We start from the raw sequence: 49692 nt of genomic DNA, 5'->3' as shown, positions 1-49692 counted from the left end.
TAAAAGGGCTTATTTATCTAAAGATTTAGTTATAAAATAATATTTGTACTATAACAACAATTACATAGAGACAGCAAAGGGTGGGAAAAGATGAAAGGTATTTTTCAGTTTAAAACACTTAAAGCTCGAATATTAAGTGCATTTCTTCTGTTATTAGTATTAGTGGTTTGTTTTACAGCCTATTCTTATATTTCTAATAATAAGATGGAAAAACAAGCAGAAGGTTTAATAAAAGAAGATTTACAAGTCTTAACGGCAAGTAAAAATTTAGCAATGTCTATGAGCGTTCGTCTCTCAGCAGCTTTAAGTTATGTTGTATCTGGTGATGAAAAATACATAGAAATGTTCAATGAATATCGTAAAATCGCAGAGGAAAATAACAGTATTGTAGAGAAATACGAAAATACACCTGAGCGTGATGCGCTAGTAGAAATGGCACGTACATGGAGCAATCGCGTTAACACCGAAGTATTCGATGTTTATAAAAAAGGTGATAGAGAATTAGCATTAAAAAATTTAACAGCTATGAATAATCTTGTAACCGAAGTTCGTATTGGTTATGAAGACTTAGCCAATAAACGCTCGGATTCCATTACTACAGTAGGTGATGACGTAGTATCCACGAGTTTAAGCAATAAAACAGTTGGACTGATTGTTAGCATCGTATTGACAATCGCAGGTGTGCTAATCGCTATTGTCACTGCTAGAGATATTTCTAAGCCTATTACAATTGTCACAAAGCGCATGAGTGAATTAGCGGATGGCAATTTGCAACATGAACTACTTCCAGTAACTCATCGTGATGAGATTGGTCAATTAATGCTTTCCGCCAATGAAATGAATGAAAAATTAAAGCAAACGATTAGCTCAATCTATACCGTTTCCGAAACAGTAGCAGCGAGCAGCGAGGAGCTGGCCCAATCTTCGAATGAAGTGCAAACAGGTACAGAACAAATTACCGTGACTATGCAGGAGCTAGCCTCTGGCACAGAAACGCAAGCATCTACAGCAGGTGATTTAGCCGGAACAATGTCTTCTTTCCAACGTAGTATTCACGAAACAACACAGGAAGGCATTAAATTAAAAGAACATTCAAGTCATGTACAAGAACTAACAACAACTGGTAAAGACTTAATGATACAGTCAACACAACAAATGGCAGCTATTAATGAGATTGTGTTAAATTCAGTGAAAAAAGTTGAAGGCTTGAATGTGCAGTCGGCTGAAATTTCCAAACTTGTTTCTGTCATTGATGACATTTCAAATCAAACAAATTTACTTGCCTTAAACGCTGCCATCGAAGCGGCTCGCGCAGGAGAGCATGGTAAAGGTTTTGCAGTTGTAGCTGATGAAGTTCGTAAACTGGCAGAACAAGTACAATTCTCTGTCACTGATATTTCAACAATCGTCAACCGTATTCAAGGAGAAACTGGCAACGTAACAGCTGCTCTGCAATCCGGCTATGAGGAAGTAAAAAGAGGAAACGCCCAACTAAATCAAACAAACGAAACATTTGACCAAATTTCGGAAGCCGTTGAAGAAATGATCCTTAATATAAATACCATTTCAGGCAATCTTAATAAAGTTGCTCAAAATTCCGAGTCTATCAATGTCTCTATTGATGAAATGGCTTCTATTTCTCAAGAGTCTGCAGCTGGTGTAGAACAAACAACAGCAACAGTAGAGGAAACTGCCGCTACTATGGAGGAAATTTCAAGAAGTGCAAATCAACTCGCTAGTATGGCTGAAGAGCTAAATATCCAATTACAGCAATTTAAAATTTAAAGTACCAGTTCTTAATTTGAGGAACGTGAACGTGTTAGGTCTTTAACAGAGATTTCTTTGTACCCCGAGCAGTTTGGTACACTTCGGTTCACTACTTAACGTTTAAAATATCAAGCTATAAAAAAGCTATCTCGACATTGCGTTCGAGATAGCTTTCATTGCTACATATTAATTTATTGCCACTGTCTAATGGGTACCCTTTCAAGCTCATAACGTTTGATAATAACACTGATCTTCTGAAACCATTCCTCACATAACTGTAACGCTTCTTGATACTCATCCTCTTCTCTTGATATAGGCTCACCAATATCGAGAAAATCATATTCTAGAATAGGATCAGATAAGTTATCAGCTACAATTTTCAACGTCAATTGAGACACAGCGTTATCCCCAAGGTCCTCATCATCGAACTCCTCTTCTATATCTAGATCTTCACCAAGTAATGAACCACCTATTAAACTGTTGCTAGTCCTAGCAATATACATGTCGTCCTCTACTATAGCAACTTCATATATTTTATTGAATGAGATTTCTTTTTTAATCAAATCTTCTTCTAAATTTTCTCTACTTACGAGAAAAAGTGTATTTGTTAGTTCATTTAGTAATAAAGCATTTAAACAATCATTTGAGATGATGCAATGTGTATGAGGGATAGCCATAAGCTCCTCCTCACTCGCATCTATCATTTCATTTAATCTATCGTTATAGATATACCATTCTTTAACATATCGCATAATTCCTGCTATTAATACACCTAAACCAATTAAAAAATAGATGTTGCTAAAGATAGCCGCTTCGACTAACTTTGCTAGTAATAAATAGGTCATTCCTAGAAATACAAGAAAAAAGGTTTTCATCCATATCCCACCCTCAAAAAGATAATCGATAGGTTTATTTCATCCATGTTAATAGAAAGTTTATTCAAACCTTTATCTTTTCATTCTTAATTTCTGGGGGACCATTCTTTTTCCATTAAATGTTATTTTCGCAAAAAAAAACATGAGGGCATTACAAATCAATGCCCTCATATTTCCGTTTTTATTTAACAATAATTATCAATTTAAATGTTCCTTTAATTCCTCTTTACTGCCTACATTGTCTAAAGTCTTATCTTTTTCAATTTTATGCATCTCGAGAACATGTTGTGAAGGTGGAATAATCAAACTAACAATAACAATTGTAATACCTGTGATCACAACGCCTGAGAAAACAGGTGCCTGCCACAGCTCATTTAATAAACCTAAAAATCCCTCTGATTGGATAGGAAGACTAGGCACATGTGTTAAAGATGTAAGAATGTAATAAACTAACCCGACAGATATACTCGCCCAAACTGCAGGTGTACTTACTCGCTTCCAAAACGGCCCTAAAACGATTGGCCAGAAAATTGTTACGAATATAATATCCCATGCCAAGTAGGCTAAATCAATGACTTTCTGGAAGCTGACCGCTAAAACTAAACCAAGCAAAGCACTTAAAATAATAATAAGTCTTGAAAATTTTAATAGTTTTTTAGGATCTGGGTTACGATTAATAAAGTCTAAATAAATGTTTTTTGTGACAATTCCTGAAGTTGCAACATAACACGCGGCTACCGTAGACATTCCCATCGCTGCCATTGCTGTTAAAAAGATAGCTGCTAATAACGGTGGGAAATATCCTTGAGCAAAGGCAAGCATCAATGTCTCTGGATTTGTACTACCAGGATAAATCGTTTTGAACGCTTCTCCTAGCATACCCGGAATCCAGCTAATCGCGATAATAATAGTCCCAGCTATAATCATACTGCGCTGAGCTACTTTTGGACTTTTAGCCGCGGCTACCCGTTGTCCTAAGTCCACTGCCGGAATATCACCAAGTGCTAACACAAGATATAATGTCCAAAACTCTGCTCCAGCCTTATTGAAGAGTTCACTAATATTCCACCACTCCGGGTTAAATGTTACATCAGGGTAATAGAATAAGATAAAAATTGTGATCCCTACTATACCCGCTACTGCCAGTGCCCCCTGAACAATTTCCGTATAGGCTACAGCCCAAAGGCCTCCAATTACAGAATATAAGGCAGTTAATGATACAAAAAGTAATGCTGCTGGTACGAAATCAATTTGTAATAGCTGCTGAATAATATATGTGCCACCAACTGTTAACGCAGCAGCATTAAAGACACCAAAGGCAATCGCCATTACGACGCCTGTATAAGCCCCGAGCTTTTTACTGCCATATCTTAATCCATAGTAATCTGCTAATGTCCAGCCCTTTAATCTACGTAATGGCTTCGTCCAAATGAGTGCTCCAAGAATCATACAAGTCCCTAAACCGCCCATTGTCGCTGACCCTTCAAAGCCGCCACTTGTATAACCAGAGCCTACTGCTGCAAAGAAAAATGGGGCTGCTAATAAGGCAGCCACTAGACTTCCTGTAACAACAGATAAAGGCATGCTCCACCCAGCAACAATTAAATCCTCCGCAGTATTAACTCGTTTGTATCCTTTATATCCAATGTAATAAATAAAAATTAAGTATAAGCTAAAGATCATTATATTTAACATAGTATTGCTCCTCAGTTTTTCACATTAACCGTTCATAACGACTCCGCCATTTGGTGTTAATATTTGACCCGTATAGAAATTCGCATTTTCTGAAGCTAAAAATAATACGGTCTTTGCGATTTCTTCTGGTTGAGCCAATCGTTTTAACGGATATTTAGCAGACTCTTCCTCTACATAATTCTCTCCAAATTCCTTCAGAATGTCTGTAAATGTACCACTAGGAGCTACTGCATTGACTAGTATCGAAGGTGCTAACTCACGTGCCAAAGCCTTCGTAAATGCATTAATACCACCCTTTGCAGCAGAATAATGCGTAAATTCCTCACAACCTAAACTACCAATATCTGAAGAAATATTAATCATTTTTCCGTTGTTTCGTTCTTTCATTCTTTTTGCTGCTTCTCGACAATTGTAGAAACAACCATATAGATGAACTTTGATCATTTTATCCCACTGCTCATCTGTTAAATCCGTAATGCTTGAAGCCTGCGCGAACCCAGCATTATTGACAAGAACATCAATTTCGCCTAACTGTTTGTCCAGATATTGATACATAGCTTGAACTTGTTGAGAATTCGATACATCTGCTTTATATTTTATAGCCTGTACACCAAACTTTTCTGCTTGCGCACGAACCTCCTCTGCTTCATTTTCATCACCAATATAATTGATACATATATTGGCCCCATGCTCGGCAAAGCCCAAAGCAATGGCTTTACCGATTCCTTTACTTGAACCCGTAATTAGTACATTTTTTCCTTTAAAATTAATGTCCATTATTGATCATTCTCCAATTTGAATTTTGCTACAAGTACCTGCAATTCTTCTGCTGTTTTTCCTAATGAAGAAGATGCTTCTTTCACCTCTTGCATGGTCGTCAATTGCTCTTGCGTTGCACTTGACACATTCGCCGAGAATTCAGAAGACTGCTCCGCAGATTGCTTAATATTATTGACAGATGCTGCTACTTCCTCCGAAGAAGCTGAAATTTGTTGAGATGCAGCTGAAATTTCGCGTATCTGACTAGCAACTTCTTCTGATGAAGTGAGAATTTCTTTAAAGATTTCCCCTACTTCGTTTGTAAACTCCATACCAGCCTTTACATCTTCTTTCCCTTTTTCCATAACAGTGATAGAGGCATTTGAATCAGCTTGTATTGTACTAATTAAATTGTATATTTCCGTTGCAGACTGTGATGATTGTTCCGCTAATCGTCTAACCTCATCAGCGACAACCGCGAAGCCTTTGCCATGCTCTCCTGCTCTAGCAGCTTCGATTGCCGCATTCAAAGCTAGTAAATTTGTTTGATCGGCTATGGCTGTAATAAGATTTACGATATCACTAATTTTTTTCGTATTGATATGTAATCCATTTATTGTTGTACCGATTTGTTCAACAGAATCATTAATCAACTCCATTTGTGCAATGACCTGCTGAACAACTTGATTTCCACGTTCTGAAGCTTGAGAAGCAGAAATAGATGATTCGGCTGCCGTATTAGCAGAGTCAGCAATTTGCTGGATGCCTGTCGCTGTTTCCTCCATAGCAGCAGCCGTTTCCTCAGTCATAACCATTGAAGCCTCAGCGTTTTGCGTGATTTGTCCCATGTCTTGGGCAATAATTGTTGAGCTGTTATATGTTTCTGCTGCATTAATAGTTAGCTGATTAGCAGCTGAAGAAACGTTGTCAGATGTATTTCTAATATTTAAAATAATATGTTGTAAATTGGAAACCATCGTTTGAATAGATTTAGATAAATTTCCTATTTCGTCCTTCGTTATTTCTAAATCTACATTTATCAATTGTCCATTCGCTACTTGATTTGCAGCGTTCACTACTTTCTTAAGTGGTTTTAATAGACGATCAATAATTATGTAGAGTAAAACTAATAGAAGTAAAATTCCAATAACAGCTAGAACGATTTGTTTTATGACACTTGTTTTAATGATCGTATTTATGTAGTCCGCAGAATAATCAATACCTAATAAAGCAATGAGCTTGCCATTGTCATCATTAATAGGGGTAAACACAGTTCGCCATGAACCATAAGGATCTTCGAAAATATCAGTTACAGCAGTGCTATTATTTTTAATTGCCAATTTAGCCGTTTTTACATGTTCATCTGCTAAATCAGTAAAGATTTCACCCGCTTCATAGACCTCGTTCAAATTAGATGTATAGCCGATCGGGTTAACGCCATCTGCGTCCTTCACATCCCAAATATAGCTCCAACTCATAATACCTTGTTCTTCTTGAATCTTATCGAGTTGCTTTTGAATTTTTTTAAATTTAGCATTCGTCTCTCCCTTTTCAGTCAATAAATCTTTAACATCATTCCTATCAAGATTCATAGCTGTCAATAAACCAACACTTTTCAACTCTTGCTCTAAATCAACAGACATTCGATTGTTTAATTCTCTAATACTTTGTGTAGTAATAATAGCAATTAGAAGCAAAACAATAATAGAAACCGTTAGTAAAAGTTTGCTTTTTAATGAAACATTTTTAAACAACTTCATGATTATTACTTCCTCCTTGATCGTATTTTGGGCAAAAAAAATAACCTATTTCAAAAGAAATAGGCATCAAAGAATATGACTAGCTATAGATGTACTTAACTAGTACTCCTTTGCAGCTCAGCCATCATAGTATTCATTACCTTAGACCTGTAGCTTTGCGTCTCTACCTTTCAGCAGATTTGCCCATCTTTTTCCTCCTCAAATTAACACAATGGGTAAAAGTAGTCAATGTAACTAGATAAAAAAACACATAATATTTACTATTTTACCAATTCAATAAAATGAATAATATTACACAATTTTCTCGGCACATCCACAATTCTCTTCAGGGAAATAAAAAACAGCTACAACGCAAAATTGTAGCTGCTACTATAATTTTTAAATAATCAATTACCCCTAAATGATTATTATTTTAGTGTCATGTATAAAACCGACGGTATAAATGCTAACGCAAACATGCAGGAATACCACATCGATGTACGGCGTAATGAAAAACGAACTTGTTTCTTTTCTGCATAAAAAATGTCTAACATTACTGAAGCAACAACAAGCGGAATCGTAACACATGCGAAAGCAACTAATAAAATGTTTAATCCAAACATAAAAGCACCCCTCTGTTCGTGAACATTTATTTTTCCTCTTTGTGACAACTTTATGTATTTTTAGTGTACACAATTCCGTCACAAATTGTCAACTATATTCAACTAAGAAAAACGCGCTTTTTACAGAATATTTTTATCACAACGAGTATTTTTACGTAATTTTTTCACAAAAAAACAACTGCAAAATGGCAGTTGCTTTGTTAATCATTAATCCATTAGTTTTTTTAAAAAATTCATACTTGACAATCCACAGTGAATGTTATTTTAATTTCTATACTTATCTGTCAGCCCTCTTAAAAAATTTCTCACAAAGCGATCGCCACATTCTTTATAGTTACGATGACTTGGATTTCTTAAAATGGCACCTAACTCGCCTTTCGAAACGCTAACGCCTCCATCATATAAAATATCGAGCATCTCCTCACTCGTTAAGGCTAACGCAATCTTTACTTTCTTTAATAACATATTATTAGGGCTTTCTTTTCCTGAAACAGGTAGTGGTCCTTCTGATTGACCTGGCTTAGGCTTTTGCGGACCTCGTTTAAATGTAATAAAGCCATTTAAAAAAGCCTCTAACATTTTATTATTACATTTAATGTATTCTTCTGGTGCTTCTTCCTCATCATAAACTTTAATGAGCATGTTCAATACTTCTTCTTTCGTATAGTCCATGCCACCTAGCTGAAAAATTTTAACCATATCTGTATTTTTGATATCTAATGCATATCTTAAACGAATTAAAATATCATTGTTCGTCATTTTAACAACCTCCATTTTTAACGGTAAAAGCGCTTCTAATAATCCTATCCTAATTGAAGCATTACTTTATTATAGCAGAGACATTCACAATTTTAGTTAGCTTTCCAAAAGTTACTTTACTATAGTATTTAGAATGTGCATTTTATTTTTTAACATGTATGATTAGCTAACTCTCGACCATTCTAATCACAAGGAGGTGAGATAAATGGCTAATCGTAGTTCAAATAAGCTTCTAGTTCCCGGTGTACATGAAGCCGTTAATCAATTGAAATATGAAATCGCACAAGAATTTAATGTACAATTAGGGCCAGAAGCCTCTTCTCGTGCAAACGGTTCAGTCGGGGGAGAAATAACAAAACGCCTCGTAGAAATGGCTGAAAAACGTTCAAAAGGTTTATTATAATAATAAAATTAAAAAAGAACGAATCGCTTTTTAAATTGGCATTCGTTCTTTCATATTTTAACTTCTTTCAGCGGGTGTCTTTAAACATCTGTACCCGTCGCACGCTTCCAGTCAAAAACATCCGCTGAAAGAAGTTAAAGCCTCCGGCGGATGTCACGGAATCGGAAAGAAGTTCGAGGATGTCATCGCATCCATGCGATAACGGCTAACTGACCTGCATCGTGCTGTTGCTGACGCAGCGTTAGCACTACGCTTTTGCGCAAAAAACATCTGCAGGCCTAAGCACAAAGCCGATTCCAGACACAATTATGCCAAGGCATCATTGATTTATTTAATTCCAACCGGTTGTAAAGCCTCGCTTGCCCCTTTTTTTAGAGTAAGCATCACGATAAAGGAAATACAATATAGGGCAGCTAAATAGATCATAACGACCGTCATATCATAACTTTGAAGAATATAGCCGACAAAGATTGGTGAAAATCCTCCAATTGCTCTACCAAAGTTAAAAATCGTATTTGTTGCTGTACTACGAATTTGCACCGGATAGAAGCTACTAATTAAAGCTCCATACCCTGCGAACATCCCGTTTGAGAAAAAGCCGACAATTGCACCACCTAATAAAATTGCGAAACTACCTGTGGCATAAGCATATAAAAACACTGCACATGCAGAGGTAAGTAAAAAGATTCCGAATGCACGCTTTGCGCCAAATCGGTCCATAACTCGCCCAAATGTTAGCATCCCAATAATCATGCCAACTGCTGTGCTAATTGTCCAAAGTGCCGAGCTTGAAACGGATAGACCTTGAGATTTTTGCAACATAGATGGCAACCAAATCATTAAGCCATTGTAACCAGCAATTTGAACAGTTGCCATAACGATTAATGATATTGTCGTCATCGAAGTTCGAGGCGTTTCAAATAGCTGCGCCAACTTCCCTTTTTCATGTTGCTTGTTGATTTTTTTATTTTTCTGAGCAGCCACCCACTCTGGTGATTCCTCAAGATTTTTTCGCACAATGTATGCGAAAATAACAGGTAACACTCCAACAAAGAATAAAGCTCTCCATCCTAAAGTCGGAAGAATAACGGCACTTAGTAACGCTGCTAAAATAACTCCATATTGAGCACCTACACTAACATAGGAAGAGGCTCTCCCTTGCTTATTCTTCGGCCAAGCCTCGGCAACAAGCGCCATACCAATACCGTATTCGCCCCCTGCACCAAGACCAGCGATAAATCTATACATATAAATTTGTTCAATATTTGTTGCTAACCCCGTTAAAGCTGTACCAAGCGCAAACAACAAGACGGTATAAGTAAATACTTTTACTCGCCCATACTTATCAGCTAAAACCCCGAAAATAATGCCACCTAACAGCATACCAATATTCGTTACGGAAGAAATGAGCCCACCTGTTGCGAAATCAATGTTAAATTCCGAAATAATCATTGTCATCGCAAAGGAGATAAACATAATGTCCATCCCTTCCAACGTTAAACCAGCTACTGAAGCTACCACTGTTTTCTTACGATAATCCATCTTTACAATCCTCCAGTTTCTTGTTGATAAAAAGCTCTTTTTGAGGGAATGGATTATACAATTCTTGTCCATTCTCTTTTGAAGCCTCACGGGACTCCATTAAAAGAGGTTAAATGCAAAATAAAAGCCCTCCTGTCACAGAGGACAAAAGGGCATGCCAAATCAAAGATATTATTAGCCTTAAAATATCAAGTAGCCCTTTTCAGCCTCTCTGGACCGTATTAAAGGAATTTTATTTCGTTCTTTTATGTTGTTCTACATTTTATAAGATTATTATTAAAAAAGCAATGCCTTATAGTAGAAAAAATCACCTTCTAGTTAGATAGGAGGCCATTTTATATTAAAAAAGTCTTCAGACTGTACAACAGTATACCCATAGCGCTCCAAGCTTTCTTGAATAAGCGCACTTAATTCAGTATCGTCTTCAATTGTACATCGTTAATTCTCCTTTTGGGCAATGGGTAACAGGCTATTTTAGAAAGATTTAAGCACCAAAAATATTATTACATATAATACCATTTTATGATATATAATGTATAGATATCGCATAGTAACCTTCTAAACTGCGAAATCCCATACTACGAGGAGGATTATTTTGGGCCAATCATCAACAGAAATTTTCATACGTAATTTCGAACATGGAGACATGCCTTTACTTAGAGAATTGTACCAATCCGTAACAGCAAAAGAAAATGCGACATTTTGGTGGGTCGGAGACGAAGATAATTGGCGTAACGTTTATTGCGCATTTGAAAATGGGAAAATGGTCGCTAAGGGGCAAGTTAGTATCATTAACGTTGTACCCCCCGGTCGTTCAATAGAGAATAACCACTCAATATACGTTAATCTTAAAACTATTTCTGACAGAGAACATGACATTGCTCTGCTCGATAAAGTCTATCAATATCTTTTTACAAGAGCACAACAATTAAAGGAAACTTTGCCTAAAGAATATGGAACAATCCTATGCGTTGGTAACGACTCCGAAGAAACTGCAAACAATCAGTTTTTTATCCAAAAAGGCTACCTCCCTTTAAATAGCCTATATCGTATGAATCGTGATTTGAATAAACCTATTCCTGCATTAACATTACAAGAAGAATTTCAATTCTCACACTGGAACATGGAGACATCTAGCGAGGAAAGAGATTATCTCGATATAGAAGCCGAAATTTGGCCAGACACTCCACTTGGTCTAAATAGGTTATCTGAATACAAGAACAACAAGCTATGGACATCCATGGTCATATGTCAAACAGACGTTATAATTGGCGGACTGATGGCATGGCAAGAAGAAGACTACGGTGTAATAGAGGACGTTTTTGTCCGTAAACCGTGGAGGAAACGTGGTATTGCCCAGTTTTTGCTTACGCAAGCCATGACATACCTTAAGTCTCATCAGCTACAAAAAGCTACTCTCATGGTACTAACTACAAATAAGTCAGCTTTATCTCTATACGAGTCGGTCGGTTTTTATACGGATACAGAAGAGATAAGGTACTTTACAAAACTGAATTAGGCAACGAAAAAGAGGGGTTCATTGCCCCTCTTTTTCGTCATTTAACATTGTTTGATTCAAAGTTATCAAGTAATGCGCGCACTTCATCTGTTGATTTCGTGTTCATCAATTGATTTCTTAATTCACCAGCTCCACGGAATCCTTTAACATAAATTTTGAAAAAGCGATGCAGCCCAGAGATTGAACGTGGTAGTACTTCTGCATATTGATCTTGAAGATCAAGCTGCAGTCTTAAAAGATCAAGATACTCTTTACTACTATGCTCTTTCGGCTCTTTTTCAAAAGCAAATGGATTTTTAAAAATACCTCGCCCAATCATAACGCCATCAATACCATATTGTTCAGCAAGCTGTAGCCCAGTTTGACGGTCAGGAATGTCTCCATTGATTGTTAGCAACGTATTTGGTGCAATACGGTCACGCAATTTTTTGATTTCCGGAATTAGCTCCCAATGCGCATCTACTTGGCTCATTTCCTTTCTTGTACGTAAATGAATAGAAAGGTTCGCAATATCCTGCTTTAAAATATGCGTTAGCCACTCCCCCCACTCATCTACCTCTTTAAAGCCAAGTCGTGTTTTCACGCTGACAGGTAGTCCTCCTGCTTTTGCCGCTTGAATAAGCTCTGCCGCAACGTCTGGACGCAGAATAAGGCCACTACCTTTCCCTCTCGATGCCACATTCGGTACAGGACAACCCATATTAATATCGATACCTTTAAAACCTAGCTCCGCCATACCAATACTCATTTGACGAAAATATTCGGGATTATCCCCCCAAATATGTGCCACCATTGGCTGTTCATCTTCTGTAAAAATTAAACGACCACGCACACTTTTCATACCCTCTGGATGACAATAGCTATCCGAGTTTGTAAACTCTGTGAAAAATACGTCCGGTCGACCGGCTTCACTTACTACATGACGAAAAACAACATCCGTCACATCTTCCATTGGTGCAAGTACAAAAAATGGTCGCGGTAAGTCACGCCAAAAATTATCTATCATGTCAAACTCAAATCCTCTCAACTTCAAGCTCTCGATCAAAATATATGAAGCCAAATGTTCTACTTCTTTTACACTTATATCATGCTCAATAACTGATTATCAAACACAAATACATTTGGCATTTATAATTTGTGAAAGTCGGTAATGTTTATTTTCATTCACATATATCAAAAGTAACCTCTTCTATTCAAGCATAAAATTCAACCAAAACCCTTCCATGTTTACACAAAAAGGATGGAATATTCACTCCATCCTTTCAGAGTTCTATCATTTACTAATCAATCACCCGAGCAACATCCCTACCACAAGTCTTGCATTTCCCCTTCAATACAGGGGCATATTCTCCCTCTTGTATCGTGTACTTCACAATTGTCGTTACACCACAATTGCCACAAAATACGTTTTTCACGAGCATTTCTCTAATATCTTTCGGGATAGAGAGCCATTTTTTTGCTGCGTCCATTATGATCACTCCTTTAGAGTTAGTTCCGTAACAACCTCCACATGCGTCGAATGCGGGAACATATCTACAGGTTGAATCTCCTGCGTTTGATAGCCCCCATCCTCTAAAATTCGAAGGTCACGTGCTAATGTAGCTGGGTTACAGGACACATACACAACACGCTTAGGACGTTGCTCTAAAATCGTCTGAAGAAGAGCCTCATCGCAGCCTTTGCGTGGTGGGTCAACTACTAAAACATCCGCTTCTTTACCTTCCTTATACCAGCGTGGAATAACTTCCTCTGCTGGCCCAGCCTCGAAATACGTGTTCGTAAAGCCATTAAGTGCTGCATTGCGTTTTGCATCTTCAATCGCTTGTGGGACAATTTCAACCCCCATAACAGCCTTTGCTTTTTGTGCAAGGAATAAAGAAATTGTGCCGATACCACAGTATGCATCAATTACTCGTTCATCACCCTGCAAGTTAGCGTAGTCTAATGCTTGTTTGTATAGAACTTCCGTTTGCTCAGGGTTTACTTGGTAAAATGAACGGGCTGAAATTTCAAAGCGAACATCGCCAATTGTATCAATAATAACGTCCTTGCCCCACAGATTTACGGTTTCATCACCGAAAATAACGTTCGTTTTGTCGCTATTAACGTTTTGCATAATGGATGTAACATTCGGGACAAGCTTTTGGATTGTCGCAACAGCGGCTTCTTTTTGCGGGAATTTTTTCTTTTTAGTTACGACAACAACCATCACTTCACCAGTTGCTCGTGCTTTACGAATAACTACGTGGCGTAGCATTCCCTCATGTGTTTGCTCGTTGTATGGTCGAATACCGATTGCCGCTAATTCCTTTTTCAAACCTGCAAGAATAGCGTCCGCTTCTCCAGTCTGAATTAAGCATCGCTCCATATCCACAATACTATGAGACTTCGTTTTGTAGAAACCAGCAATTGCTTGTCCTGCTTCATTTGAGGAGAAAGGTATTTGCGCTTTATTACGGTAATGCCAAGGCTCTTCCATGCCCTTCACTGGTAGAACAGGCGCGTTAATTTTACCAATGCGCTGCATGACATTACGCACCATGTTTTCTTTCCATTTTAACTGTCCTTCATAAGACAGGTGCTGTAATTGGCAGCCGCCACATTGTTTGAAATATTCACAAGGCGCATCTACTCGATCTGATGATGGCTCGAGAATTTCTACGACCTTCGCAAAGCCATAGTTTTTTAACGTTTTTACAACATGTATTTCCGCCGTTTCACTAGGAAGTGCACCTTGGATAAATAATGGATAGCCATCGACCTTTGCGACGCCATTGCCATCATGTGTTAAATCTTCTATATAAACTGTTAGTCGGTCATTCTTTTTCACGGGTGCTGACATTCGTACATCCTCCATTTCAATCTCTTTATTGTAGCATGTTGAGGCGGATGAAAAAAGAACAAGGCTTCATATTAACGGCTCAAATGTGGTCGACTCCTCTTCTAACTGATCAGAAATCACTTCAAACTGATCACCTTTACACGAGTAGAAAAAAGAGCCGCTATTCGCGACTCTTCCCCTCTTTCCTTACTGTATGGTAATCTCTAGGTGCCCACCAGAATGCAGCAACTACACCTAGGATGACGACTATAAATGGTGCATAAAAAATCAAAAAGCTTGTCATAGTTGTATACCTCCTATGCGTGATTATCTTCTTTTCCTGTCACATAATTTTTGTTGAAAAGGAATAATTTCAACAGCAAGAACAGTGATGGAATAAGCAGACATAGTCCCAAAATAAACGCAATGACGAGTGCAATCGCCATTTGTGTGCTTGTAAAGCTATCGTAAATTGTTAAATACGGATACAGTAAATATGGATATTGGGCAATTCCATATGCAAAGAATGCCACTGCGAATTGGGCAATCAATAAACTAACCGCAAGACCGTAATTTTTTCGCATCCATAGTAACACTACAGTAATAATAAATAGCACGGCAGATATGGCAAACATCCACCATAAATTAACTAGGTTATTGTAACTTTCAGGGTTAATGAATTTCATTTCGTACATAATGCCGAGCGCACTCACCATTAATGGTATCGCCCAAGCAAGTGCGTATTTACGCATTAAATTTGTAGCTTCTCGATCCTTAGCTTTATGTGCATACCAAGTTAAAAACACAGCTGAAATATACAGTACCGCTGCAATGCTTAGCACGACAATACTCCAAGCAAACGGGCTCGTATACAACGTCCAATAATTCAAGAACGGTTGCCCGTCAGCAATATCAACATAGCCGCCAGCAGCAATCGCAAATACAACAGAGAGTGAGGCTGGAATAAGTAAGCCTGCTATACCATACGTCAACGTGTAACCAATATGCCCACGTGCGCCATATGATTCAAATGCATAATAGGAGCCTCGTATTGCAAGAAGCACTAGCGAAATACTAACTGGAACAAGTAAAATCGTTCCATAATAGAAAGCTGTTTGTGGGAAAAATCCAACAATCCCAACAAAGAAGAATACTAAAAAGACATTGGTTACTTCCCAAACTGGTGATAAATAACGTTTAATAATATTTGTTAAAATGTGATTTTTTCCGATTAGTAGGCTGTAGGCATTAAAAAAGCCTGCACCAAAATCGATTGAAGCTACAATGACATAACCAAATAGGAAAATCCATAAAACTGAAATACCTAAAATCTCTAATGTCATAGGATGTCACCGCCTTTTTCAGCATGGCGATCTTCTAACTCTCGCTCAATTGGATTCTTTTTGAACATACGAATTAACACGACCATACTTCCTACTCCTAATACGGCATACACACCTGTAAACAACAGCATCATTAAATCTACATGGTCACTCGTCGTGGCCCCTTCTGGTGTTCGCATTAATCCATATAAGATCCAAGGCTGTCGTCCAACTTCAGCAAGCCACCATCCTGCTTCAATCGCAATAATAGAAAGTGGTCCACCTGCAACAACAATCCATCTAAACCAACGTGAATGAATAAACTGCCAATCACGTGCTTTCCCGCATACATAAACGAGTGAAACGAGTGCCATAAACATGCCGATAAACACCATGAGATTAAAGAGGTAATGGATATATAATGGTGGTCGATCTTCTTCTGCAAATTGATCTAAGCCAATTACCTCTGCATTTGGATTATTATGTGCTAAAACACTCAAAGCATAAGGTACTTTAATAGCATATTTTACTTCTTCCCCTTCTAATACACCAAATAGTATAAGGGAAGCTTTGTCTGCCGTTTCAAAATGCCACTCAGCCGCAGCTAGTTTTTCTGGCTGATATTCTGCTAAATATTTTCCTGAAAAGTCTCCAATAATTGCTGAAGCAATGGAGAAAATCAGACCAATCTTCATAAGTAGTAATAAAGATTTTTTATGATATATATGCTTAGAACCTCTAAGCATACGATATCCTGCAATTGCTGCTAACACAAATGCGGATGTCATATAGGCTGTAACGAGAACATGCGCTACCTTTGTCGGCATTGCTGGATTAAACATTGCTAAAAATGGTTGAATATTCACTAGCTGGCCGTCTACAATATCAAATCCTTGTGGCGCATTCATAAACGCATTGACAATTGTTATAAACACAGCTGACATCGATGCACCGACAGCAACTGGGATTAACAGTAGCATATGCTTCTTCTGACTATCGAAGCGATCCCAAGTATATAGGTAGATGCCTAAAAAGATGGCTTCAAAGAAAAATGCGAACGTTTCCATGAAAAGTGGTAAGGCAATTGTCTGACCGGCAAGCTGCATGAAATTCGGCCATAGTAAGGATAACTGTAAGCCAATTGCTGTCCCTGTGACGACTCCAACTGCAACCGTAATAACAAAACCTCGTGCCCAACGTCTTGCCATTAAAATATAGTGCTCATCATTCTTTTTATACCCAGTCCATTGTGCGATCATAATCATTAACGGGACACCAACACCAATCGTTGCATAAATAATATGGAAGGATAATGTTAGTTCCGTTAATGCTCTACTCCAAAAGACTGCTGATTCATTCACCATGTCATTGCCCCCCTAACCTCCAAATATTCTTCCAAGTATGGAAAGTAGCATAATAATTGCAACACCAAAGCTTAGCCAAATGAGCTTTCTTTCCTGTGATTTATACAAAGGCAACACTTCCTTTCCCTTATCTCTACCCCATTTTCCACTATTGCAACGAAAAAAACCTTTATAATGGACCGGAATTTCGGCCTATTATAAAGGTTTCAAATTTTGTTCAAGTAATATACGCACATTTGCCAAACATTTTTCTTAATTCATTCACAATACCAATTAAAGGATGAAAATGTTCATATATATGGTGATTAACCCATTAATATGGACCATCACCAAAACGTGTGGTTGATTTCCGTTCCGGCTGGCCGCTTTCCTGGGGGCGTCCGATGAGCCGCTTCGCTACGCTGCAGGGTCTCATCTGTGACGCTAATCCCCAAGGAGTCGCCCAGCCTCCACTCCAATCAACTTATTTACATAGTAGACTTTTTAACAAAAATCCTCCACAACTTTTGGTGATGAACCATTAATCACCAAAAAATTCGATTAAACAGGCTCTCACCTTAAATTAAACAGAGCTCCACCTAAATTAAGCAGAGCTCTTTTTTATGTTCATTATATACGGTCTTCCTCACGAATATCTGCTAGTGGAACAAAAATTTCAATATGACGTTTCAAGTTTTCAAATGTTGCAGGTGCATCCCCACCATACTCACCATCTAAGTTTAAATGTATTTCATCTTCAGTAGATACTTTTACAACACTTGCCTTTTTATAAATTACACGATCATCATTCAAATGCTCGCCTCTTAATGCCATTGCAGCAAGCTGAATAAACTCAGGTAAGCTTACTTTTTTCAATACTAATAAAGTAAAGTAGCCATCATTAATACTTGCATCAGGTGCTAGCTTTTCAAAGCCACCCACTGAATTTGTTAAGCCGCATAAAAACATCATGGCATCCCCATCAAACACTTCGCCATCATATTCGATACGCATATGAGAAGCTTTAATTGATGGGATCATTTCTACTGCTTTTAAGTAATAAGCTAGCTGTCCTAGCATTGTTTTCATTTTACTTGGCACTTCATAAGTTAACTCCGTAATACGTCCGCCAGCGGCAATATTAATGAAATAGCGTTCCCCATTTAATAAACCAACATCAACCGGCAATGTTTCGCCTTTAATAATGATGTCAACTGCAGCTTCAATATTTCGCGGAATGTGCACGGCACGGGCAAAGTCATTCGTAGTGCCCATCGGAATTAAACCTACTTTCGGGCGGTTCTCAAATGAACTCACACCTGAAACAACTTCATTTAATGTGCCATCTCCACCAACTGCAATGATGATATCAAAGCCACGTTCAACTGCATTTTTTGCTGCAATGGTTGCATCGCCTTCACAAGTTGTTGCGTGACAAGATGTCTCATAGCCCGCTACCTCTAATTTTGCCAATACTTCTGGTAAATGCTTTTTAAACACTTCACGCCCAGATGTAGGATTATAAATGATTCTTGCTCGTTTCATAACATACCTTCTTTGCTTCATAAGATTCTATTTCTTTCAACGAACTATTCGTTTAAATGTTGCATTAAGCTTTCAATAGTCAACAAAAGTAAGGCATGTCCTTATTTTCTGATATGCAGCCTTACGATTTATAATTATTGTAATGCAGCTGTTACTTGCTTTTTGAAATCCTCATAGACAAATGTCCAATATGCTTTATTTGTAATATTCTCGTCACGAATTTCAGCATATAGTGCTTTTTGTGCATCTTCAAATGTAGGATCTTCTTTATCAGGTAAAGTAGCTCGCTTACTCACTACTAGTTCCTGTAATTCTGGTGCACGCGGTCCCCATTTTCCAACAACCTGCCCTGCATCATCTAATAAAATATAAATCGGAATTGCACGGCCACCGTTTGTTAAATAGCGATCAATTAAATCTGTATCAGCATCACGTAATACTGCGCGCATATCTAACCCTGCTGCCTCTGTAACTCGACGAATAACTGGATTGTTTAACATGGCGTCCCCACACCAATCCTCAGTAATTGTTAAAATTTTTGGTTGCTTGTCCTTTAGTAGTTCGATAAAACCATCGTTTAATGGCACTTCGAAGCCATCATAAATACGGAAGCTTTCCTCTTTTAACGTCGTCATATTATCCATATATTGTTGAATCGAAATCGCATCATCGAAATATTGTTGTTCAGTTTTCATTGATTACCTCCTAAAGCTATATCATGTTCTATACTATATTTTGCTATGAATACTCTTTGAAGACAACTATTAAGTGTTAATTTGGTATTTTTTAGTGTCGATTTACAGCAAATATCGTTTTACTTGGCAAGGCATTTATCTTTGTATAGATACCCTAAAGAGTCTTTTGTATGTATATTTTTTAAAATAAAAAGCCAAGAAAACGAATTTGCTCTCTTGGCCTTCTATAATAATTGCAATTAACGTTTTGCAATTTCTTGTTGTAATAATTTATTGACCATTGGTGGGTTCGCTTGACCTTTAGTAGCTTTCATAATTTGACCAACTAAGAAGCCGATAGCGCGATCCTTACCGTTTTTGAAGTCTTCAATTGATTGTGCATTGTTGTCTAAAACTTCTGTAACGATAGCAAGTAATGCACCTTCATCAGAAATTTGAACTAAACCTTTTGCTTTAACGATTTCTGCTGCGGAACCACCATTTTCTACTAATTCAGCAAATACTTTTTTACCGATTTTAGAAGAAATAGTTCCGTCAGTGATTAATTTCACCATTTCCGCAAGGTTTTCTGGCGTTAATGCAGTATCTTTAAGGTCTTTTTGTTCTGCATTTAAGTATGCAGAAACATCACCCATAAGCCAGTTTGCTGAAAGCTTTGCATCTGCACCTTTAGCTACCATAGCCTCGAAGAAGTCTGAGATTTCTTTTGAAATAACAAGAACTCCTGCATCATATGGTGTTAAGCCTAATTCATCAGCATAGCGTTTTTTACGAGCATCTGGAAGCTCAGGAATTTCTGATTTTACTCGCTCTAACCATTCATCAGAGATCGATAGACGAACTAAGTCTGGCTCTGGGAAGTAGCGGTAATCGTCAGTTCCTTCTTTTACACGCATAAGAATTGTTTTGCCTGTTTTTTCATCGAAGCGACGTGTTTCTTGCTCAATTACCCCACCTGAAAGAAGAACATCAGCTTGGCGTAATTCCTCGTGCTCTATACCACGGCGAACATAGTTGAAAGAGTTAAGGTTTTTAAGCTCTGTCTTTGTACCAAATTCTTCTTGACCATATGGACGAATAGAAATGTTGGCGTCACAACGTAGTGAACCTTCTTCCATTTTACAGTCAGAGACATCTGTATATTGGATAATTGATTTTAATTTTTCTAAGTAAGCATACGCTTCGTTTGCTGTACGAATATCTGGCTCAGAAACGATTTCTACAAGTGGTGTACCTTGACGGTTAAAGTCAACTAAAGAGTGATCACCAGAGTGAGAAAGCTTTCCTGCATCTTCTTCCATATGAAGACGCGTAATACCGATACGTTTTGTATAACCGTCTACCTCGATATCAATCCAGCCGTTTTTACCGATTGGCTTATCGAATTGAGAAATTTGATAAGCTTTCGGATTATCTGGATAGAAGTAGTTTTTACGGTCAAATTTTGTTTCTTGTTCGATTTCCATGTTAAGTGCAAGTGCTGCACGCATTGCGAAATCAACAACATTTTTATTTAGTACTGGTAGAACACCAGGATAACCTAAATCGATTACTGTAGTATTTGTATTTGGTTCAGCACCGAAATGAGCTGGTGCCGATGAGAAGATTTTTGAGTTCGTTTTTAACTCAACGTGTACTTCTAAACCAATGACTGTTTCAAAGTTCATGTTATTTTCCCTCCCAAATTTGAGGAACTTGTTTATGGAACTCGGTTGCTTGTTCAAAAGCATGAGCTACACGGTAAATTGTTGCTTCGTCGAAGTATTTACCGATAATTTGTAAGCCTAATGGCAGCTCATTTTCAAAGCCACATGGAATTGAAATGGCTGGCACACCAGCTAAGTTCATAGGAATTGTTAAAATATCATTTGCATACATCGTCATTGGATCATTAACGTTTTCACCAATTTTAAATGCTGGTGTTGGAGAAGTTGGTCCAATGATTACATCAAAGTCTTCAAATACTTTGTCATAGTCTGCTTTGATAAGTGTACGTGCTTGTTGCGCTTTTTTGTAGTAAGCATCATACGTACCTGCGCTTAATGAGTAAGTACCAAGCATGATACGACGTTTTACTTCATCACCGAAGCCTTGTGCACGTGTTTCTTTATAAAGGTCCATCAAATTATTAACATTTTCTGCACGGAAACCATAACGGATACCGTCAAAACGAGAAAGGTTAGAAGACGCTTCTGAAGAAGAAAGAATATAGTATGCTGCAAGTGCGTATTTCGAATGAGGAAGTGATACTTCTTCTACTGTAGCACCTAAGCCTTTTAATACTTCTAATGCTTCAAGCACTGATTGGCGTGCTGCTTCGCCAACACCTTCATCAAGGAATTCTTTTGGCACAGCGATACGTAAGCCTTTTACGTCGCCTGTAAGTGCTGCTGCGTAGTTTGGAACTTCTACGTTTGCAGAAGTTGAATCGTTTGAATCTAATCCTGCAATGGCTTCAAGTAAAAGCGCGTTGTCTTCAACATTACGAGTAATTGGCCCGATTTGATCTAGAGAAGATGCAAATGCAACTAAACCAAAGCGAGATACACGACCATATGTAGGTTTCATCCCTACAACACCGCAATATGCTGCTGGTTGACGGATTGAACCACCTGTATCAGAACCAAGTGAGAATGGTACTTCGCCTGCTGCTACTGCTGCTGCAGACGCACCTGAAGATCCACCTGGTACGTGGTTTAAGTTCCATGGATTTTTTGTCGTTTTATAGTACGAGTTTTCATTTGAAGAACCCATTGCAAACTCGTCCATGTTTAATTTACCGATAGTGACCATACCTGCTTCACGTAGCTTTTTAACTACTGTTGCATCGTAAATTGGCATAAAGCCTTCTAGAATTTTAGAAGCACAAGTTGTTTCTAATCCTTCTGTCACGATGTTGTCTTTAACACCGATAGGAAGACCGAAAAGTGGTCCACGCTCTTCAAATGGCACTTTGTCCATTTCAACTGCTTGTGCAGTTGCTTTTTCTTCGTTTAAAGCAAGGAAAGCTTGTACATCGCCGTCAAGCTTTGCCACACGTTCGTATGCTTCTTTTGTTAAATCAGCGATTGTTAGCTTACCCGCTTTAATGTCAGCTTGTAGCTCTTTTGCTGAACGTTCAAATAACGTCATGAGGAATCCTCCTATGTTTTAGTATTACATGATAGCTGGTACTTTTACTTGACCATCTTCTTGTTCTTTTACGTTTAACATCATTACTTCACGGTCTAAGCCTTTTGTTGCCACATCTTCACGCATTACATTTACTAGTGGTAAAACATGAGTTGTTGGTTCAACATTCGTTGTATCTAACTCGTTTAGTTGCTCTGCGAAGTCTGTAATTTTACCAAGCTGTTCAGCAAATTTCTCTGCTTCCTCTTCCGTAATTGCAAGACGTGCTAAATTTGCAACGTGTTTAACTTCTTCTTTTGTTAATTTTGCCATTTTTCCACACCTCCGAATACTCATTCAATTCATTGTTTTTGTCGATGACAATAGGGTTGAATAAAGTTAACCATGCAAATTATCATAACATTTTTCATATTAAAAATCACAACTTTCACCAAAAATAAAGAAACTTTCACTACTATGACGAAGTGTTGTCTTTAGGGACTGTCTTTAAAGTCCTTCATATAGACTTTGCTTTTCGGGAGTAGGGCATGGATTGTGTGCCATGCTCTCGGCTCTCGGTTCAAGAGGCTTTCCGTCGTTCCGAAGACTTTATCCGTCGTTCCGAGGAATCCTTCCGTCGCTTTCGCTTCTCTATCCGTCACTTCTGATGGGCTATTCTTCGCCCTTTCTTCTTTCCGTCGTTTCGAAGACTTTATCCGTCGTTCCGGGGAATCCTTCCGTCGCTTTCGCTTCTCTATCCGTCACTTCCGATGGGCTATCCGTCGCCTTTGTTTCTTTCCGTTGTTTCGAAGACTTTATCCGTCGCTCAGGGGAATCCTTCCGTCGCTTTCGCTCTTTTATCCGTCACTTCCGATGGGCTATCTGTCGCCCTTGTTTCTTTCCGTCGTTCCGAAGACTTTATCCGTCGCTCAGGGGAATCCTTCCGTCGCTTTCGCTTCTCTATCCGTCACTTCCGATGGGCTATCCGTCGCCCTTATTTCTTTCCGGCGTTTCGAAGACTTTATCCGTCGTTCCGAGGAATCCTTCCGTCGCTTTCGCTTCTCTATCCGTCGCCTTTTCTTCTATTCGTCGATCCTAGGAAACTATCCTTAACTTTTGCTCTTCTATCCGTCACTCTAAAGAGTCTATCTATCCTTCTGATTAATTCTTCCAACGTAAATTATCAAAGCCTCATTTTTCTTTCCACAAAAAATAGTCAGCTCGAGGCTGACTATATGTTAATAGATATGGACGTATGGTTCCTTTTCGCTGGTATTTTTAACGATCAATGCCTCTGGACCGTTTATTGAGGTAATATTTACTTCAACATTGATGTTATCAAATTGATTGATCAGAACACCTGTTAAATATTGAGTAAATCCTATAATTTCAGACTTGCCGTAAAATTGGATTGGCACTTCAATCGTTAGCTTTTGAATTTTTTTATTTTGATAGAAGCCTTTTCCTATTACACTAGTATAATTTGAAAAGTATTTATCTACATCTTGTTTAAAATTCTTAAAGTTATTGCTAACATCCCTGTATACATCCTGTGATTCACTAGTTGGGAATAGTACATATTCTTCGTCAATACCTTTCCAATCAGCTACGTCGTTTTGTCCTGCTTTTGCTACGCCATAGCTAAAATACGTTCCTGGAATAATATCATTGCGAGCTTTTTGTTTAAACAAGCCTACTACAATCGGTATATCTTTCAATTCATCACGGGTTCTTAAGCGAGACACAATTTCAGCGGCCATTTTCTTTCCTTGCTCAACGAGTTTTGCCTCCGGAATTGGTTCCTCATAGTACTCTCCATATTTTTCTTTTTGATAGTAATAAATAGAGTTTAAGGAAAGTCCTATCGAAATACCGCCTAACTTTACTTTATTATCACTAGTTTTTGTTAAATAATTTTGCTCAACAATATGTGATAAATAGATTGGGGCCTTCGTTGCACGTTCTTCTGCTGGCATTGAGTCCGTCGTTGGAGGATTTAAACCATCCTTCGTTTGTGAACTACGTGCAAGCCAATCTGTCACTGTGCTTTCAGCTAAATACTGCCCCTCTTGGAAGAAGTAGTTTTCTGTGTCAAACTCATTTTGGGAAAGACGCATTAAACCTGTTTCTACTTCCTTCATATCATATTTCGTAAAAATATTTGAAACTACTAATCCTCTGCTAGCACTTTGTTTATAAGGTGTTAGCGTCCTATAGTATGAATCATCAATCTGTATGCTTGGAATAATCGTTGTTTCCGCTTTTTCCTGTTGCGTCTCCTGTGTAAGCTCTGTTTCCTTCTTAGAAGGCACACAGCCGACTAGCATTGCAGCAGCGACAATTGCTGGAATGAGTCGAAATGACTTCATTATGTTTGTACTCCTTTACTGTAAATCAAATTGTGCTCGACGAATTGTTCATACCTTACCTGTGGAACGAAGAGACATTTATAAAATGCCTCTTCGTTCCACCAAGTGGCTAGGACAATTCATCATACTTATCTTCACTATTCTTTATTGGACGAGGTTAAGTTGTTCGATCAGGCTGTCTTCATTCCAAACTTCAATACCTAATTGCTCGGCTTTTGCTAGTTTAGAACCCGCCTCTGCTCCTGCAATGACAAGGTCAGTTTTTTTGCTGACACTACCTGTAACGATACCACCTAACTCTTCTATTTTCGCCTTTGCTTCGTTACGTGTCAATTGCTCAAGTTTACCAGTTAATACGATTGTTTTACCCGCAAAAGGATTATCCCCTACAGCTACTTCTACTTTTTTACCTTTATACGTCATATTGACGCCTACTTCAGCAAGGCGCCCAATGACTGCACGAGCATCCTCATTTGAAAAATACTCGACTAGCGATGAAGCCATTTTATCGCCGATTTCATGAATCGCCACTAGTTGTTCCTCTGTTGCTGCCATCACCGCTTCCATCGTTTCAAACTCCTCTGAAACAATTTTTGCTGCTTTTTCACCAACATGTCGGATCCCTAATCCAATTAGTAAACGCTCCATTGAATTTTCTTTAGAAGCCTGAATAGCACTGACTAAATTCGTCGCTGATTTTTCTCCCATACGCTCAAGCTCGACAAGCTGTTCTACAGTTAAGTGATACAAATCAGAGATATCATGAATTAAATCGGCACGTAATAATTGCTCAACGACTTTATCACCAAGACCGTCAATATTCATAGCATTACGCGATACGAAATATTTAATGCTCTCCGCAATTTGTGCAAAGCATGCTGGATTTACACAACGTAATGCCACTTCTCCTTCAATACGAATAAGCTCGCTATCACAAACTGGACAATGTTCAGGCATTACAAATGGCACTGAGTCCTCAGGGCGCTGCTCCAATATTACACCTACAACTTGAGGAATAATATCTCCGGCTTTTCGGATAATGACAGTATCTCCTAGTCGAATATCTTTCTCTCGAATTAAATCCTCATTGTGTAAAGACGCACGTTGAACTGTTGTACCTGCCACTTGAACAGGCGTTAAAATAGCAGTTGGTGTAACAACACCTGTACGCCCAACCGTTAAATCAATATCAAGTAATGTTGTCACTACTTCCTCAGCAGGGAATTTATAGGCAATTGCCCAACGTGGACTCTTTGCTGTATAACCAAGCTCATCCTGTTGCGCATAGCGATCCACCTTAATAACAATACCGTCAATTTCATAGGCTAAATTCGGACGGTTGTCAGTCCATTTTTCGATAAAGGCTAGTACTTCTTCAATCGTTGAGCAGCGTTGACGCTCTTTGTTTGATGGGAAGCCTAGTCCCTCTAAATAATCGAGCATCTCTGCATGCCCGTCAATACCATATGCCTCGCCATCTCCCCCAATTGCATAAATAAAAGTTGATAGCTGACGACTCGCTGCTATTTTAGGATCTAACTGGCGTAAAGAACCAGCAGCCGCATTTCTCGGATTAGCAAATAGTTCTTCTCCATTTTCAGTACGAAGGGTATTCAATTTTTCAAATGATTTTTTAGGCATATACGCCTCGCCACGTACTTCAATTGTAAGTGGCTCCTTCAATCGAAGAGGTATTGCTCGAATCGTTTTTAAATTTGCTGTAATATCTTCCCCTACAACACCGTCTCCTCGCGTTGCTCCTTGTACAAAAACGCCATTTTCGTATTTTAATGAAATGGCAAGACCATCAATTTTCAACTCACAAACATAGGAAAAGTTATCACCGATTGCTTGACGTACTTTACGGTCAAATTCACGTAAGTCTTCTTCGTTAAAAGCGTTTGATAGACTTAGCATCGGATAATCGTGAGTCACCTTCTTAAAGCCTTCTACCACTGCTCCGCCAACACGCTGCGTAGGTGAATCTGGGTAAATAAGTGACGGATTCGCTTCCTCTAATGCAATAAGCTCATGCAATAATTGGTCATAAACACTATCTGCTACGACAGGTTTATCCAACACGTAATAGGCATGACCGTATTCGTGTAATAATTTATTTAACTCCATAACGCGCTGTTCAATTTCGTTCATTTAAGTTCCTCCGCTTACCCTTTTTCAATAGGGGCAAATTGTGCTAGTAATCGCTTAATACCAATAGGTTGTGGAAAGGCAATATCTAGCTCTGTACTATCACCCTCACCTTTTACGCTAACAACCATACCTGTTCCCCATTTTTTATGGATCGCTTTGTCTCCAGCTTTCCAGCCAAATTGGTCACCACCTGTTGTTTGTAAACGAGCAGTTGCAGGCTGTGTTTTCTGAACCGCTCCAAGTGTACGTTTTTGATAGCCACCTGTAGAACGATTACTTGAGGCAAACGGAACCTCAGGCTTCGAACCACCTTTGGATATTGATTCTGTAATATCTTCTGAAATTTCACCTAGGAAACGAGAAACATTATTAAAGCTAGAACGACCAAAAATCGTACGGCTTTGTGCACTCGTTAAATATAAACGTTCCTCGGCCCGCGTCACGCCGACATACATCAATCGTCTTTCTTCTTCCATTTCATCCATATCATCAAGTGAACGAGAATGTGGGAAAATATTTTCCTCCATTCCAATGATAAAGACGATAGGGAATTCTAAGCCCTTTGCAGCATGCATCGTCATCAAAATAATGTTGCCCTTTGATGTGTCATCTTTATCAAGTGCATCAATATCTGCAATTAGCGCTAAATCTGTTAAAAAGGCAATTAAGCTTTTATCTTCACTGCGCTCTTCAAAAGCCTTTGTTACTGATAAAAACTCTTCAATATTTTCTAAGCGGCTTTCCGCTTCAATCGTCTTTTCATTTTGTAGCATTGCTCGATAACCAGATTTGTCAATGACCTGCTCTACAATTTCTGTCACCGATAAATATTCTTGCATCTCTGTAAAGCCTTTAATCATTGCATAAAATTGCTCAGCTGAATTAGCAGCCTTCCCTGAAAGACCCATGAATACAAGATCATTCATAGCATCAAAAATAGAGCGCTCCTGTTCAATCGCATAGCGTGCCATTTTTTCAAAGGAAGTTGCACCGATACTACGCTTTGGCTCATTAATAATACGTGCGAGTGATAAATCATCATCATTATTGGCAATAAGACGCAGGTAGGCAAGTAAATCCTTAATCTCTTTACGATCATAGAACTTGGTACCACCAACTATTTGATAAGCCATATTGGACTTAACAAGCACTTCCTCCATCACACGGGACTGAGCATTTGTACGATATAATATCGCAAAGTCATCAAATGAACGATTATCCTTTTCAATAAGCTGTTGGATTGTTTGTACAACGAATTGCGCTTCCTCTTGCTCGTTATAAGCTTTGTACAACACGATTTTTTCACCTTCTGCATTTTCTGTACGCAGTTCTTTTGGATAACGTGTTGTATTATTTTGAATGACGTCGTTTGCCGCTTGGAGGATGCGTTTTGTTGAACGATAATTTTGCTCAAGCATAATGGCCTTAGCATTTGGATAATCCTTTTCGAATGAAAGAATATTGCTAATATCTGCACCACGCCAACGATAAATCGATTGGTCTGAATCCCCTACAACACAAATATTTTTAAATTTCTTAGCAAGCAACTGAACGAGTAAATATTGGGATTTATTCGTATCCTGATATTCATCCACATGAATATATTGGAATTTATTTTGATAATATTCAAGCACTTCTGGTACACGATTGAATAATGTAATAGTTGTCATAATTAAATCATCAAAATCGAGTGACTGATTGCGGCGTAGTCTTTTTTCATAACCTTTATAAACACGGGCAATCGTTTTTTCGTAAGGATTATTTTCATTGATTTGACCTGCATAATCGTCTGCAGTTTTACATTCGTTTTTTGCTGAACTAATCGCATTTAAAATCGCACGAGGTTCAAAACGCTTCGTATCAATATTTTCATCCTTCATAACATTTTTAATAACTGATAGCTGATCAGTAGAATCTAAAATTGAAAAATTACGTGATATCCCAAGCTGATCAATATTGCGTCGCAAAATACGCACACACATTGAGTGGAATGTCGATACCCACATACTATCGCCAGTTCCGTTACCTAGTATGCCATCTATACGCTCACGCATTTCACGTGCAGCTTTATTTGTAAATGTGATAGCTAAAATCTTTGATGGGTATACTTCTTTTTCGATTACTAAGTATGCTATACGATGTGTCAATACACGTGTCTTCCCCGATCCAGCACCCGCCATAATTAGAAGCGGTCCCTCGGTTGTTTTAACCGCATTTTCCTGCTCAGGATTCATACCTGCTAATAAGTTTTTCGTTAATTGCTCCATTTCGCACCGCCTTACAAACGTTTATTTATCAATTATGCCTCGGCATAATTGCGTCCGGAATCGGCTTTGTGCTTAGGCCTGCACGATGCAGGTCAGTTAGCCGTTATCGCATGGATGCGATGATTTTAGGCTAACATCCTCTAAGAACTCCTTTCCGATCCCGTGACATCCGCCGGAGGCTTTAACTTCTTTTAGCAGGTGTTTAGACACCTGCTGAAAAAGCTAAATTATATCGTATTTTTTACAGCCTTAACAGTCGCAAGTGCAGCTTTTAAATCTTCGTATATAATATTACCAACTACTACTGTATCTGCATATTTTGCCATTTCTGCTGCTTGTTGAGCAGATGTAATGCCGCCACCGTAAAACAGTCGCGTATTTTTCAGTTCATTTTTCACAGCACTTACAACCTCAATATTGCCATAAGTACCGCTATACTCTACATAAAATACAGGTAGTCTAAAGAAATTTTCAGCCATACGTGCGTAAGCAACAACATCATCAATGGATAAATCCGTTTTCGCATTCGTTACTTCAGCTACTTTACAATTCGGGTTTAAAATACAATAACCTTCAGCGACTAATTCATCCCATACCATAATATCTCCATATTCTTTAATTGCTTCATGGTGTAAATTTTTAATCCACTTTGGATCATCACTATTCAACACGGTTGGAATGAAATAATAGTCATAGCCTGGAGTTACTGAATCAATCGCAGAAATTTCAAGCGCTATTGGCACTTCAAAACGTCTTACACGAACAAGTAAATCTAATACACCATCTAAAGTTACACCGTCTGTTCCGCCAACTACAATAACATCTGTACCTGATTCACAAATTTTTTCTAGTGCCTCATCTGAAATATCTTTAGCTGGGTCAAGCTTGAACACATGTCTCCATTCTAAATAATCCATCTATTTTACCACCTATCATTTTCTATCTATTCGTTTACAAGTATAGCTTATGACTGTCTACAAAAAAATGAAAAAGACTGGGTATCTACCCAGCCCTTTTACCTACTATTCTTTTGGTGCTTGAAACGGCTTTTCATCTGGATACAAACGACCTAACATTTCATCATATGTATCATTCCCGTAATCAAAGCAACGACGTACACGTGAAATAGTTGCTGTACTTGCACCTGTTTCCTTCTTAATAGATTCGTAGGTTTTCTTTAAACGTAGTAAATGCGCGACCTCAAAGCGTTGTGCCAGCGATTGAATTTCACTAATCGTACATAAATCATCAAAAAATTTATAACATTCTTCGATGTCTTTCAGCTCTAACACTGCTTTAAATAATTGATCTGTTTGATGCCCTCGAATTTTTTCGATTTGCATGCAATCTTCCTCCCTTTAAGGCTGCGTTTTCACCATTGCTTGTAACCCTGGTGAAGTTGGTACGAAATTTACCCAAGACTTCCCTGGTACTAGCTTCACAAGCTCCCCAGACTCTTCTACAGCCATTGGTATTCCATCAATATTAGCCCATTTGACTTCTCTCATATTGCCATTTTGAAATACATACGCATTTCCACCAGAAGTTAAATCAATTTCTTGGCGCCCCTCATTATCAATCGTTCGATGTTTCATTTCAAAAAATAGCACATTTGAAAATGATAATGTGTCGCCTGTTAACATATCCTTTGTGTCAACGCCAGCCGATTGTCGTCCATAACGATTACTTTGCTTATCATACAAATACGAATTATGGAAATACTCACTATTTCCGTAGTAAATGTCAACTCGACTTGTTTCATTGCCTATTTTACCACGTTCATCGGGTTCATAAAAAGCCTCATGTACTTTTTCATGGTAACTCATTGAAGCGCCCACTTTTTTCGCACCATTTAATATACTTTCAGACGTAATATACGAGTTGTGTGGGGCAACACGGTCTTTTGAACGTTTAAAAAGTGTGCCATCATAATCCATACCATTTATATTGTCGACTACATTATTAGTAAGCATCGATTTGGCCTCCGGGCTATAACCATGTGCTACGTAAAATGCACCATAGCCTTTCGCAAGATCTACAAAATAAGATCGAGCACTACGAACAGGCCCTACATTTTCTGGCAGTTCACTTTGATAAACTGCTAATAAACGTGTAACATTGCCTTCTGCTAGCATTTCATAAACGATATCTGCTGCTTCTATCCCTGATTGTGGACGTGCTTTCGGGTGATTATTAACTGTAACAATTATTGGACGCTGCGTAATTTCTTCCTTCACAGCTTCACCTGTTAGCGGTGCAACAAAAGCGTCTTCTTTAACTGGCTCTTCAATAGCAGTTCCATCGTCAACTTTGCTCGTATCATCATTCTTTCCTTCCGACGAATCTTTTGAACATCCTCCTATCAGTAAGGTACTAAAAGCCATTGCGATAAATAATTTCTTCGATTTGAACACAAGCATTACTCTCCTTTTATCAATTACATCTACCATAGGGAAACTTCAATTAACGCATCACTGCTGGTAATAATAACTTATTCTTCATAACATCAAAAATCCCTTTTGGCGTAATACGGATATATGGTAAATGTGTCGATTGTAAGAATAGTAAAGAGTAAATTGCGTCCCCTAAGTGGTAACCACGTTCCGCTAATGCTTGTTTTAAGCACTTCTCTTTTTCTGCTAGCTCCTTTACATCTCCATCATATAAAAGACCGCCAATTGTTAAAGGAACAGCAGCAATTACCTCGCCTTTTTCAACGAGGACAATACCACCACGCATTGCCTTCATTTCCTCAAAGGCTTTAATCATATCGTCTTTATTTTTTCCAATCAGTAAAATATCGCCTGTATTCGAATAAGAAGAGGCAAACCCTTGAACACTAGTAGCAAAACCTTTAATCATCGTGTTAACATGCCAATTACCGTCTCTATTCAAAAGCATTAAATAACATTCATCATGATCTGCAAGCTGCCCTTCTCTAGTAATGAATGAGTTATATGGTTTCGTAATAACATCATTGACTAACTCAATTCCAAACGGCATCGAGAATTGAAAATCATGAGACGTTAATGAAAAATCTAAGTTAAATGCAGGTAACGCTGAATAATCAATTGTCGCAAGTTTCTGCACTTGTATACCATCACGTTTTAACCAAACACCCTTCGATAATACACTTTCAGGAACTGGGTGCCATTCATCTTGTAAAATATTTAGGGAAGCAAATCGACCCGTTGCGATAAAGCCATGTAAGTTGGACATATTATAATAACGTGCAACATTATAAGAAGCCATTTGATAAGCATCTAGCGGTGCTACACCTGCATCTAAAGCTACTTGAATACATTTATCCATCACACCATCCTCATGGAAAGAAGGTGGTGAGCCATCTGTTGTCATCATTAAATGATCAAAAATAGGTAGCTCTTTTTCAACTATTCCCTTTAATAAATTAGGTAGGTCTGGGCGTATTGAAGAATGACGTAGCGTTACAGCATATCCTTGCATAATACGTCGCTCTACCTCTTCCACTGTCATAGCTTCATGATCACCATCTGCACCAAGTAGCTTCATTCGTGCTAAAGTTCGTTCCGATGCTCCAGGGAAATGCCCTTCTATTTTTTTCCCGTAGCCCTTAGCCATTTGCATACGATAGAGCATTTGGTCATCCCCATGTAACAATCTTGGCCAGCCCGTTAATTCTCCTCCAAGTAACACATCATCACGTTCTAGCCATTCTAAAATGGACGTATTAGAAAAAATCTCTTCCTCCTGTTCCATTTCAGTTTGCGAATCAAAACGAGTCCACCAATAAAATGAAAACGGTAGCTTTTTCAAATCATCTAATATTGAAAACGCTTTCTTATTTTCTAAAGATAAAACGAAGCTTAAATTATCTGAAATAAAAGTTGTAGTACCTAGCTGTCCACAAAAATCAGCAAAGGATTGCGGATGGTATAACTGGAACGGATGAACATGCGGCTCAATATATCCCGGTACAATTGTTTTATTCGTACAATCAACCACTTCTGTCCCTTCTAATAACGGAGGCATTCTATCACCAGCATAGACAATACGATCTCCTAAAATCCAAATGTTCCCTACTATCCATTTTTTGAGCATGCTATGTAAATAACGTGCATTTGTTAATACAATATCCGGTGCTTTTTTTCCATCAATTACTGCTAATTGCTGACGTAATTCTGTAATTTTCCATACTGGATCCATTCTATTCGCCCCTTCCTAAATTACGTAAAATTTCATTGTGTAAATCCTACGCGAAATCACATACTACTACTGCATAAACGCAATTTTTCATAAAATTAATGCTTTATGCAATCATCTTGTTTCAATCGTAACACAGCACTTTCATAAAACAAAGTGCACCCCGCTTTATTTTTCCCACAATGACTAAAGGAGGAAATATTATGATGCAAGAATCAAATTTAAGCGAAAAAAATGCCTTTTGTCGCTTTGCCATGGGGGCAGGTTTAACGGCATTCGGTATCGCTAAAATCTCAAGAAATCCTGAATGTACGAAAGGTCGATTGATGATTGCATTTGGTGCCTTGAAAATGGCTGAAGGTATCTTTAAGTATTGCCCAACCAAAGCTTTACTGGGTTCTAGCCTGGAGAGTGCTATGGGCAACAGCAACAACAATAGCACCAGCAACTCTTCTATGCAAAGTATGTTCAGCGGCCAAAATTCTATGTCATCTGAACAAATCGATAAACTCATGAAGGATTTCTCCTCTGCTATTTCTGGAAATACGTCAGGATCAAACGCAACAGCATCAAAGCAATCTGACTCCAGCACTTCAAATCAACATTCCTCAGAAAGTAAAAATTCTACAACTAAAGCACAAAATCCTTCTTAGTCAAAGGAGCCGTCTCAACTGTATTGTTGAGACGGCTCTCACCCTTTTCATTCATACGTTTGAAAACAATAAGAAGTTTCACTGCATGATTAAAATATTTAATTTAGTGACCATCACCATAGCGAGGGGTTGATTTCCGTTCCGGCTGGGCGCTTTCCTGGGGGCGTTCGATGAGCCGCTTCGCTTCGCTGCAGGGTCTCATCTGAAACGCTGATCCCCAAGGAGTCGCCCAGCCTCCACTCCAATCAACTTATATACATAGCAAATGTTTTAACAAATGTCGTCTCTAACTTTTGTCACACAACTACTACTTAAAAGTGCGCCAGCCGATATCTTTGCGGTAGAAGAAATTGTCCCATTTTTCAGTTGCAATGCCTGCGTATACTATTTCTTGTGCTTCTTGTAAAGTAGATGCCTTTGCTCCAACTAATAAAACTCGGCCACCATTACCAACAAAGTTCTCATCTACAAGCTTTGTACCTGCATGGAATACCGCGTGTGAAGCTGATAGGGCTTCTAGATTTGGTAATGCATTTCCTTTTTCAACATCCCCTGGATAGCCTTCAGCGGCGATTACTACACCTAGCATTGCTTCTTCAGACCATTGCAAATCAAATGGCTTTTCATCCATCAATGCAGTCATAAATGCGCCAAAATCGGATGCCATACGTGGTAAAACTACTTGCGTTTCAGGATCTCCAAAGCGTGCATTAAACTCAATCACTTTAGGACCATCTTTCGTTAATATCAAACCTGCATATAAAATACCGGTAAACGATACACCATCTGCCTCCATACCTTTCACGGTCGGTTCAACAATCGTTTTATATGCATCATCTACTACTTCTTGAGAGATTTGAGGTACTGGCGAATAAGCTCCCATCCCCCCTGTATTTGGTCCTTCATCGCCATCATAAGCACGTTTATGGTCTTGAGCAATCACCATTGGATAAATCTGGCCTTTATGGACAAAGGACATAAAGGAAAATTCTTCACCGTCTAAGAATTCTTCAATGACAACTCGAGAAGAGGATTCACCAAAACGTTGGTTCCCAATCATATCCTCTACAGCTTCAATTGCTTCATCTTCGGTCATTGCTACAATAACACCTTTACCAGCCGCCAAGCCGTCTGCTTTGATAACGATTGGTGCACCTTGCTCTTTAATATATGTAATAGCCTTGGCAGCTTCAGTAAACGTTTCATGGGCAGCAGTTGGGATATTGTATTTATTCATAATTTCTTTCGCATATGATTTACTGCTTTCGATTTGTGCTGCTGCCTTTGTTGGACCAAATACTCGTAAACCAATAGCAGTAAAGAAATCCACTATGCCTTCTGCAAGTGGTTGCTCAGGTCCTACAAAAGTTAAATCTACTGCATTTTCCTTTGCAAATTGTGCAAGACCTGCAAAATCCATAGTATCAATAGCAACGATTTCTGCATCGCTTTTCATGCCATCATTACCAGGTGCTACAAATACTTTACTAACAGATGGTGACATACTAAATTGTTTGGCGATAGCGTGCTCTCGACCGCCGCTTCCAATGACCATTACTTTCATTTTAGAGAATCCTCCTCTTTGTGCGTAAAACCGAGATGTTGCCCATCTCGGTCAAGTTTTTGAATATATTAGTGCTTGAAATGACGTACGCCAGTGAATACCATCGCAATGCCGTATTCATTTGCCTTATCGATTGAATCCTGATCTTTGATAGAGCCACCAGGTTGAATAATGGCCGTAATACCGGCCGCTGCAGCTGCTTCAACAGTATCGCTCATTGGGAAGAATGCATCTGAAGCGAGTGCTGCGCCTTTTGCTTTTTCGCCTGCTTGCTCAAATGCGATTTTAGCTGCGCCAACACGGTTCATTTGACCAGCACCAACGCCAAGTGTCATTTGAGAATCTGTAACGACGATTGCATTAGATTTAACGTGCTTCACCACTGCCCAGCCAAGCTGTAATGCTTCCCATTCTTGTGCTGTCGGTTCACGGTCTGTGACAACTTTAATATCTGCATTAGAAAAGCCGTGGCGATCTGGTTCTTGTACAAGAAGACCCCCTTCAACAGATACAACATTGAATTTGTCTTGTTTTGCTTGCTCAAAAGAAATTGTTAATAAGCGAATATTTTTCTTCTTCGTTAAAATATCAAGTGCTTCTTGAGAGAAAGCAGGCGCAATGATAATTTCTAAAAAGATATGGCTTAATTTTTCAGCAGTTGCTGCGTCTACTTCCATATTTAAAGCAATAATACCACCGAAAATAGATGTTGGATCTGCTTCATACGCTTTATCAAACGCTTCCTCTAATGTTGCGCCCGTTCCAACACCACAAGGGTTCATGTGCTTTACAGCTACTGCTGCAGGCATTTCAAACTCTTTGACAATTTGCAACGCAGCATTCCCGTCTTGAATATTGTTGTATGATAATTCTTTACCATGTAATTGCGTAGCATAAGCTAATGAAAAATCTGAGCCTAGTCGTTTTTGATAGAACGCTGCTTTTTGATGAGGATTTTCACCATAGCGTAAGTTTTGTTTTAATTCATATGTCATTGTTAAGCTCTCTGGGAACTCTTCTTCTGTTAAGTAGTTTGATATATATGAATCATAAGCGGCTGTGTGACGGAAAACTTTTGCAGCTAACTTACGACGTGTTTCAATTGTCGTTGCACCATTAGCTTTAAGCTCCTCTAATACGTTCGCATAGTCATTGCTATCCACAATTACTGTTACATATTGATGGTTTTTTGCTGCAGAACGTAACATTGTTGGACCACCGATATCAATATTTTCGATAGCGTCATCCCATGTTACATTAGGCTTTGAAATTGTTTCAACAAACGGGTAAAGATTGACACAAACAATCTCAATTGGCTCAATTCCATGCTCATTCATTTGTGCTTGATGAGAAGCATCGTCAAACTTTCCTAATAGTCCACCGTGAATCATTGGATTTAAAGTTTTTACACGACCATCTAAAATTTCCGGGAATTTAGTTACTTCATCTACTGCTGTTACGGCAACATTATTGTCTTGTAACATTTTTTTCGTACCACCAGTTGATAAAATTTCATAACCTAATGCTACTAGTTCCTTTGCAAATTCTAAAATACCATCTTTATTGGAAACACTGATTAATGCACGTTTTGTCACAACGAAATCCTCCTAATTTTTAGGATCATCACCATAATTGTGTAGTTGATTTCCGTTCAGTCTGGGCGCTTTGTTGCGCCGCTCCGCTTTCGCGCAGATAAAACATTTGCCGCTGACGCTTCGCTTTCGCGCAGAGCAGAGCTTCCTGGGGGCGTCCGTTGAGCCGCTTTGCTCGCTCCAGGGCCTCGGGCCAACAGATGTCTTTTGCGCGAAAGCGTGAGTGCAACGTAGCGGCAGCAGCACGATGTTCGTCACGAAGGCGTTCTCACAGGATGTGATGCTTTTAGCCTTCGTTCTATCGCTGATCCCCAAGGAGTCGCCCAGCCTCCACTCCAATCAACTTATTTACATAGTAGACGTTTTAACAAAAGTCATCCACATCTTTTGGTGATGAACCAATTTTATCGTGTTAGCCACGAATATGTCTTGCTATTGTCGGACAGAGTTAGGTTTTGATTAGACAATACCTAACTCTCTCATCAATCTATTACTTTAATAGTTGCTCTAAAGCTTTTGTATAGAGTACATGCTCTTCCCGATGAATTGCCGCTTCTGTTGCCTCACGGTCACCTTCAACAACTTGAACTGCCGATTGGGCAATAATAGGTCCCGTGTCCATACCTTCATCAACAAAATGGACGGTTACACCTGTTATTTTGACTCCGTGTTCCATCGCTTGACCAATAGCATCTTTACCAGGGAAAGCCGGTAATAGTGAAGGGTGAATATTCACGATGCGCTGTGGGTATGCAGTTAGTAATACTTCACTAATTAAGCGCATATAACCTGCAAGCACAATCCATTCTACATGACAGTTATGGAGTGCCTCGATAATTGCCGTCTCATAATCTGCTTTTGAAGAAAACTCTTTCGGACTTAAAGCTAGCACCGGAATACTATAGTTCTCAGCACGTGTCACTACAAATGCGCTAGGCTTGTCTGTGACAACAAGTTCGATCTTTGCATGTAGTTCACCACGTTCAATTGCCTCTTGAATAGCTTGAAAGTTACTGCCGCTACCTGAAGCAAAAACGGCAATTTTAGTTGGTGCAGTCATTACACTAAACTCCCATCATGTGAGCCATTGAATACAACACCCTCGCCTTTCACAACGCGACCGATTTTGTATGCTTTTTCACCATTTGCTTCTACTGTAGCAAGTACTTTATCTACTTCATCTGCAGGTACAGCTAATACGAAGCCAATCCCCATGTTAAAGACATTATATAAATCCTTGTCCTCTAACTGGCCTTTTTCTTTTAAAAACTCAAAAATACGTAAGACAGGCCAAGAACCTAAGTTAATTTCAGTTGCTAAACCTTCTGGCATCATACGTGGTAGGTTTTCATAAAAACCACCGCCAGTTACATGGGCACAGCCATGAACGTCTGCTACTTTTAAAGCTCCAAGTACAGGTCTTGCATATAATTTTGTTGGCACTAACAAGGCTTCCCCTATAGGACCAAGATCCTCGTAGCCTTCCACAATCGAATCAACAGCGTAATGATTATCTGCAAAAACAATTTTTCGCACTAATGAGTAACCGTTTGAATGCACCCCACTTGAAGCAATACCAACAAGCACGTCACCCTCTACGATTTTCTCACCTGTTACGATAGCTGATTTTTCACAAGCTCCTACCGCAAAACCAGCTAAGTCATACTCATCTTCTTCGTAAAGACCTGGCATCTCTGCAGTTTCTCCACCGATTAATGCCGCACCAGATTGCACACAGCCATCTGCAACGCCCTTTACGATTTGCTCAATTTTCGCTGGCTCTGCCTTGCCAAGGGCTACATAATCTAAAAAGTACAATGGTTCAGCCCCTTGCGCTACGATATCATTGACACACATCGCTACACAGTCCACACCAATCGTGTCGTGCTTGTCCACCATAAACGCTAGCTTTAGTTTTGTCCCAACGCCATCTGTACCTGAAATAAGAACAGGTTCCTTAAGATTTAGTTCTGACAAGTCAAACATACCGCCAAAACCACCAAACGTACCCATCACACCTAGACGGTTTGTTCGTTCAACGTGAGACTTCATTCGTTTTACGGCTTCGTAGCCTGCTTCTATATTTACACCTGCTTGTTCATATGCTTTTGACACGCAGAGTTCCTCCTTATCATCCAAATCGCCTTGGCACAATCTGAATCTAGATTTTGTCATTTATAGCTAGACGTGTTTAGATGTTTTTCTTAACGTAATAGTTCTTTTTCATGTGGTAAGATTGTATCTGGGAAAATTTCTGTTGGATATTTACCTGTAAAGCACGCTAGGCATAATCCACGGTTTTCATCTTCATATGGTCTTGCAATCGTCTCCACCATACCTTCAACAGAAAGGAATGTTAGGGAATCAGCTCCTATAGCATCACGGATTTCATCTACATTGTGGCTAGACGCAATCAATTCTTCATGTGTGGAAGTATCGATACCGTAATAGCAAGGATCCGTCATCGGTGGTGAAGAAATGACAACATGTACTTCTGCCGCCCCTGCATCTTTTAACATTTTTACAATACGTCTTGAAGTTGTACCGCGAACGATTGAATCGTCCACCATCACTACACGTTTATCTTTTACGACTTGAACAACAGGAGAAAGCTTCATTTTCACACCGCGTTCACGTAATTCCTGTGTTGGTTGGATAAATGTACGACCTACATATCGATTTTTAATAAGACCTAGCTCATATGGAATGCCACTTTCCTCTGCAAAGCCGATTGCCGCTGAAATACTTGAATCAGGGACACCTGTTACAACATCAGCTTCAATATGTGCACATTCTCGGGCAAGCTGTTTGCCCATACGTTTACGAGCCATGTGGACGTTTATACCATCAATATCAGAATCGGGACGTGCTAAATAAACGTACTCCATCGCGCACATTGCACGTTTATCCATCTCTACAAAACGATCAGATTTTACACCCTCATCGTTAATAATTAATAACTCACCAGGTTCAACAGATCGAACAAATTCTGCACCTATTAAATCAAATGCACAAGTTTCAGAAGCTACAACCCAGCCATCTCCTAGCTTCCCAAGAGATAATGGACGTAAACCATGTGGATCACGTGCAACAAGCATTTCATCTTTAGTCATAATTAAGAACGAATACGCGCCCTTTAATAAAGATAGAGCATTTTTCACCTTCCCACGGAATGGTGAATGTGAGCTTTTCTTAATAAGATGCGCTAGCACTTCAGTATCGGAGCTAGAATGAAAAATACTACCTTGACGCTCTAAATACTGTTTTAAGTGCGTGGCATTGACTAAATTACCGTTATGAGCAATTGAAAGGCTACCAGTTGAGGAGTGAAATAATAACGGCTGTACATTTTCAATACCGCCCCCTCCAGCAGTCGTATAACGGACATGGGCTATTGCTGCTTTTCCGTCCACTGCCTTTAATTTCTCTTCGTTGAAAACATCATTCACTAGTCCTTCGCCTTTCACCGCGCGAAGATGCTGACCGTCAGAAACGACGATCCCAGCGCCTTCTTGGCCACGGTGTTGAAGAGCATGAAGCCCGTAATAACTAAGGTGAGCTGGATTTGAGTTACCCCAAATACCAAACACCCCACATTCTTCGTTTAAGCCTCTGAGTTCAGCAAGCATGGGATTGCTCCTTTCCAATTAGAACGGAATTCCTCCACTGTACCTTCTACAAGCACACCGTTGTCACCGTCGATTTTAACAAGCGCATCGTTTGTTACGACACCGATTTTCATTGCGTCTTTTACAATTTCTACAAATGCAGCTACATTTTCTTCTTTCACTGTTACAACAAAACGAGATTGTGTTTCACTGAATAATGCTGTTGTAGCAGAGCCTGTTAATGTTACATCAAGACCTAAGCCATTTGCGCCAAATGTTGTTTCAGCAAGCGCTACTGCAAGACCGCCTTCTGCTACATCATGTGCAGATTGTACGATACCCGCTTTAATCGCTTTAAGCAATGCTTCTTGACGTGCGGCTTCAATCTGTAGGTCAATAGCTGGTGCTTTCCCTGAAATAACCCCATTATTTAATAATTTTTGAAGCTCCGAACCACCGAACTCAGTTTTTGTATCGCCGATCACAAATACTACATCACCAGCAGCCTTTACTTCTTGAGTTGTCACATGTGCTAAATCTTCAATTAGTCCAACCATACCGATTGTTGGTGTTGGATAAACCGCTTCGCCAGAACGCTCGTTATAAAGAGAGACGTTACCACCGATTACTGGTGAATTCAATGCTGTACAAGCGGCTGAAATACCATCAGCTGATTTTTCAATTTGCCAGAAGATTTCTGGTTTCTCAGGATTACCGAAGTTTAAGCAGTCAGTAATTGCTAATGGTGTACCACCCGTTGCCACGATATTACGAGCTGCCTCTGCTACAGCAATGGCACCGCCTACTTCTGGATCTAGGAAAATATAACGAGAGTTACAGTCAGTAGTCATCGCTAATCCTTTGTTCGTACCACGAACGCGGATAACGGCCGCATCAGAACCTGGTGCAACGACTGTTGATGTACGTACTTGATAGTCATATTGATCGTAAACCCACTCTTTTGAAGCAACTGTTGGTGCTTTTAAAAGTGCATTTAATGTTTCTTTGTAATCTGTTACTACTGGCTCTGTGTTTTCCATCGCTTGGAACTCAGCATAGTAAGCAGGCTCTGCAGATGGTTTATGATAAACTGGTGCATCTTCTGCAAGTGCATCAGCAGGTACTTCAGCTACAACTTCGCCATTATGTAATAGGCGTAGCATTTTATCATCCGTCACGCGACCAATTGCCACAGCATCTAAGTCATATTTCTCGAAAATCGCTTTAATTTCATCTTCGCGACCTTTTTTCACAACAAGTAGCATACGCTCCTGAGATTCAGATAGCATCATTTCATATGCTGTCATGCCCGTCTCACGTTGAGGTACTAAGTCTAAGTTCATTTCTACACCAGAGCCAGCCTTCGAAGCCATTTCTGCTGATGAAGAAGTAAGACCAGCAGCACCCATATCTTGAATACCTACTAGCGCGTCAGATTTTACAACTTCTAAACATGCTTCAAGTAAAAGTTTCTCCATAAATGGATCTCCTACTTGAACTGCTGGACGTTGGTTCTCAGATTCTTCTGTTAACTCTTCAGATGCAAATGTTGCACCATGGATACCGTCACGGCCTGTTTTAGCACCCACATACATGACTGTATTGCCTACACCAGCCGCGATTCCACGTTGAATATCTTTGTGGTCGATTAAGCCTACACACATTGCATTCACTAGTGGGTTGCCTTCATAGCAAGGATCGAATTGAATTTCGCCTCCGACTGTAGGAATCCCGATACAGTTACCGTAACCTGCGATACCAGCAACTACTTCTTCAAATAAATATTTACCACGTGCTGATTTTAATTCGCCAAAGCGTAGTGAGTTTAGCATCGCAATTGGACGTGCACCCATTGAGAAAACGTCACGGATAATACCACCAACTCCTGTAGCAGCACCTTGATAAGGCTCAATTGCTGATGGGTGGTTATGTGATTCCATTTTAAATACAACTGCTTGTTCGTCACCAATATCAACGATACCAGCACCTTCACCTGGACCTTGTAAAACTTGTGGACCCTTTGTAGGGAATTTACGTAACACTGGTTTTGAATTTTTGTATGAGCAGTGCTCAGACCACATTACGGAGAAAAGACCTGTCTCTGTCCAGTTTGGTAAACGTCCTAAAATACCTTCTACCATTGCAAATTCTTCGTCTGACATCCCCATACCAGCGTATAACTTTTGCTCTTTAATTTGCTGTGCTGTTGGCTCAAACTTAGTTGTTGACATGATTTTCCCTCCACTGCTTCACAATTGATTTAAATACTGCTAGACCGTCTGCTCCGCCCACCAGTGCATCAACAGCTCGCTCTGGGTGAGGCATCATCCCTAGTACATTGCCACGCTCGTTTGTAATCCCTGCGATATCTTCTAAAGAACCGTTTGGATTTTCGCCTGAATATGTGAACACGATTTGATTATTATCTTTTAATTGTTGTAAAGTTTCCTCGTCACAGTAGTAGTTACCTTCACCGTGAGCGATTGGAATATTGATTATTTGACCTAGCTCATATTGGTTTGTGAATAATGTATTATTGTTTTCAACTTTAAGCTGGATTGTACGGCACATGAATTTCAAATTTTTGTTACGAAGTAATGCGCCAGGTAATAAGCCTGCTTCAGTTAAGATTTGGAAGCCATTACATACGCCCAATACCGGCTTACCAGCATCTGCTGCCTTCTTAACCTCTGCCATAATATTAGATTGGTTGGCCATCGCACCACAGCGAAGATAATCCCCGTATGAGAAGCCTCCTGGTACTAAAATGCCATCAAAGCCACTTAAATCTGTTGCTGTATGCCATACATATTCTACTTCTTCACCTAGCTCGTCTTTAATCGCATGATACATATCGATATCACAGTTTGACCCAGGGAAAACGAGTACTGCGAATTTCATGATTAGTTAGCCTCCTCGACTTCGTAGCGATAGTCTTCGATTACAACGTTAGTTAAAACCTTTTCACACATTTCTTTTACTAGAGTATCAATATCACGTTCTGTATCTTTAATTGCTAGTTCAAGATATTTACCGATTCGTAAATCTTCTACTTCAGCGTAACCCATTTTCACTAAAGAACCTTGTACAGCTGAACCTTGTGGATCAAGAATGCTCTCACGTAATGTCACGTAAATTTTAACTTTTTTCATTGTTATTTGCCTCCGAGTCTAGAAAGTATAATAGTATAAACTTCAGTTAAATTACCAAGGTCTCTACGAAAGACATCTTTGTCTAACTTTTGCTTTGTAGTTGCATCCCAAAGTCTACATGTATCTGGTGATATTTCATCTGCCAGTAGCACATGTCCGTCATTGTCACGTCCAAACTCTAATTTAAAGTCAATTAGTGTAACGTTGACATCTGCAAAAATAGGCTGTAAAACTTTGTTCACTACAAGTGCACCATCATAAATGGCTGTCACTTCCTCAGGTGTTGCAAGATCAAGTACGTCAATATGCTCCGTTGAAATGAGCGGATCGCCTAGCTCATCGTCTTTATAATAAAATTCAACGATTGGGCGTTTTAATGGTGTACCTTCCTCAATGCCAAGACGTTTCGCTAAGCTACCTGCTGCTATATTGCGAACTACGACTTCAATTGGAATAATATCTACCTTTTTTACAAGCTGCTGCGTATCAGATAATTGTTTTACGAAATGTGACGCAATTCCGTTTGCTTGTAATTTTTCGAAAATTAAAGATGTAATGCGATTATTTAATACGCCTTTGCCTTCAATTTCTTCTTTTTTCTCACCATTAAACGCTGTTGCACTATCCTTGTATTCAACGAGTAACACATTAGGCTCCTCTGTTGAGTACAATTTTTTTGCTTTACCTTCATACAAAAGTTGACCTTTAGTCATTTCGTTACTCCCCCTGATATTATGAAATACACGCGTATTGTTCAGAATTGAATCGTACGTATACGATTCAATTCTGTAACATCCGCTAGTGACTCTACTCAATCCATTTCGCCTTGGCGTAATTGTAGCTGTCGCTTTGCTTTCGCATAGATAAACAAAGCGTGAAGATTGTTAGTTAAGACCAAGACGTTCAAAAATCATATCTACATGCTGTAAATGGTAGTTGTAGTCGAAGCAATCATCTAGCTCTTCCTTCGTTAAATACGATGTAATTTTTTCACTTGCATCGACTAACGTACGGAACTGAACTTGCTCGTCCCATGCCTGCATCGCTAAAGGTTGTACTGTATCATATGCTTCCTCACGCACTAACCCTTTATCGATCAGTGCTAATAAGATACGTTGAGAGTAAATTAGACCAAAAGTGCGACCCATATTACGTTTCATGTTTTCAGGGAATACTGTTAAGTTTTTCACAATGTTACCGAAGCGATTTAACATATAATTAAGTGTAATCGTTGCATCCGGTAAAATAACACGCTCTGCAGATGAATGTGAAATATCACGCTCATGCCATAATGCTACGTTTTCATAAGCCGTTACCATATAGCCACGCATTAAACGTGACATACCAACCATGTTTTCAGACCCGATTGGATTACGTTTATGAGGCATTGCTGATGAGCCTTTTTGTCCTTTTGCAAATCCTTCCTCAACTTCACGTGTTTCAGATTTTTGCAAGCCGCGAATCTCTGTTGCAAATTTCTCTATTGATGTTGCGATTAATGCCAACGCACCTAAATATTGAGCATGACGATCACGTTGTAATGTTTGAGTTGAAATAGGTGATGCTGTAAGTCCTAATTTATCGCATACATATTGCTCTACTTTAGGATCAATATTGGCATATGTTCCAACTGCACCAGACATTTTTCCTGTTTCAATTACTTTTGCTGCTGCTTCAAAGCGTTCTAAGTTACGCTTCATTTCTTCATACCATAAAGCTAATTTTAAACCGAAAGTTGTTGGCTCAGCATGAACACCATGTGTACGTCCCATCATGACCGTATGCTTATACTCTTTCGCTTTCGCTGCAATAATATCAATGAAATTCACGATGTCTTTGCGTAAAATATCATTCGCTTGTTTAATTAAATAAGAAAGAGCTGTATCAACTACGTCCGTAGAAGTTAAACCATAGTGCACCCATTTTCGCTCTTCACCAAGAGTCTCAGAAACGGCACGAGTAAATGCTACAACATCATGACGTGTTTCTTTCTCAATCTCTAAAATACGATTAACATCAAATGAAGCATTTTCACGAATTTTAGCTACATCCTCTTTTGGGATGTCTCCAATTTCTGCCCAAGCCTCACATGCTAAAATTTCAACTTCTAACCAAGCTTGATATTTATTTTGTTCTGTCCAAATTGCGCCCATTTCGGGTCTTGTGTAACGTTCGATCATTGCGTTTCTCCTTCTATTCTGACCAAATGCCAGAACTCTCGATTTGTTGTAGTGTTTCTTCTAAGTTTTTTGTCATAATCGTTACGTGGCCCATCTTACGGTTCACCTTAGCTTCAGCTTTCCCATAAAGATGTATAGACCATTCAGGATATTTAGCAATTGAGTTACTAAGTGGCATGACATGCTGCCCTAAAACATTTACCATAATAGATGGTGCCCAAAGTTGTGGTTTACATAATGGCCAACCACAAACTGCACGTATATGCTGATGGAACTGTGAAACGTTACATGCTTCTATAGAATAGTGACCTGAATTATGAGGTCTTGGTGCTAATTCATTTATAACGATTCCGCCGTCTTCTAATACAAACATTTCTACAGCTAATGTCCCTACTAAATTTAGATAATCAGCAATTTTCAAGGCTTCTCGTTCTGCAGACAAAGATGTTTCCTCTTTTATACGAGCTGGTACGATCGTTTCATGTAAAATTTGATGAACATGAATATTTTCTCCAACTGGCTGACAATATGATTCACCATTCCCGTTTCTTTGAACAATGACAGACACCTCTTTAACGAAAGGTACAAATCCCTCAACAATACATTGTGAATGGGAGAAAAGCCCTTTTGCTAATGGTAGGTCTTCTGTAGATTTTAAAAGCTGCTGCCCCTTGCCATCATAGCCACCTCTTGCTGTTTTGACTATACAAGGATAACTAATCCTATCAATATTGGCTAGTAATTCTTCATATGTATTTACAACCAAATAAGGGGCTACTGGACAACCTGCGTTCACTATCGCTTCTTTTTCAGTCACACGGTCTTGTGTGATGCGTACTAGCTCTGCTCCTTGTGGGACGTAAGCCATTTGTGTTAAACGTTTTAAGCCTTCATAATCGATATTTTCAAATTCATACGTTATAACGTCACTTACCTCTGCAAGTTCTTCTAAAGCTGACTCATCATCATATGGGGCTACAATACGAACATCCGCAACCTGTCCACCTGGTGAATCCATTGATGGTTCAAGAACGGCGATTTTAAAGCCTGCTTCTTTAGCAGCAAGTGCCATCATTCGGCCAAGCTGACCTCCTCCGATAATGCCTATCGTCTGCCCGGGATAAATTATCTTTGTCACACTAAGTCACCTGTGCTTTCCAGTACTTGTTGCTTCGTGGCTTCACGTCTAGCATCAAGTTTATTAGCCAGCTCTGTATCTGTTGTCGATAAAATTTGCGCTGCTAGCAAGCCTGCATTCGTCGCTCCCGCTTTGCCAATCGCTACTGTTGCTACAGGTACACCGCCAGGCATTTGAACGATTGATAATAATGAATCAAGACCGTTAAGAGCACGTGATTGTACAGGTACACCGATGACCGGTAACGTTGTTTTAGCTGCTACCATTCCAGGTAAATGCGCAGCTCCACCTGCACCAGCAATAATTACTTGAATACCTCGCTCACGTGCTGATTGTGCATACTCAAACATTAAATCAGGAGTACGATGTGCAGACACTACTTTTTTCTCGTACGGTACCTGTAATTCATCTAAAATATCACATGCATATTTCATTGTTTCCCAGTCACTTGAACTCCCCATAATGACACCGATTTTCGGATTCATGATTGTCGCTCCTTTTTAACGTTAGAAAAATGATCAAATATTTTATAGCTACTACAATTCTTTACTTTTTCTTTTTCATAACAAAGAAAATCCTCAAATAAACTACTCTCTACCATACACGTGAAAGCAGTTTACTTGAGGACTTATTATGAAAAGAATATGCAAATGGACATTTCTGCACATAAACCTTCCCGTAACATGCCAAAAGTGCTTTCCCGCATAGTCCAGCATTTACGGTGCCGGGTAGAGACACTAGAGCCAATCCTCTAGCATATATGTGGGATTTATTTGTTTTTCCTTCTCATATTTTAACAAGTCATTTCATTGTAGTCAACCAAAAATGCGAACATTTTATTTTAGCCATTTGTAAACGTTCGGATTTAAGCAAAAATCACTCGGAATCTTGCCATAACATCGCTTTAAATTGTATTTTTTGACGTAAATACGTTGGTTCTCCATTGACTACGTGAAAAATCGGTTCTTCTTTTCTTCCCACTGCCATATAACCATCTCGACGCATTCTTGCCAAACAATCTTCAATTGACTCGTTTTCTTCTACTTCATACCAAATTTGTTTTTTCCCCAAATCTTTCTTCCTTTCAATCTTGTTTCCAATTATTTTCCCTTGTATGAATTCCATTATACCTTTAGTTTGTTCCTTTAGTATGTATGAGTATTAATAAAATGCTCTTCGAAGTTGATTTTCATTCTTTTCCTAAAGGGCGTCCGATAGCCGCTTGGGCAAGCAATTGTTTTTTATGCGAAAGCGTAAGTGCAATGTAACGACAGCGGCACGATGTTAGTCACGAAGGCGTAATTATTGGATGTGATATTTTTAGCCTTCTTTCCTCAACTTGCTCGCTCCAGGGTCTCATCTATGACGCTATTCCCCAAAAAGTCACCCTTTACTTAATAAATATCATTCTCAACTTTTCGTGACCAGCTATTAAAAAGGAATTATTGTTACTACTCGCAGACAATTAAAAGAACTGCAGAAAAATAAACTGCAGTTCTTTATTAAGGATTTTGAAATCCGTAGATTCCAATTAAATATGCACCTAGGAACAGGAACATTAAAAAAGCATTGAGTACAATCAAAACTATACGAATATCGCCTTTAATACCCAAAATTGCACTAATTATTCCTAATCCTCCTAACACAAATGGCGTAAATATACTTAGATCATAAAGGTAATTAAAAAAACTACCATACCATTTTGATGAATCATAGCCAAACATAAAGAGTGTAATTATTAAGGAAAATATTGATAAAGCAGAAAAAATGTTACGCCTCATTTTTAATTCCCCCTTATTAAAGCATGATATGTGTGATAGATCTAATTTCAATTTAAAATTCGCTAATAAAGCTCGTCCGACTTTACTCTTTGAGCAATAAGTGATGGATATATCAAATGTTGAGGCAATATACAATGTGAAGCATCGCCTGTTCTAGCGCCTGCATCTTCCTATTTTTAGACATTCCAGCAAGTTGTAAGAATCTCTCTTGATGGCGTTCTATTCTCCTGTTCGTCAATTCTATCAGTCGTTTTTGTTTCTACGGGCACAAATGTGTTCTCCCCTCGAAACATTCCACAAACAGTTTGCTTTGCTCGTTTTTTTCGGAGGATATGTCGGGATTAGTCCATTCTTTATGTAAATTTTAAAATGAGTATATCATTTTATTTTTATTTTATAAAACAAAAAAGCCGAGGAATAAATCCTCGACTTTTTTAGGTGCCTAGCGACGTCCTACTCTCACAGGGGGAAGCCCCCAACTACCATCGGCGCTAAAGAGCTTAACTTCCGTGTTCGGTATGGGAACGGGTGTGACCT

The 49692-nt window shown here is 39.0% G+C and carries 43 protein-coding genes, 1 rRNA gene and 2 riboswitches; of the genes, 4 read left to right on the top strand and 40 right to left on the bottom strand.

The window, feature by feature from the left end; translation table 11 throughout:
• Positions 1–90: 90 nt before the first annotated feature.
• The gene (locus PVA17_RS13955; protein WP_274068033.1) at positions 91–1785 is read left to right on the top strand and encodes a methyl-accepting chemotaxis protein; all 1695 of its coding nucleotides are present in this window, start codon (positions 91–93) and stop codon (positions 1783–1785) included.
• A 173-nt stretch (positions 1786–1958) separates the two neighbouring features.
• On the opposite strand, the gene PVA17_RS13950 is transcribed toward PVA17_RS13955, so the two are convergent.
• The 6 genes from PVA17_RS13950 to PVA17_RS13925 all read right to left on the bottom strand — a co-directional run bounded on the left by PVA17_RS13950 (position 1959) and on the right by PVA17_RS13925 (position 8217).
• Positions 1959–2642, bottom strand: coding sequence for a hypothetical protein (locus PVA17_RS13950; RefSeq protein WP_274068032.1), 684 nt, complete (start codon positions 2640–2642; stop codon positions 1959–1961).
• A 198-nt stretch (positions 2643–2840) separates the two neighbouring features.
• A complete protein-coding gene (locus tag PVA17_RS13945) occupies positions 2841–4337 on the bottom strand; it encodes a sodium:solute symporter family protein (RefSeq protein WP_274068031.1) in 1497 nt (498 codons plus the stop codon).
• Positions 4338–4361: 24 nt separating this feature from the next.
• On the bottom strand, positions 4362–5114 hold the full coding sequence (locus PVA17_RS13940) for an SDR family NAD(P)-dependent oxidoreductase (RefSeq protein WP_132363436.1): 753 nt from the start codon (positions 5112–5114) through the stop codon (positions 4362–4364).
• The gene (locus PVA17_RS13935) at positions 5114–6856 is read right to left on the bottom strand and encodes a methyl-accepting chemotaxis protein (protein ID WP_274068030.1); all 1743 of its coding nucleotides are present in this window, start codon (positions 6854–6856) and stop codon (positions 5114–5116) included. The genes PVA17_RS13940 and PVA17_RS13935 overlap by 1 nt, the downstream gene beginning before the upstream one ends.
• A 108-nt stretch (positions 6857–6964) precedes the next feature.
• A riboswitch (cyclic di-GMP riboswitch) is annotated at positions 6965–7050 on the bottom strand.
• Positions 7051–7263: 213 nt separating this feature from the next.
• Positions 7264–7458, bottom strand: coding sequence for a hypothetical protein (locus PVA17_RS13930; RefSeq protein WP_132363440.1), 195 nt, complete (start codon positions 7456–7458; stop codon positions 7264–7266).
• A gap of 264 nt (positions 7459–7722) precedes the next feature.
• The gene (locus tag PVA17_RS13925; RefSeq protein ID WP_132363442.1) at positions 7723–8217 is read right to left on the bottom strand and encodes a YehS family protein; all 495 of its coding nucleotides are present in this window, start codon (positions 8215–8217) and stop codon (positions 7723–7725) included.
• A gap of 205 nt (positions 8218–8422) precedes the next feature.
• On the opposite strand from PVA17_RS13925, the gene PVA17_RS13920 reads away from it, so the two are divergent.
• Positions 8423–8620 (top strand): alpha/beta-type small acid-soluble spore protein, encoded by a 198-nt coding sequence (locus tag PVA17_RS13920; protein ID WP_053483023.1) that lies wholly within the window; start codon positions 8423–8425, stop codon positions 8618–8620.
• Positions 8621–8947: 327 nt separating this feature from the next.
• Here the strand turns inward: PVA17_RS13920 and PVA17_RS13915 are convergent, their stop codons facing one another.
• Positions 8948–10162: an MFS transporter gene (locus tag PVA17_RS13915; protein WP_274068029.1), complete on the bottom strand. Its 1215-nt coding sequence runs from the start codon at positions 10160–10162 to the stop codon at positions 8948–8950.
• Positions 10163–10757: 595 nt separating this feature from the next.
• On the opposite strand from PVA17_RS13915, the gene PVA17_RS13910 reads away from it, so the two are divergent.
• Positions 10758–11681 carry a GNAT family N-acetyltransferase gene (locus PVA17_RS13910; protein ID WP_274068028.1) on the top strand — a complete coding sequence of 308 codons (924 nt, stop codon included), beginning with the start codon at positions 10758–10760 and terminating at the stop codon, positions 11679–11681.
• 37 nt (positions 11682–11718) lie between these two features.
• On the opposite strand, the gene PVA17_RS13905 is transcribed toward PVA17_RS13910, so the two are convergent.
• The 18 genes from PVA17_RS13905 to PVA17_RS13820 all read right to left on the bottom strand — a co-directional run bounded on the left by PVA17_RS13905 (position 11719) and on the right by PVA17_RS13820 (position 33490).
• Positions 11719–12687, bottom strand: a complete 969-nt coding sequence (locus PVA17_RS13905) for a tRNA dihydrouridine synthase (protein WP_274068027.1) — start codon at positions 12685–12687, stop codon at positions 11719–11721.
• Between the two features lie 274 nt (positions 12688–12961).
• Positions 12962–13150, bottom strand: coding sequence for a hypothetical protein (locus tag PVA17_RS13900; protein ID WP_132363450.1), 189 nt, complete (start codon positions 13148–13150; stop codon positions 12962–12964).
• Between the two features lie 5 nt (positions 13151–13155).
• Positions 13156–14523, bottom strand: coding sequence for a 23S rRNA (uracil(1939)-C(5))-methyltransferase RlmD (gene rlmD, locus PVA17_RS13895; protein WP_274068026.1), 1368 nt, complete (start codon positions 14521–14523; stop codon positions 13156–13158).
• A gap of 160 nt (positions 14524–14683) precedes the next feature.
• A complete protein-coding gene (gene cydS, locus PVA17_RS13890) occupies positions 14684–14806 on the bottom strand; it encodes a cytochrome bd oxidase small subunit CydS family protein (RefSeq protein ID WP_256469478.1) in 123 nt (40 codons plus the stop codon).
• A gap of 13 nt (positions 14807–14819) precedes the next feature.
• A complete protein-coding gene (locus PVA17_RS13885; protein WP_274068025.1) occupies positions 14820–15845 on the bottom strand; it encodes a cytochrome d ubiquinol oxidase subunit II in 1026 nt (341 codons plus the stop codon).
• Complete coding sequence (locus PVA17_RS13880; RefSeq protein ID WP_132363456.1) at positions 15842–17188, bottom strand: cytochrome ubiquinol oxidase subunit I; 1347 nt, start codon at positions 17186–17188, stop codon at positions 15842–15844. Before PVA17_RS13880 ends, PVA17_RS13885 begins: the two co-directional genes overlap by 4 nt.
• 609 nt (positions 17189–17797) lie before the next feature.
• Positions 17798–18712, bottom strand: a complete 915-nt coding sequence (locus tag PVA17_RS13875) for a diacylglycerol kinase (protein WP_248717208.1) — start codon at positions 18710–18712, stop codon at positions 17798–17800.
• A gap of 134 nt (positions 18713–18846) precedes the next feature.
• Positions 18847–19407: a thioredoxin family protein gene (locus PVA17_RS13870; protein WP_274068024.1), complete on the bottom strand. Its 561-nt coding sequence runs from the start codon at positions 19405–19407 to the stop codon at positions 18847–18849.
• Between the two features lie 239 nt (positions 19408–19646).
• Positions 19647–21074 carry an Asp-tRNA(Asn)/Glu-tRNA(Gln) amidotransferase subunit GatB gene (gene gatB / locus PVA17_RS13865; RefSeq protein WP_132363462.1) on the bottom strand — a complete coding sequence of 476 codons (1428 nt, stop codon included), beginning with the start codon at positions 21072–21074 and terminating at the stop codon, positions 19647–19649.
• 1 nt (position 21075) lies between these two features.
• Positions 21076–22539 (bottom strand): Asp-tRNA(Asn)/Glu-tRNA(Gln) amidotransferase subunit GatA, encoded by a 1464-nt coding sequence (gatA, locus tag PVA17_RS13860; RefSeq protein ID WP_274068023.1) that lies wholly within the window; start codon positions 22537–22539, stop codon positions 21076–21078.
• Between the two features lie 24 nt (positions 22540–22563).
• On the bottom strand, positions 22564–22851 hold the full coding sequence (gene gatC / locus PVA17_RS13855; RefSeq protein ID WP_010857153.1) for an Asp-tRNA(Asn)/Glu-tRNA(Gln) amidotransferase subunit GatC: 288 nt from the start codon (positions 22849–22851) through the stop codon (positions 22564–22566).
• Positions 22852–23756: 905 nt separating this feature from the next.
• A complete protein-coding gene (locus PVA17_RS13850) occupies positions 23757–24887 on the bottom strand; it encodes a CamS family sex pheromone protein (protein ID WP_274068022.1) in 1131 nt (376 codons plus the stop codon).
• A gap of 144 nt (positions 24888–25031) precedes the next feature.
• The gene (gene ligA, locus PVA17_RS13845; RefSeq protein ID WP_274068021.1) at positions 25032–27038 is read right to left on the bottom strand and encodes an NAD-dependent DNA ligase LigA; all 2007 of its coding nucleotides are present in this window, start codon (positions 27036–27038) and stop codon (positions 25032–25034) included.
• A 14-nt stretch (positions 27039–27052) separates the two neighbouring features.
• Positions 27053–29305 carry a DNA helicase PcrA gene (pcrA, locus tag PVA17_RS13840; RefSeq protein WP_274068020.1) on the bottom strand — a complete coding sequence of 751 codons (2253 nt, stop codon included), beginning with the start codon at positions 29303–29305 and terminating at the stop codon, positions 27053–27055.
• 227 nt (positions 29306–29532) lie between these two features.
• The gene (gene pcrB, locus PVA17_RS13835; RefSeq protein ID WP_274068019.1) at positions 29533–30222 is read right to left on the bottom strand and encodes a heptaprenylglyceryl phosphate synthase; all 690 of its coding nucleotides are present in this window, start codon (positions 30220–30222) and stop codon (positions 29533–29535) included.
• A 105-nt stretch (positions 30223–30327) separates the two neighbouring features.
• Positions 30328–30648 (bottom strand): YerC/YecD family TrpR-related protein, encoded by a 321-nt coding sequence (locus tag PVA17_RS13830; protein WP_004225717.1) that lies wholly within the window; start codon positions 30646–30648, stop codon positions 30328–30330.
• 15 nt (positions 30649–30663) lie between these two features.
• Positions 30664–31719, bottom strand: coding sequence for a DUF3048 domain-containing protein (locus PVA17_RS13825; protein ID WP_483308024.1), 1056 nt, complete (start codon positions 31717–31719; stop codon positions 30664–30666).
• Between the two features lie 49 nt (positions 31720–31768).
• Positions 31769–33490 carry an adenine deaminase C-terminal domain-containing protein gene (locus PVA17_RS13820; protein WP_274068018.1) on the bottom strand — a complete coding sequence of 574 codons (1722 nt, stop codon included), beginning with the start codon at positions 33488–33490 and terminating at the stop codon, positions 31769–31771.
• Positions 33491–33690: 200 nt separating this feature from the next.
• Here PVA17_RS13820 and PVA17_RS13815 point away from each other — a divergent pair, with 200 nt between their 5' ends.
• Positions 33691–34140: a YgaP-like transmembrane domain gene (locus tag PVA17_RS13815; RefSeq protein WP_132363478.1), complete on the top strand. Its 450-nt coding sequence runs from the start codon at positions 33691–33693 to the stop codon at positions 34138–34140.
• A 307-nt stretch (positions 34141–34447) separates the two neighbouring features.
• On the opposite strand, the gene purD is transcribed toward PVA17_RS13815, so the two are convergent.
• From purD to rrf, 15 genes are all read right to left on the bottom strand, one after another.
• Positions 34448–35704, bottom strand: coding sequence for a phosphoribosylamine--glycine ligase (purD, locus tag PVA17_RS13810; protein WP_274068017.1), 1257 nt, complete (start codon positions 35702–35704; stop codon positions 34448–34450).
• 68 nt (positions 35705–35772) lie between these two features.
• The gene (gene purH, locus PVA17_RS13805) at positions 35773–37299 is read right to left on the bottom strand and encodes a bifunctional phosphoribosylaminoimidazolecarboxamide formyltransferase/IMP cyclohydrolase (protein WP_274068016.1); all 1527 of its coding nucleotides are present in this window, start codon (positions 37297–37299) and stop codon (positions 35773–35775) included.
• Between the two features lie 487 nt (positions 37300–37786).
• Positions 37787–38356 (bottom strand): phosphoribosylglycinamide formyltransferase, encoded by a 570-nt coding sequence (gene purN, locus PVA17_RS13800; RefSeq protein WP_132363484.1) that lies wholly within the window; start codon positions 38354–38356, stop codon positions 37787–37789.
• Complete coding sequence (gene purM / locus PVA17_RS13795; RefSeq protein ID WP_274068015.1) at positions 38356–39411, bottom strand: phosphoribosylformylglycinamidine cyclo-ligase; 1056 nt, start codon at positions 39409–39411, stop codon at positions 38356–38358. The genes purN and purM overlap by 1 nt, the downstream gene beginning before the upstream one ends.
• A gap of 89 nt (positions 39412–39500) precedes the next feature.
• Positions 39501–40925 (bottom strand): amidophosphoribosyltransferase, encoded by a 1425-nt coding sequence (purF, locus tag PVA17_RS13790; protein WP_274068014.1) that lies wholly within the window; start codon positions 40923–40925, stop codon positions 39501–39503.
• Complete coding sequence (gene purL / locus PVA17_RS13785; RefSeq protein WP_248717221.1) at positions 40901–43135, bottom strand: phosphoribosylformylglycinamidine synthase subunit PurL; 2235 nt, start codon at positions 43133–43135, stop codon at positions 40901–40903. Before purL ends, purF begins: the two co-directional genes overlap by 25 nt.
• The gene (gene purQ, locus PVA17_RS13780) at positions 43122–43805 is read right to left on the bottom strand and encodes a phosphoribosylformylglycinamidine synthase subunit PurQ (RefSeq protein WP_132363492.1); all 684 of its coding nucleotides are present in this window, start codon (positions 43803–43805) and stop codon (positions 43122–43124) included. The genes purL and purQ overlap by 14 nt, the downstream gene beginning before the upstream one ends.
• A gap of 2 nt (positions 43806–43807) precedes the next feature.
• The gene (gene purS, locus PVA17_RS13775; RefSeq protein WP_079562648.1) at positions 43808–44056 is read right to left on the bottom strand and encodes a phosphoribosylformylglycinamidine synthase subunit PurS; all 249 of its coding nucleotides are present in this window, start codon (positions 44054–44056) and stop codon (positions 43808–43810) included.
• Positions 44057–44058: 2 nt separating this feature from the next.
• Positions 44059–44769, bottom strand: coding sequence for a phosphoribosylaminoimidazolesuccinocarboxamide synthase (purC, locus tag PVA17_RS13770; RefSeq protein ID WP_274068013.1), 711 nt, complete (start codon positions 44767–44769; stop codon positions 44059–44061).
• Between the two features lie 171 nt (positions 44770–44940).
• Positions 44941–46236: an adenylosuccinate lyase gene (gene purB, locus PVA17_RS13765; protein ID WP_274068012.1), complete on the bottom strand. Its 1296-nt coding sequence runs from the start codon at positions 46234–46236 to the stop codon at positions 44941–44943.
• Positions 46237–46249: 13 nt separating this feature from the next.
• Positions 46250–47374: a 5-(carboxyamino)imidazole ribonucleotide synthase gene (purK, locus tag PVA17_RS13760; RefSeq protein WP_132363498.1), complete on the bottom strand. Its 1125-nt coding sequence runs from the start codon at positions 47372–47374 to the stop codon at positions 46250–46252.
• Positions 47371–47859: a 5-(carboxyamino)imidazole ribonucleotide mutase gene (purE, locus tag PVA17_RS13755; RefSeq protein WP_132363500.1), complete on the bottom strand. Its 489-nt coding sequence runs from the start codon at positions 47857–47859 to the stop codon at positions 47371–47373. The genes purK and purE overlap by 4 nt, the downstream gene beginning before the upstream one ends.
• Positions 47860–48059: 200 nt before the next feature.
• Positions 48060–48158, bottom strand: a riboswitch (purine riboswitch).
• Between the two features lie 92 nt (positions 48159–48250).
• A complete protein-coding gene (locus tag PVA17_RS13750) occupies positions 48251–48445 on the bottom strand; it encodes an NETI motif-containing protein (RefSeq protein WP_132363502.1) in 195 nt (64 codons plus the stop codon).
• A 431-nt stretch (positions 48446–48876) separates the two neighbouring features.
• Positions 48877–49155 carry a hypothetical protein gene (locus tag PVA17_RS13745; protein ID WP_132363504.1) on the bottom strand — a complete coding sequence of 93 codons (279 nt, stop codon included), beginning with the start codon at positions 49153–49155 and terminating at the stop codon, positions 48877–48879.
• A gap of 440 nt (positions 49156–49595) precedes the next feature.
• Positions 49596–49692 (bottom strand): 5S ribosomal RNA (gene rrf, locus PVA17_RS13740); the annotation flags it as partial.

It is taken from the genome of Lysinibacillus sp. CNPSo 3705, from assembly GCF_028674935.1.
Taxonomy (GTDB): Bacteria; Bacillota; Bacilli; order Bacillales_A; family Planococcaceae; genus Lysinibacillus.
The sequence above is the reverse complement of the archived record's forward strand: the minus strand, read 5'-3'. Positions and strand labels throughout refer to the sequence as shown.

Excerpts from the sequence above, each read along its gene's own strand:
- pcrA (WP_274068020.1), bottom strand. The coding sequence starts at position 29,305 with ATGGAGCAATTAACGAAAAACTTATTAGCAGGTATGAATCCTGAGCAG.
- purL (WP_248717221.1), bottom strand. The coding sequence starts at position 43,135 with ATGTCAACAACTAAGTTTGAGCCAACAGCACAGCAAATTAAAGAGCAA.
- purQ (WP_132363492.1), bottom strand. The coding sequence starts at position 43,805 with ATGAAATTCGCAGTACTCGTTTTCCCTGGGTCAAACTGTGATATCGAT.
- rlmD (WP_274068026.1), bottom strand. The coding sequence starts at position 14,523 with ATGTCAGCACCCGTGAAAAAGAATGACCGACTAACAGTTTATATAGAA.
- PVA17_RS13905 (WP_274068027.1), bottom strand. The coding sequence starts at position 12,687 with ATGATAGATAATTTTTGGCGTGACTTACCGCGACCATTTTTTGTACTT.
- cydS (WP_256469478.1), bottom strand. The coding sequence starts at position 14,806 with ATGACAAGCTTTTTGATTTTTTATGCACCATTTATAGTCGTCATCCTA.
- gatB (WP_132363462.1), bottom strand. The coding sequence starts at position 21,074 with ATGAACTTTGAAACAGTCATTGGTTTAGAAGTACACGTTGAGTTAAAA.
- PVA17_RS13815 (WP_132363478.1), top strand. The coding sequence starts at position 33,691 with ATGATGCAAGAATCAAATTTAAGCGAAAAAAATGCCTTTTGTCGCTTT.
- PVA17_RS13915 (WP_274068029.1), bottom strand. The coding sequence starts at position 10,162 with ATGGATTATCGTAAGAAAACAGTGGTAGCTTCAGTAGCTGGTTTAACG.
- PVA17_RS13870 (WP_274068024.1), bottom strand. The coding sequence starts at position 19,407 with ATGAAAACTGAACAACAATATTTCGATGATGCGATTTCGATTCAACAA.
- gatC (WP_010857153.1), bottom strand. The coding sequence starts at position 22,851 with ATGGCAAAATTAACAAAAGAAGAAGTTAAACACGTTGCAAATTTAGCA.
- purC (WP_274068013.1), bottom strand. The coding sequence starts at position 44,769 with ATGACTAAAGGTCAACTTTTGTATGAAGGTAAAGCAAAAAAATTGTAC.
- PVA17_RS13900 (WP_132363450.1), bottom strand. The coding sequence starts at position 13,150 with ATGGACGCAGCAAAAAAATGGCTCTCTATCCCGAAAGATATTAGAGAA.
- PVA17_RS13945 (WP_274068031.1), bottom strand. The coding sequence starts at position 4,337 with ATGTTAAATATAATGATCTTTAGCTTATACTTAATTTTTATTTATTAC.
- PVA17_RS13930 (WP_132363440.1), bottom strand. The coding sequence starts at position 7,458 with ATGTTTGGATTAAACATTTTATTAGTTGCTTTCGCATGTGTTACGATT.
- PVA17_RS13955 (WP_274068033.1), top strand. The coding sequence starts at position 91 with ATGAAAGGTATTTTTCAGTTTAAAACACTTAAAGCTCGAATATTAAGT.
- PVA17_RS13820 (WP_274068018.1), bottom strand. The coding sequence starts at position 33,490 with ATGGATCCAGTATGGAAAATTACAGAATTACGTCAGCAATTAGCAGTA.
- PVA17_RS13885 (WP_274068025.1), bottom strand. The coding sequence starts at position 15,845 with ATGACATTAGAGATTTTAGGTATTTCAGTTTTATGGATTTTCCTATTT.
- purN (WP_132363484.1), bottom strand. The coding sequence starts at position 38,356 with ATGACTGCACCAACTAAAATTGCCGTTTTTGCTTCAGGTAGCGGCAGT.
- PVA17_RS13940 (WP_132363436.1), bottom strand. The coding sequence starts at position 5,114 with ATGGACATTAATTTTAAAGGAAAAAATGTACTAATTACGGGTTCAAGT.
- PVA17_RS13880 (WP_132363456.1), bottom strand. The coding sequence starts at position 17,188 with ATGGTGAATGAATCAGCAGTCTTTTGGAGTAGAGCATTAACGGAACTA.
- purS (WP_079562648.1), bottom strand. The coding sequence starts at position 44,056 with ATGAAAAAAGTTAAAATTTACGTGACATTACGTGAGAGCATTCTTGAT.
- PVA17_RS13830 (WP_004225717.1), bottom strand. The coding sequence starts at position 30,648 with ATGCAAATCGAAAAAATTCGAGGGCATCAAACAGATCAATTATTTAAA.
- purF (WP_274068014.1), bottom strand. The coding sequence starts at position 40,925 with ATGCTTGCTGAACTCAGAGGCTTAAACGAAGAATGTGGGGTGTTTGGT.
- PVA17_RS13875 (WP_248717208.1), bottom strand. The coding sequence starts at position 18,712 with ATGAAACGAGCAAGAATCATTTATAATCCTACATCTGGGCGTGAAGTG.
- PVA17_RS13950 (WP_274068032.1), bottom strand. The coding sequence starts at position 2,642 with ATGAAAACCTTTTTTCTTGTATTTCTAGGAATGACCTATTTATTACTA.
- PVA17_RS13745 (WP_132363504.1), bottom strand. The coding sequence starts at position 49,155 with ATGAGGCGTAACATTTTTTCTGCTTTATCAATATTTTCCTTAATAATT.
- pcrB (WP_274068019.1), bottom strand. The coding sequence starts at position 30,222 with ATGGATTATTTAGAATGGAGACATGTGTTCAAGCTTGACCCAGCTAAA.
- PVA17_RS13850 (WP_274068022.1), bottom strand. The coding sequence starts at position 24,887 with ATGAAGTCATTTCGACTCATTCCAGCAATTGTCGCTGCTGCAATGCTA.
- PVA17_RS13920 (WP_053483023.1), top strand. The coding sequence starts at position 8,423 with ATGGCTAATCGTAGTTCAAATAAGCTTCTAGTTCCCGGTGTACATGAA.
- purD (WP_274068017.1), bottom strand. The coding sequence starts at position 35,704 with ATGAAAGTAATGGTCATTGGAAGCGGCGGTCGAGAGCACGCTATCGCC.
- purB (WP_274068012.1), bottom strand. The coding sequence starts at position 46,236 with ATGATCGAACGTTACACAAGACCCGAAATGGGCGCAATTTGGACAGAA.
- PVA17_RS13935 (WP_274068030.1), bottom strand. The coding sequence starts at position 6,856 with ATGAAGTTGTTTAAAAATGTTTCATTAAAAAGCAAACTTTTACTAACG.
- purE (WP_132363500.1), bottom strand. The coding sequence starts at position 47,859 with ATGAATCCGAAAATCGGTGTCATTATGGGGAGTTCAAGTGACTGGGAA.
- ligA (WP_274068021.1), bottom strand. The coding sequence starts at position 27,038 with ATGAACGAAATTGAACAGCGCGTTATGGAGTTAAATAAATTATTACAC.
- PVA17_RS13925 (WP_132363442.1), bottom strand. The coding sequence starts at position 8,217 with ATGACGAACAATGATATTTTAATTCGTTTAAGATATGCATTAGATATC.
- gatA (WP_274068023.1), bottom strand. The coding sequence starts at position 22,539 with ATGACGTTATTTGAACGTTCAGCAAAAGAGCTACAAGCTGACATTAAA.